The 57671-nt window shown below is 60.0% G+C and carries 51 protein-coding genes (1 of these 51 running past the window's edge); 17 read left to right on the plus strand and 34 right to left on the minus strand.

Going from position 1 to position 57671, the window contains the following annotated elements:
• The first annotated feature begins 424 nt into the window (after positions 1–424).
• Positions 425–1750, plus strand: coding sequence for an MFS transporter (locus QRN48_RS15955; protein ID WP_191945274.1), 1326 nt, complete (start codon positions 425–427; stop codon positions 1748–1750).
• Positions 1751–2045: 295 nt separating this feature from the next.
• Positions 2046–3611 (plus strand): sensor domain-containing diguanylate cyclase, encoded by a 1566-nt coding sequence (locus QRN48_RS15960; protein WP_191945273.1) that lies wholly within the window; start codon positions 2046–2048, stop codon positions 3609–3611.
• On the opposite strand, the gene QRN48_RS15965 is transcribed toward QRN48_RS15960, so the two are convergent.
• From QRN48_RS15965 to QRN48_RS15975, 3 genes are all read right to left on the minus strand, one after another.
• Positions 3589–4371 (minus strand): DeoR/GlpR family DNA-binding transcription regulator, encoded by a 783-nt coding sequence (locus QRN48_RS15965; protein ID WP_191945272.1) that lies wholly within the window; start codon positions 4369–4371, stop codon positions 3589–3591. The genes QRN48_RS15960 and QRN48_RS15965 overlap by 23 nt on opposite strands.
• A gap of 53 nt (positions 4372–4424) precedes the next feature.
• The gene (locus QRN48_RS15970; RefSeq protein ID WP_191945271.1) at positions 4425–5000 is read right to left on the minus strand and encodes a GNAT family N-acetyltransferase; all 576 of its coding nucleotides are present in this window, start codon (positions 4998–5000) and stop codon (positions 4425–4427) included.
• 220 nt (positions 5001–5220) lie between these two features.
• Complete coding sequence (locus QRN48_RS15975) at positions 5221–6498, minus strand: serine/threonine transporter (RefSeq protein ID WP_191945270.1); 1278 nt, start codon at positions 6496–6498, stop codon at positions 5221–5223.
• 357 nt (positions 6499–6855) lie between these two features.
• On the opposite strand from QRN48_RS15975, the gene QRN48_RS15980 reads away from it, so the two are divergent.
• A complete protein-coding gene (locus QRN48_RS15980) occupies positions 6856–7305 on the plus strand; it encodes a DUF4440 domain-containing protein (protein ID WP_191945269.1) in 450 nt (149 codons plus the stop codon).
• A 71-nt stretch (positions 7306–7376) separates the two neighbouring features.
• Here QRN48_RS15980 and QRN48_RS15985 read toward each other — a convergent pair whose 3' ends face one another.
• Positions 7377–8711: an ATP-binding protein gene (locus tag QRN48_RS15985; protein ID WP_191945268.1), complete on the minus strand. Its 1335-nt coding sequence runs from the start codon at positions 8709–8711 to the stop codon at positions 7377–7379.
• Positions 8708–9391 (minus strand): response regulator, encoded by a 684-nt coding sequence (locus QRN48_RS15990; protein WP_191945267.1) that lies wholly within the window; start codon positions 9389–9391, stop codon positions 8708–8710. The genes QRN48_RS15985 and QRN48_RS15990 overlap by 4 nt, the downstream gene beginning before the upstream one ends.
• 268 nt (positions 9392–9659) lie before the next feature.
• Between QRN48_RS15990 and QRN48_RS15995 the strand changes: the two genes are divergently transcribed.
• On the plus strand, positions 9660–10223 hold the full coding sequence (locus QRN48_RS15995; protein WP_037011889.1) for a TetR/AcrR family transcriptional regulator: 564 nt from the start codon (positions 9660–9662) through the stop codon (positions 10221–10223).
• 64 nt (positions 10224–10287) lie between these two features.
• Here QRN48_RS15995 and fabF read toward each other — a convergent pair whose 3' ends face one another.
• From fabF to mtnA, 17 genes are all read right to left on the minus strand, one after another.
• On the minus strand, positions 10288–11562 hold the full coding sequence (gene fabF / locus QRN48_RS16000) for a beta-ketoacyl-ACP synthase II (protein ID WP_037013190.1): 1275 nt from the start codon (positions 11560–11562) through the stop codon (positions 10288–10290).
• A 41-nt stretch (positions 11563–11603) separates the two neighbouring features.
• Entirely contained in the window at positions 11604–12407 is an 804-nt protein-coding gene (locus tag QRN48_RS16005) for an SDR family NAD(P)-dependent oxidoreductase (RefSeq protein WP_285351643.1), read from the minus strand.
• Between the two features lie 170 nt (positions 12408–12577).
• Positions 12578–12913, minus strand: coding sequence for a ComEA family DNA-binding protein (locus QRN48_RS16010; RefSeq protein WP_285351644.1), 336 nt, complete (start codon positions 12911–12913; stop codon positions 12578–12580).
• Between the two features lie 197 nt (positions 12914–13110).
• Positions 13111–15105, minus strand: coding sequence for a polysaccharide biosynthesis protein (locus tag QRN48_RS16015; RefSeq protein WP_502944613.1), 1995 nt, complete (start codon positions 15103–15105; stop codon positions 13111–13113).
• 111 nt (positions 15106–15216) lie between these two features.
• On the minus strand, positions 15217–16233 hold the full coding sequence (locus QRN48_RS16020) for an MraY family glycosyltransferase (protein ID WP_285351718.1): 1017 nt from the start codon (positions 16231–16233) through the stop codon (positions 15217–15219).
• The gene (locus tag QRN48_RS16025) at positions 16230–17198 is read right to left on the minus strand and encodes a UDP-glucose 4-epimerase family protein (protein ID WP_285351645.1); all 969 of its coding nucleotides are present in this window, start codon (positions 17196–17198) and stop codon (positions 16230–16232) included. Before QRN48_RS16025 ends, QRN48_RS16020 begins: the two co-directional genes overlap by 4 nt.
• 123 nt (positions 17199–17321) lie before the next feature.
• Positions 17322–18695, minus strand: coding sequence for a phosphohexomutase domain-containing protein (locus QRN48_RS16030; RefSeq protein WP_285351646.1), 1374 nt, complete (start codon positions 18693–18695; stop codon positions 17322–17324).
• A 193-nt stretch (positions 18696–18888) separates the two neighbouring features.
• Positions 18889–19128: a LapA family protein gene (locus QRN48_RS16035; RefSeq protein WP_285351647.1), complete on the minus strand. Its 240-nt coding sequence runs from the start codon at positions 19126–19128 to the stop codon at positions 18889–18891.
• Between the two features lie 17 nt (positions 19129–19145).
• A complete protein-coding gene (gene ihfB / locus QRN48_RS16040) occupies positions 19146–19445 on the minus strand; it encodes an integration host factor subunit beta (protein WP_037011901.1) in 300 nt (99 codons plus the stop codon).
• Positions 19446–19715: 270 nt separating this feature from the next.
• A complete protein-coding gene (gene rpsA, locus QRN48_RS16045) occupies positions 19716–21407 on the minus strand; it encodes a 30S ribosomal protein S1 (RefSeq protein ID WP_037011903.1) in 1692 nt (563 codons plus the stop codon).
• A gap of 121 nt (positions 21408–21528) precedes the next feature.
• Positions 21529–22218, minus strand: a complete 690-nt coding sequence (gene cmk, locus QRN48_RS16050) for a (d)CMP kinase (RefSeq protein WP_285351649.1) — start codon at positions 22216–22218, stop codon at positions 21529–21531.
• Positions 22215–24458 carry a bifunctional prephenate dehydrogenase/3-phosphoshikimate 1-carboxyvinyltransferase gene (locus QRN48_RS16055; protein WP_285351651.1) on the minus strand — a complete coding sequence of 748 codons (2244 nt, stop codon included), beginning with the start codon at positions 24456–24458 and terminating at the stop codon, positions 22215–22217. Before QRN48_RS16055 ends, cmk begins: the two co-directional genes overlap by 4 nt.
• Complete coding sequence (hisC, locus tag QRN48_RS16060; RefSeq protein WP_285351653.1) at positions 24451–25563, minus strand: histidinol-phosphate transaminase; 1113 nt, start codon at positions 25561–25563, stop codon at positions 24451–24453. The genes QRN48_RS16055 and hisC overlap by 8 nt, the downstream gene beginning before the upstream one ends.
• A gap of 84 nt (positions 25564–25647) precedes the next feature.
• Positions 25648–26742 (minus strand): prephenate dehydratase, encoded by a 1095-nt coding sequence (pheA, locus tag QRN48_RS16065; protein WP_191945259.1) that lies wholly within the window; start codon positions 26740–26742, stop codon positions 25648–25650.
• Positions 26742–27827 carry a 3-phosphoserine/phosphohydroxythreonine transaminase gene (gene serC, locus QRN48_RS16070; RefSeq protein ID WP_191945258.1) on the minus strand — a complete coding sequence of 362 codons (1086 nt, stop codon included), beginning with the start codon at positions 27825–27827 and terminating at the stop codon, positions 26742–26744. Before serC ends, pheA begins: the two co-directional genes overlap by 1 nt.
• A 154-nt stretch (positions 27828–27981) precedes the next feature.
• Positions 27982–30777: a DNA gyrase subunit A gene (gyrA, locus tag QRN48_RS16075; RefSeq protein WP_191945257.1), complete on the minus strand. Its 2796-nt coding sequence runs from the start codon at positions 30775–30777 to the stop codon at positions 27982–27984.
• Positions 30778–31081: 304 nt separating this feature from the next.
• Complete coding sequence (gene mtnA, locus QRN48_RS16080) at positions 31082–32158, minus strand: S-methyl-5-thioribose-1-phosphate isomerase (RefSeq protein WP_037011912.1); 1077 nt, start codon at positions 32156–32158, stop codon at positions 31082–31084.
• A gap of 146 nt (positions 32159–32304) precedes the next feature.
• Here mtnA and QRN48_RS16085 point away from each other — a divergent pair, with 146 nt between their 5' ends.
• From QRN48_RS16085 to QRN48_RS16105, 5 genes are all read left to right on the plus strand, one after another.
• Positions 32305–33636: a TRZ/ATZ family hydrolase gene (locus QRN48_RS16085; RefSeq protein WP_037011914.1), complete on the plus strand. Its 1332-nt coding sequence runs from the start codon at positions 32305–32307 to the stop codon at positions 33634–33636.
• 65 nt (positions 33637–33701) lie between these two features.
• Positions 33702–34400, plus strand: a complete 699-nt coding sequence (ubiG, locus tag QRN48_RS16090; RefSeq protein WP_285351658.1) for a bifunctional 2-polyprenyl-6-hydroxyphenol methylase/3-demethylubiquinol 3-O-methyltransferase UbiG — start codon at positions 33702–33704, stop codon at positions 34398–34400.
• A gap of 3 nt (positions 34401–34403) precedes the next feature.
• Entirely contained in the window at positions 34404–35075 is a 672-nt protein-coding gene (mupP, locus tag QRN48_RS16095) for an N-acetylmuramic acid 6-phosphate phosphatase MupP (RefSeq protein WP_037011917.1), read from the plus strand.
• A gap of 185 nt (positions 35076–35260) precedes the next feature.
• Positions 35261–36007: a YciK family oxidoreductase gene (locus tag QRN48_RS16100; protein ID WP_191945255.1), complete on the plus strand. Its 747-nt coding sequence runs from the start codon at positions 35261–35263 to the stop codon at positions 36005–36007.
• 271 nt (positions 36008–36278) lie between these two features.
• Positions 36279–37205 carry a GGDEF domain-containing protein gene (locus QRN48_RS16105; protein ID WP_285351659.1) on the plus strand — a complete coding sequence of 309 codons (927 nt, stop codon included), beginning with the start codon at positions 36279–36281 and terminating at the stop codon, positions 37203–37205.
• Positions 37206–37209: 4 nt separating this feature from the next.
• Here QRN48_RS16105 and QRN48_RS16110 read toward each other — a convergent pair whose 3' ends face one another.
• From QRN48_RS16110 to QRN48_RS16140, 7 genes are all read right to left on the minus strand, one after another.
• A complete protein-coding gene (locus tag QRN48_RS16110; protein ID WP_191945253.1) occupies positions 37210–38007 on the minus strand; it encodes an iron-containing redox enzyme family protein in 798 nt (265 codons plus the stop codon).
• Positions 38008–38046: 39 nt separating this feature from the next.
• Positions 38047–40512 carry an EAL domain-containing protein gene (locus tag QRN48_RS16115; protein ID WP_285351661.1) on the minus strand — a complete coding sequence of 822 codons (2466 nt, stop codon included), beginning with the start codon at positions 40510–40512 and terminating at the stop codon, positions 38047–38049.
• 260 nt (positions 40513–40772) lie between these two features.
• Entirely contained in the window at positions 40773–42596 is a 1824-nt protein-coding gene (locus tag QRN48_RS16120; protein ID WP_285351719.1) for an ABC transporter ATP-binding protein, read from the minus strand.
• A 10-nt stretch (positions 42597–42606) separates the two neighbouring features.
• A complete protein-coding gene (locus QRN48_RS16125; RefSeq protein WP_191945346.1) occupies positions 42607–43209 on the minus strand; it encodes a DsbA family protein in 603 nt (200 codons plus the stop codon).
• A 36-nt stretch (positions 43210–43245) separates the two neighbouring features.
• Entirely contained in the window at positions 43246–44247 is a 1002-nt protein-coding gene (trhO, locus tag QRN48_RS16130) for an oxygen-dependent tRNA uridine(34) hydroxylase TrhO (protein ID WP_244653726.1), read from the minus strand.
• 275 nt (positions 44248–44522) lie between these two features.
• Positions 44523–44819: a BolA family protein gene (locus QRN48_RS16135; RefSeq protein WP_191945252.1), complete on the minus strand. Its 297-nt coding sequence runs from the start codon at positions 44817–44819 to the stop codon at positions 44523–44525.
• A 12-nt stretch (positions 44820–44831) separates the two neighbouring features.
• Positions 44832–45368 carry a DUF2059 domain-containing protein gene (locus tag QRN48_RS16140; RefSeq protein ID WP_037011929.1) on the minus strand — a complete coding sequence of 179 codons (537 nt, stop codon included), beginning with the start codon at positions 45366–45368 and terminating at the stop codon, positions 44832–44834.
• 261 nt (positions 45369–45629) lie between these two features.
• Between QRN48_RS16140 and QRN48_RS16145 the strand changes: the two genes are divergently transcribed.
• The 3 genes from QRN48_RS16145 to QRN48_RS16155 all read left to right on the plus strand — a co-directional run bounded on the left by QRN48_RS16145 (position 45630) and on the right by QRN48_RS16155 (position 48107).
• Positions 45630–47024 carry a class II fumarate hydratase gene (locus QRN48_RS16145; protein WP_191945251.1) on the plus strand — a complete coding sequence of 465 codons (1395 nt, stop codon included), beginning with the start codon at positions 45630–45632 and terminating at the stop codon, positions 47022–47024.
• Entirely contained in the window at positions 47017–47631 is a 615-nt protein-coding gene (locus QRN48_RS16150; protein ID WP_191945250.1) for an NAD(P)H-dependent oxidoreductase, read from the plus strand. The genes QRN48_RS16145 and QRN48_RS16150 overlap by 8 nt, the downstream gene beginning before the upstream one ends.
• Positions 47632–47885: 254 nt before the next feature.
• Positions 47886–48107 (plus strand): DUF6316 family protein, encoded by a 222-nt coding sequence (locus QRN48_RS16155; protein WP_285351664.1) that lies wholly within the window; start codon positions 47886–47888, stop codon positions 48105–48107.
• 13 nt (positions 48108–48120) lie between these two features.
• On the opposite strand, the gene QRN48_RS16160 is transcribed toward QRN48_RS16155, so the two are convergent.
• Both QRN48_RS16160 and QRN48_RS16165 read right to left on the minus strand, forming a co-directional pair.
• Positions 48121–48711 carry a tRNA-uridine aminocarboxypropyltransferase gene (locus tag QRN48_RS16160; protein WP_191945249.1) on the minus strand — a complete coding sequence of 197 codons (591 nt, stop codon included), beginning with the start codon at positions 48709–48711 and terminating at the stop codon, positions 48121–48123.
• Positions 48712–48721: 10 nt separating this feature from the next.
• Complete coding sequence (locus QRN48_RS16165) at positions 48722–49615, minus strand: LysR family transcriptional regulator (RefSeq protein WP_191945248.1); 894 nt, start codon at positions 49613–49615, stop codon at positions 48722–48724.
• A gap of 163 nt (positions 49616–49778) precedes the next feature.
• Here QRN48_RS16165 and speB point away from each other — a divergent pair, with 163 nt between their 5' ends.
• Positions 49779–50729 (plus strand): agmatinase, encoded by a 951-nt coding sequence (gene speB, locus QRN48_RS16170; RefSeq protein ID WP_037011940.1) that lies wholly within the window; start codon positions 49779–49781, stop codon positions 50727–50729.
• A gap of 270 nt (positions 50730–50999) precedes the next feature.
• The gene (locus tag QRN48_RS16175) at positions 51000–51290 is read left to right on the plus strand and encodes a hypothetical protein (RefSeq protein WP_037011941.1); all 291 of its coding nucleotides are present in this window, start codon (positions 51000–51002) and stop codon (positions 51288–51290) included.
• Between the two features lie 135 nt (positions 51291–51425).
• Here the strand turns inward: QRN48_RS16175 and QRN48_RS16180 are convergent, their stop codons facing one another.
• The 3 genes from QRN48_RS16180 to QRN48_RS16190 all read right to left on the minus strand — a co-directional run bounded on the left by QRN48_RS16180 (position 51426) and on the right by QRN48_RS16190 (position 54872).
• Positions 51426–51551, minus strand: coding sequence for a PA1414 family protein (locus QRN48_RS16180; protein ID WP_152597616.1), 126 nt, complete (start codon positions 51549–51551; stop codon positions 51426–51428).
• A gap of 183 nt (positions 51552–51734) precedes the next feature.
• Positions 51735–53186, minus strand: a complete 1452-nt coding sequence (locus QRN48_RS16185) for an NCS1 family nucleobase:cation symporter-1 (RefSeq protein ID WP_191945247.1) — start codon at positions 53184–53186, stop codon at positions 51735–51737.
• A 351-nt stretch (positions 53187–53537) separates the two neighbouring features.
• Positions 53538–54872, minus strand: a complete 1335-nt coding sequence (locus QRN48_RS16190; RefSeq protein WP_162835403.1) for a DNA recombination protein RmuC — start codon at positions 54870–54872, stop codon at positions 53538–53540.
• Between the two features lie 1097 nt (positions 54873–55969).
• Here QRN48_RS16190 and QRN48_RS16195 point away from each other — a divergent pair.
• The 3 genes from QRN48_RS16195 to QRN48_RS16205 form a co-directional block, all read left to right on the plus strand.
• Positions 55970–56194 (plus strand): hypothetical protein, encoded by a 225-nt coding sequence (locus QRN48_RS16195; RefSeq protein ID WP_191945246.1) that lies wholly within the window; start codon positions 55970–55972, stop codon positions 56192–56194.
• A gap of 276 nt (positions 56195–56470) precedes the next feature.
• Complete coding sequence (locus QRN48_RS16200) at positions 56471–56962, plus strand: hypothetical protein (RefSeq protein ID WP_037011951.1); 492 nt, start codon at positions 56471–56473, stop codon at positions 56960–56962.
• A 138-nt stretch (positions 56963–57100) separates the two neighbouring features.
• Positions 57101–57671, plus strand: the 5' portion of a protein-coding gene (locus QRN48_RS16205) for an OmpP1/FadL family transporter (protein ID WP_191945245.1). Its footprint extends 725 nt past the window's final position; only the first 571 of its 1296 coding nucleotides appear in the window; the start codon lies at positions 57101–57103; its stop codon lies beyond the right edge, outside the window.

Genomic DNA, 57671 nt, shown 5'->3' on the forward strand with positions numbered 1-57671 from the left:
CCTTGTAGGACCTGCGTTTGCTTGGTAGGACCGGCTTTAGCCGGGAAGCTTTGTCTTACACCGCAACATGGAAGGTGCCCAAACAGGCCCCTTCCCGGCTGAAGCCGGTCCTACACTCAGACGTGCGTTCGCCTTGTAGGACCTGCGTTTGCTTGGTAGGACCGGCTTCAGCCGGGAAGCTTCGTCGTCACACCGCAACATGGGGGGTGCCCACACTGGCCCCTTCCCGGCTGAAGCCGGTCCTACACTCAGACGTGCGTTCGCCTTGTAGGACCTGCGTTTGCTTGGTAGGACCGGCTTTAGCCGGGAAGCTTTGTCGTCACACCGCAACATGGAGGGTGCCCACACTGGCCCCTTCCCGGCTGAAGCCGGTCCCACCAGAACAATGAAGCCTCAAGCCCGACAACAATAAAAAAGGTGCGCAATGAAATCCCTCAAGACTTACCAGACGATCACCATCGTCTTCCTGATGCTGTTCGGGGTCGTCAATTACCTGGACCGCAGCGCGCTGTCCATCGCCAACACGACAATTCAGAAAGACATGCTCATCAGCCCTTCCGAGATGGGCATTCTGTTGTCGGCCTTCTCGCTCGCCTATGCGTTTGCGCAGTTGCCGATGGGAATGATCATCGACAAGCTGGGCAGCAAGATTGCCCTGGGCGGCGCGCTGATGGTGTGGTCCATAGCCCAAACTGCTTCGGGTTTCGTCAACAGCTTCAGCGGATTCTTCGCCCTGCGTGTATTGCTCGGTATCGGCGAGGCACCCATGTTCCCCTCCGCAGCGAAGACTCTCAATGAATGGTTCGAGGAACACGAGCGCGGCACGCCAACCGGGATCGTCTGGTCAGCAACGTGCATCGGGCCATGCCTGGCACCACCACTGCTGACGCTGTTCATGGTCAACTTCAGCTGGCGAGGCATGTTCATCATCACCGGCGTACTGGGCATCGTGCTGTCGTTGTGCTGGCTGATGTTTTACAAAAGCCGTGCGCAATACCTCAAGGAGCTGGCAGCGCAGGGGCGCGAGCCAATTGTTCAGGCAGTTCAGGCCGATGCGGCCCCTAAAGCGTCGTTTTTTGCCGGCTGGCTGGACCTCTTCAAACACCGCAGCACTTGGGGCACGTTCCTGGGTTTCATGGGCGTGATCTACATGCTCTGGCTGCACCTGACCTGGCTACCCGGTTATTTTCAGCGCGAGCACGGCCTTGATCCCTATCAAACCGCCTGGGTGGTGTCGTTTGCCTATGTATTCGGTGCGATCGGCACCATCGCCGCAGGACGCATCTGTGATCGATTGGTGAAACGCGGCGTTGGTGTGCTCAACAGCCGCAAATACACTGTGATTGGCGGGCTGGTGTTTGCCGCCGTCTTCACTCTGCCGTTGACGTTTGTCACCGGCCTCAGTGGTTGCATCGCGCTGCTCTGCCTGGCGCTGTTCGGCATCAACCTGTCCAGCGCCACGGCGTGGATGGTGGTCAATACGGTGGTCGACACCAAGCGCGTGGCGTCACTGGGCTCAATCCAGAACTTCGGCGGCTATATCGCCGGCTCCATTGCACCCATCGTCACCGGTTTCAGCGTGCAATATTCGGGGACGTTCGCCACGGCTTTCGCGGTCAGCGCCATCGTCGCGCTGCTCTCGGCCATTGCTTATTTCGTGCTGCTCAAAACGCCCATCCCGGAACACACCGGCACGGCGCAGAAAGCGTGGCAGGCGAATGATGGAGGGGTGCAGGGACGTCGGGTTTGAATGGCCGAGCAAGGCATGGCCGGTAGCTGCGTTCTACTTCGGACAATCAACCGGGGGGATCGACCGGGGCGGGGAACCACCTTGCGTGCTCCCCTCGCTGCTTAAGGACAGGCTTTACACACGCGGCGGGAATACCCCGCCGCTGATTTATAAGTCAGAAATTTCCCTTCAAAATCCCGCACTTGTCCTACGCTGTGAGTCAGACGGTTCGCTGTTGCGATGCTGCGTGTCCGAACGGGTGGTTTGTTCGTCACAGGGGCGGGTCTGAAATCGTGGCAGTCAGTGAGGGTGGGGTTTGAGACAGGTAGAAGAGTCAGAACTGGGCATCAGAAGCCGTCGACTCAAGCGCATGCCCGTGCTGTGGCTGGCAGGGCTGTTCACCTTGCTGGTGTGCGTTTCCATCACCAGCATTACCGTCTGGCAACTGCGTCAGACGCGCATTCACGAGCTGGACATTGCCAACACCAACGTCGCCAACCTTTCACGCTCAATGGCGCAGCATGCCGACGACGCTTTCGATCAGGCGCACATCGCGGTGTCTGCAGTGGTCGAGCGGCTTTCGTACGACGGCTTCGGTGCAGCGAGCAGTTCACGCATGCACGACTACCTGCGGGCCACCGCCGCCAGCGTCGAGCAACTTCAGGGTTTGTTCATTTACGACAAGGACGGTTACTGGGCCGGCACCTCGTTGAGCCAGATACCGGCCAACGCCAACAACGCCGACCGTGAGTACTTCCGCTTCCATCAGACCATGGCCAGTACCTTGCCCCATGTCGGGCCAGCCATCCGCAGCCGCTCCACCGGCGACTGGATCATCCCAGTGTCCCGCCGAGTGGACGATTCAGCAGGCAACTTCGCCGGCGTGGTACTGGCCACCATCGAATTGAATTACTTCGAGCGGTTTTTCGAGCGCTTCGATATTGGCAAGCATGGCGTAATCACATTGGCCATGGCTGACGGCACCGTGCTCGCCCGACGCCCGATGCTGGAAAATGTGCGTGGCACGTCTATCGGTGAGGGTGAGTTGTTCCGTCTGCATGTGAAAGAACACTATGAAGGCACGGCGAATGTCGTGTCGATGCTCGACCATGAGCAACGTCTTTATGGCTACAAGAAACTGGACCGTTACCCGATGGTGCTGCTGGCGGGCCTCTCCCAGCGCGAGGTGCTCGACGAGTGGCGGCAGTATGCCTGGCGTTCGCTGGCAATCATCATCTGCGTGGTGGTCGCCAACCTGTTGTTCGGCGTGCTGCTGTTCCAGCAGATCCGTTTTGGGCTCAATGCCGAATCACAACTGCGCATTGCCAGTCATTCGCTGGAAAAACTCGCGCTGCAGGACAGCCTGACCGGGCTGGCCAATCGTCGGCACTTTCAGGAAATCCTCGGGCTGGAATTTCACAACGGGCAGTCAAACCTGCATCCGTTGAGCTTGATCATGATCGACATCGATCTTTTCAAGAGCTACAACGACACGTACGGCCACGTGGCTGGCGACAAATGCATTATCGCGGTGGCCGAATGCGTTCGCAGCACACTCAACCGCACCGGCGACCTGGCCGTGCGTTACGGTGGCGAAGAGATGGCGGTGTTTCTGCCTTACAGCGAGGTGCAGGGCGCGGTGAGTCTGGCGGAAAAGATTCGACTGGCCGTGCTGAGCCGGGCGCTCGAGCACCAGGGCAACCCCATCGGCATTGTCAGCATCAGCCTGGGGGTCTACGGTTGCCAGGCCCGGGAATGCCAGACGCCGGAAGACTTTGTCAAACGAGCGGATGCCGCGCTGTACGCGGCCAAGCATCAGGGCCGCAACCGAACCATGGCCTGGCAGGAGAGCATGATGCTCAGTGCGCTGCCTGCGCCATAACGATGTGCGCCACCTTGCCGCGAAACAGCTCCAGGCGGTCAGCGGGAGCGTCGTGCTCGACCACCAGGGCGCCCACCTCTGCGCATTCGGCCACCTGATAATGGGCGATGCTGGAGAGTTTTTCGTTGATCACCGCCACCGCCACCTGACCGCTGCGCGCCACAACGGCGCGTTTGAACTCGGCGACGTCCATGTCGAACGCGGTGACGCCCTTGAGCGCATCCAGCGCGCACGCGCCCAAAAAGCACAGATCAAAATTGAAGTGAGCAAGTTGCTGGATCGTTGTGAAGCCGTAAGTGCTCCCGGCCACGGGGCTCAGACGACCGCCGAGCAGGATCACCTCCACCGACGGCAGCTTCATCAACTCCACTGCGATCAGCGGCGCGTTGGTCGTGACGGTCAACGCCATGCCAGGATCGAGGGCTTTGGCAATGGCCAGGTTGGTCGAGCCACCATCGATAAACACATGCTGCCCGGCACTGATCAAACGTGCCGCGGCAATACCCAGTTGACGCTTGCGACCGGGCTGGTGCTCGACACGGTCGGCCAGCGGCCCATCAGACGCCAGCGAGATCGCACCGCCGTACACGCGCTTGCACAACCCGGCGGCAGCCATCGCACCCAGATCACGGCGAATGGAGTGCTCGGACACGTTGAATTCGGCCGCAAGGTCCGCCGCAATCACCCGACCGTGAACGGCCAGACGCTCGGTGATCAAACGCTGGCGCTCGCCGGGAAACGCTTCGGGATTGGCTGACATGGGGCCTCTGTGCGAGCTGTATCAATCGGAAACGAGCAGAATCATGCGGCGCGTTAGAGAGCGTTGTCAAACGGGGGGCAGTCGCGCGTCGGCGTGGTCATGGGCTTGCAGAAAAGATCATTTTGATGAGTCTCCGCTTGCAGACGGTGCACGGCCGGGCCGACATAGGTGTAGCCCTGTCGGGGGTAGAACTGCAGCGCTCGCGGGTTACCCACCCAAACAGTTGCCCACATCGCTGAAGCGCCACCGGCCAACGCCTCTTCTTCGGCGTGCCGAAGCAAGCGCCAGCCCACGCCCCGCCCCGTAAACCGCTCCTGAACGTAAAGCCGCTTCAGTTCTGCAGCGTGACGATCGTCGACCATTGGGTGGTCGTTGTTCAGCGAGACCTGCGCGAAGCCGACAACGTGCCGATTCACCTCGGCCACCAGCACAAGCTCGCGGGGGTTCTGGATGATCGATGCCAGCGTCTCGGGGGCAAATGATTCGAGCGCCTCGCGGGCAATGGCCTCACGCACGCCCTCAGTCGCATAAGTGTCCAGAAAGACCTGCATGCCCAGCACGGCGAGGGTCAACGCATCCGAGTGAGTGGCTCTACGCAGGGTAAAATCCAGGGCTTTGCAATCGATCATGCTCACTGCGTCCGTGGCTGAGGGTGATGAATCTTAAGTGTCCCGTTCAAAACGGCAGGAGCACAGATTGGTGCGATACCTGCCTGTAGGAGCCGGCTTGCTGGGCCGCGTTAGGCCGAATGCGGTGTTTCAGGCACAGCAGCGGTGTGTGACAAACCGGTTCGCCAGCAAGCCGGCTCCTACAGAACCGGAGTGTGCCAGTGGCTCCACCGTGTGGAAGTTACTGCAGCAGCGAATACACCAGCGCCGAAATCGAGATCAAGCCGATCACCACCACGAATACGTTCGACAGCTTGCCTGCGTATCGGCGCATGGCCGGCACCTTGCGCACGGCGTACATCGGCATCAGAAACAGCAAGGCGGCAATCACCGGCCCGCCAAGGGTTTCGATCATGCCCAGAATGCTCGGATTGAGCGTTGCCACCAGCCAGCAGACGACCAGCATGAAACCTGCGGTCAGACGATCGAGGGCGCGCTGCGAAGGCCGACGGCCGGTCTTCACCACCAGGCCCTTGAGGCCCTCGCTGGCCCCGATGTAGTGCCCCAGAAACGACTTGGTGATCGCCACGAACGCGATCAGCGGAGCGGCGAAGGCGATTGTCGGGTTGCTGAAATGGTTGGCCAGATAAGACAGGATCGAGAGGTTCTGCGCTTTGGCTTCGGCCAATTGCTCCGGGGTCAGGGTCAGCACGCAGCTAAAGACAAAAAACAGCACCATCACGACCATCAACCCATGAGCGCGGGCGAGGATCTGCGCACTGCGGGGTTCGGCCTGCTCGCCGTACTGACGCTTCTGATCCACGGCAAATGCCGAAATGATCGGCGAGTGATTGAACGAGAACACCATCACCGGGATGGCCAGCCAGAGCGTATGCAGCAGCGCCGACGGCCCCGGAAAGCTGCTGGCCGTGCTGAGAATGCCGCCGTTCCAGTGCGGGATGAGGAACACAGCGAGGAACAGTAGAGCCACGATAAAGGGGTACACCATCAGGCTCATCGCCTTGACGATGATCTGCTCCCCGCAGCGCACCACCGCCAGCAGACCGAGGATGAGCACAAACGCCAGCAGCGCGCGCGGCGGCGGCTGCACATGCAGTTGGTGCTCCAGGAAGCTGCCGACGGTGTTCGTCAGCGCCACGCTGTAGATCAGCAGGATCGGGAACACGGCGAAGAAATACAGCAGCGTGATCAGGGCGCCGGCTTTTTTACCGAAGTGCTGCTCGACCACCTCGGTAATGTCTGCGCCATCCCGGCCCGAGAGTACGAAGCGGGTCAGCCCGCGGTGCGCATAAAACGTCATCGGGAACGCCAGCAGGGCCAAAATCAACAGCGGCCAGAAGCCGCCGATCCCTGCGTTGATCGGCAAGAACAAGGTGCCCGCGCCGATGGCGGTGCCAAACAGCCCGAGCATCCAGGTGGTGTCATTGCGATTCCAGGAGGTAACGCTCACGGGTGCAGCATCGACAGTCTGTTCGACACTGTTGGCCTGATCATTCATCCGGTCGATTCTCCGTTGCCGGTCATAGCTACATGGTCAACGACGCTGCCGAAAAACATCGCGGTCTGCGCCCCTGACCGATTCTCTACAGGGAAAGGGGCGCGATTGTCCGGGATTAGGAAGCAGAATCAAAGGCTTGTCGGACCAAAAGTCCGGACAGCGCCGAGAGGAGCGCCAGAAACGGCACGACTTCCACCCTCACGGAGAAACCTTTCTTACTGGGTACTAAAGACATTTCCCACACGCGGATCGCAACTTCCAGCGACCTGAAATTTGTTGTAATTCCACGGCAGTAGAACAGTTCCACACCTGTGCACTAGGCTCTCGATTCAAACAACCGCCCATGGAAGGCAACGTATGAAGACGATTCCCGCTGTTATTGCACTGCTCCTTATTTCCACACCGGTACTGGCAAACACATCCTCTTCGCAGTGCGCGATGCTGGACGCAGAACAGGCAAGAAACTTGTTTGAACGCTGGAACACCTCACTGCAAACCGGCGACCCAGCCAAGGTGGCCGCCAACTACACCGCAGACGCAGTCCTGCTGCCGACCCTCTCCAATCAGCCGAGAACTGATCTGAGCGGCAAACTTGATTATTTCAATTACTTTCTGAAAAGCGGCCCGATCGGCACCCTGGACAGCAGCACGCTGATTACCAGTTGCAACAGTGCAACCGACACCGGCACTTACACGTTCCGCTTTCGCGATATGCCTGAAGTCAATGCGCGTTATACCTTTACTTATGCTCGGGTTGGCGGCGAATGGCTCATCACTTCCCATCATTCATCGGCCATGCCTGAGTAAAAGTTTCTCGGACAAACAGTCGGCTGACGTCCTGACGTCAGCCGACCTGACTTTCAGACATTTCCCACACGTCACTCCCCTGCGACATCGGGCCGCAACGGCATGCTCAACTCCACCCGCAAACCGTCGCGGCGGCTGTCAAAGCGTAGCGAGCACGCACAGCGCTGGACGATGGCCTGAACAATGGCCAGGCCCAGCCCCGCGCCGGGGCTCTTGCCGTTGCGCCAAAAGCGCTGGGTGAGCTTGTCCAGGTCCGGCTCCGGAATCCCGGGACCATAGTCGCGAACACGAAAATGCACCTGCTCGTCGAAGGTTTCGACGCTGAGTTCCACTTGCGCAGCGGCCTGACTGTGACGCAGCGCGTTGTCCAGCAAATTGCGCAACGCAGCCACCGCCAGCGCCGCGGGCATTTGCACGGCAGCAGTGGACAGCCGCGACGGCAAAATAAGCTGGATGCGTTGTTCGTCGCCATGACTGGCGTCGTGAATGGCCAGCCGCGCGACCTCCTCGGCAGTGCACTGCACACCGTCATCAAACGACAGACTGCCCTCCACTCGCGCCAACAACAGCAATTGCTCAAGGGTGCGGTGCATACGGTCAGCGCCCTCCTCCGCATGGGCCAGCGCCGTATCGCGCTTGTCGCCCTCGGTCATGCGCGCCACTTGAAGATGGGTTTTGATGGCCGTGAGCGGGCTGCGCAGCTCATGGGCAGCGTCGCCGGTCAGCCTGCGCTCGCGCTCAAGGGTCTGGGCGATGCGCTGAAACAATTGGTTCTGGCTCGTCAGCAGTGGCTGCAACTCGCTGGGCAGTTTGGGCACATCGAGCGGCTCGACCGAGTCGGCGCTGTGTCGATTCAGCGCATCGCGCATGCGGTTGAGCGGCGCCAGCCCCCGACCGATGCCAAACCAGACCAGCGCCAGGCTGCCAAACAGCGCGACCAGCACCGGCACCGACGCGGCCAGCAAAACCGAATGGCCCAACACATCGCGTTCGATCTGCCGGTCGGCGGTGCTCACTCGCACGTTGCCGTGCATCATCGTGTAAACCCGCCAGTGGTCGCCGTCGATCATCTGGTCGTGAAAGCCGCTGGCGTCAGCCTTGAGTGGCTCGCTCGGCGAGCTGTCGGTTCGGGCAAGCACTTGCCCGCGCAGGGAGCTCAACTGACACGCCATGCCGGTGGGCAATGCCGGATCGTCGGCCCGCAGCGATCGGGCGTCAGTGCCAGTCGGCATCTGCACCTGTTCGAGCAGCCCTGCCACCATCCGCGCAGACGCCTCGAGCCGCTGATCAAGCGACTGCATCATTTGCGTGCGCAAGTCGCGCAGCATCCAGGCGGCGGCCAACACCCAGATCACAATGAACGCCGAGCCAAGAATCAGACTGAGGCGCGTCCTCAGACTCATCATGCTCCGGGCCCCGAATCCAGACCGGCCGGCCCGAGGCGATAACCCAGGCCGCGTACGGTTTCTATAATGCCGCCACCCAATTTTCGGCGCAGATGATGAATGTGAACGTTGAGCGCGTTGCTTTCCACTTCGTCGCCGAAGCCATAGATGCAGTCCTTCAACTGCTCGCCGGAAAGAACCCGACCGCTGTTGTTCAAGAGCGCCTGCAGCAATGCCTGCTCGCGCCGCGACAGATCGACCGGCTGGCCTGCGAGGCGCGTTTCCCGGCTGCTTGGGTCATAGCTGAGCACGCCATGCTCGATCACGTTGACGCTGCGCCCGGCCATGCGTCGCACCAACGTGTGCAGGCGTGCGCTAAGCTCGCGCAGGTCGAAGGGCTTGAGCAGGTAGTCGTCCGCCCCGGCCTGCAAGCCATCGACGCGATCGGTGACAGTATCGCGCGCCGTCAGAATCAGCACCGGCAGCTCAACGCCCTCCTGGCGTAGCTGACGCAGTAGCTTCAGCCCATCCTGATCGGGCAGGCCCAGGTCCAGAATCATGACGTCGAAATGCGCGGCGGACAGCATGGCCCGAGCGGACGAGGCGGTGGCGACACGATCCACCGTGAAGCCCTGGGCATCGAGCCCGGCAACAATGCCGCTGGCAATCAGGTCGTCGTCTTCACAAAGCAGTACGTGCATGGTCGGCCCCAAAAAAGGCAAGTGAAGCGCAGGGAGATTAACGGTGGATTATGCACGAGCCCAGCCGGTCACCGCGCACCCAGTGCTGGCAACCTACCGGTCATCACCGCCTGCCGACCCCGGCTCATACCCACCGAAATCGGATGACCACCGCCGCTGCCTTCTGACCGGTGGCAACAAGGGTAATGACAGCACTACTGCAGTAGCGAGCCATACGTGTAAAAATGTCGACCACCATTTCAAGCGCCACCGTCGGGAGGCTCGTTTCATGCGTTACGCCGAAGATCACAAAGCCCAGACCCACCAGCGCATTCTGCATGAGGCGGCCGCGCGCTTTCGTCGTGACGGCATCGGCGCCACCGGTCTGCAGCCGCTGATGAAGGCGCTGGGTCTGACCCACGGTGGTTTTTACGCCCACTTCAAATCCAAGGACGATCTGGTCGAAAAATCACTGCGCTGCGCCGTGGATCAACTGCACGCTGCACGCGCCGAGAAACTGGCTGAAGACAGCTCCACCAAGGCCTTCATCGACATGTACCTGTCGATTGCTCATCGCGACCATCCGGAACAGGGCTGCCCACTGCCCACCATGGCCTCCGAGCTGGGCCAGCGTGGGCAGCCGAGCGAGATTACCGACGAACTGATGCAGCGCATGCTGGCAACACTTGAAGCCGGGATGCCGGCCAATGACCAGAGCAGCGACAAGAGTGTGATGCTCATGTCCGGCCTGGTGGGGGCAATGGTGCTGGCCCGCAGCGCGAAAGACCCGGCACTGGCCGAGCGAATCCTGCAGACCACCCGCGAGCAGCTCAAGGCTCTGGCCGAAGGCTGATACCCACCTCCTGCTGCCTGCTCCCTGCCCTTTGCTGCAGGGAACCGGCATCTTCAGCAACGTCTCAGGGATGCCAGCGACGGAACAGCACGCTGGCGTTTACACCGCCGAAACCGAAGCCGTTCGACAGTGCATATTCGATCTGCATCGGGCGTGCTTCACCGTGAACGATGTCGATACCCTCGGCCGCCTCATCCGGGTTCTCCAGATTGAGCGTCATGGGGGCGATCTGATCGCGTATGGCCAATGCCGTGAAAATCGCCTCAATGCCGCCGGCTGCGCCGAGCAGGTGTCCGGTCGCCGATTTGGTTGAGGTCACCGCCACGCCATTCTGATCACCAAACACGGTTTTGATCGCCGCCATTTCACCCTTGTCGCCCACTGGCGTAGACGTCGCATGGGCATTGACGTGCTGGATATCGGCGGGCTGAATACCGGCCTGACGAATCGCCGCCTGCATTGCCCGGCGCGCGCCGCTGCCGTCTTCAGGCCCGGCGGTCAGGTGATAAGCGTCTGCGCTGGTGCCATAGCCCACCAGCTCGACAATCGGCGTGGCGCCCCGTGCAAGCGCATGTTCAAGCGTCTCGATGACGATGATCCCCGCGCCCTCGCCCATGACAAACCCGTCGCGATCACGGTCGAAAGGCCGCGAAGCACGCGCGGGCGTCTCGTTAAAGCCGCTGGACAGCGCCCGTGCAGCAGCGAACCCGCCCAGGGCGACGCGATCGATACAGGCCTCGGCACCGCCGCAGATGGCCACGTCTGCTTCACCGTTGCGGATCAACCGCGCGGCATCGCCAATGGCCTGGACACCGGCGGCACAGGCAGTCACCGGCGCGCCAAGCGGGCCTTTGAAACCATGCCGGATCGACACATGGCCGGCCGCCAGATTGACCAGGAACGACGGGATGGTAAAGGGCGACAACCGCCGCGGCCCCCGAGTGTCGGTAATGCGGACGGCCTCGGCGATAGCACCGAACCCGCCGACACCCGCGCCGATGATGGTCGCGGTACGTTCGCGCTCTTCTTCGGTCGAGGGCGCCCAGCCCGCCTGAGATACAGCCTCCTGCGCGGCGCCCAGCGCGAACAGAATAAAGCGGTCCATCTTCTTCTGCTCTTTGGGCGGCGCGGCGGCGTCGGCATCGAACCCGGCTTGCGGGTCCTCTTCAAGAGTGGGCACCGGACCGCCCACCTTGCCGGGCAGATCCGCCACCGTCTGCTCGGGCAACTGCACGATGCCGGAGCGACCTTCCAGCAACCGCCGCCATACCGCCTCGACACCCGATCCCAATGGCGTTACCAGCCCCATTCCCGTCACTACGATGCGACGCTCGCTCATGCGTTCACCTTCTTTAAGCTGTTTTGCCAATGCCGACGCCATCACGCGTCCGCGGTTTTATAACGCTGCGCGGCATGCTGCAGTGACAGATTCGGGCCCAACGCCAGGCGTGCCTGGGTGAAGGCCTGCCAATCGGCAGCATCAGGCAGCGACGGAATGGTCACCAGCTCTTGCTGATCAAACCCGGCAAGGGCAGCGTCGACCATTTCGTCAACGTCCATCACCATCTCCGGCGGGAAAGCATTGATGTCCATGCCCGCGCGCTCCCAGATTTCAGTCCGGGTCGCGCCGGGCATCACCGCTTGAACCCGTACGCCCTTCTCGCTTAGTTCAGCCGCTAAAGATTGGGTCAAGCTCAGTACGTAGGCCTTGCTGGCGGTGTACACCGCATTGAACCGTTCCGGCAGCATGGGCACGACGGATGCGATATTGATGATCGTCCCGTTGCCACGCGCCGCAAAACCGGCGGCTGCCGCCGATGCCAAGTGCGTCAGCGCGACAACGTTGAGCTGAATCAGGCGATCTACTTCGTTCAGATCGGCCTCGGCCAGCGGAGTGCTCGATGCCACGCCGGCGTTGTTGAGCAGCAAGGTGATTGAAGCATCCGAGCGCAGCCGTTGTTCGAGAGCGCTGACGTCATCAGGCTGAGTCAGATCGGCTTTCACGACCTCCACCTGAACCGCATGCCTGGCCCGCAGATCAGTCGCCAGGGCTTCCAGCCGTGCCTGGTCGCGCGCAACCAGTATCAGATCGAATCCGCGCTGCGCCAGGCGGTCCGCGTAGGTGAAACCGATACCGGACGATGCGCCGGTGATTACAGCTTTGCCTTGGGTCTGAGTGCTCATGAACGTTCTCCGTGGATGGTGAGGTTAGCTGCGGAGGGATATTACGCTCGTAATTTAAAAAATAATATGTCGGTCGACATTTTTATATTTGTCAGCTTGATAGCCAAAATTGTGGGCAGGCGGACGCAAAAAAAAGGCCGATCTGAGATCGGCCTTTTGCTACAGGGTGTTCAGTCAATGGAGAGCTTGTCGCGGTTTTTGTCCAGGAGCGCCTTGCCGATGCCCTTGACTTCGATCAACTCGTCGACCGCCGTAAAGCCGCCATGTTCTTCACGGTACGCGACGATGGCGTTGGCCTTGGCGGCACCGACGCCGGACAGTTCTTTCTGGAGGATTTCCGCGCTGGCCGAGTTGAGATTGACCTTGGCACTCTGCCCGACTGGTGGGGCGGCGGTGGCAGATTTGCTGACGTCTGCCGAAGGAACGGCAGCGGGCGCGGCCGTCACGGCGAGGGAAGTGCTCGCCAGCAATGCGAAGATCAGTGAGGACAGGTAAGAAGTACGCATAAGTCATGCTCCATGGGCATCGTAAGTGGAAGCAGCATTCCTGAGCTGCTTCCCAAACCTAGCCGATGGCGGCGCTGCGTCAACGCAGGGATCGGTGACCGGATATGTACGTCACCGAGAGGCCTTTCAGCCCGGGCTCTGTCGCCTTGATGCGGTTCGGAACCACTGAGTAAGCAAAGGTTTCGCGGGTCCGCAGATCACGGCTCTCGACGGCGCTGCTGATGAATCCAGTCGACAATTTCGCCCTCGGGCGCATAACCGCTGACGGTGTCGGCGAGAATTTGCCGAACCCGGTCATAGTCGTCATCGTCCAGCGCCTTGACCAACTGCGACAGGCTTTGCTTGAACACGTCCCACGACAGGAAATCTTCCTGCGCACTCATGATCATCGGGTGACGAGTCGCTGCCACGTTGTTACCGATCAGCAGCTCCTCGTACAGCTTCTCGCCGGGACGCAGGCCGGTGAACTCGATGGCGATATCGCCCTGTGGATTGTGTTCCGAGCGAATGCTCAAGCCCGACAGGTGCACCATCTTTTCGGCCAGCTCGATGATGCGCACGGGCTCGCCCATGTCGAGCACGAATACGTCGCCGCCCTGCCCCATGGAGCCGGCCTGAATGACCAGCTGCGCCGCCTCGGGAATGGTCATGAAATAACGGGTGATTTTCGGATGCGTCACCGTCAGCGGCCCACCGGACTTGATCTGCTGATGAAACAGCGGGATCACCGAGCCGGACGAACCCAGCACGTTGCCGAATCGCACCATGATGAACCGGGTCTTGTTGACCTGATGCACATTGGAGCGGTCGCCGAACATGACCGGCGCCGTCTCGCGGCTCAGCGCTTGCAACGTCAGTTCGGCCAGGCGCTTGGTGCTGCCCATGACATTGGTCGGGCGCACCGCCTTGTCGGTGGAGATCAGCACAAAGTTGGCCACACCTGCCTGCAATGCAGCCTGGGCGGCGTTGAGCGTGCCCACCACGTTATTGAACACGCCCTCGGCGATGTTGTGCTCGACCATCGGCACGTGTTTGTACGCCGCAGCGTGGTAGACGGTGTTGACCTGCCAGGTCTTCATCACATCCAGCAACTTGGCGTGGTTGCGGATCGAGCCGAGAATCGGCAGCACCTTGACCTTGAGCGACTCACGGGCAACACGCCGCTCCAGCTCCGTGAGGATCGTGTAGAGGTTGAATTCACTGTGGTCGAGCAACAACAACGTGGTTGGCTTGAGCAGCAGTATCTGCCGGCACAGCTCCGAGCCAATCGAACCGCCCGCCCCGGTTACCAGCACGCACTGGTTCTTGATGCAGTGTTCGAGCAGTTCCTCCTGCGCAGGCACCGCGTCACGCCCCAGCAGGTCGGCAATGTCGACCTCCTGCAGATCGTCGACTTTCACGCGACCCGCCGCCAGGTCAGAGAAGTTCGGAACGCTGCGAACGTGCAGCGGGAAGCCCTCCAAAAAGCCGAGGATTTCCCTGCGGCGCGCCCGCGCGGACGACGGGATGGCCAGCAGAATCTCCTGCGCACCCGTGACATCGATCATTTGCTGAATGTGCTTGGGCTTGTAGACCTGCAGACCCGAAATCACTCGATTGGAGATCGAGTCATCGTCATCGATAAAAGCTACAGGGCGCATGGACCGCCCCATGCGCAACGCCGCCACCAGTTGGTTCCCTGCAGCGCCGGCCCCATAGATCGCCACTTTGGGCAGGCCATCGTCGCGGGTGGCAAAGGGCACATGACGGGCGGCGGAGAACCAGTCGCCGAGAAAATACTGTCGCATGGCCAGGCGAAGACCGCCGATCATCACCATGCTCAGCCACCAGTAATTGAACATGACCGAGCGCGGCACGACATGCTGATGGTTACTGTAGAGGTAGACCACGATGCCGAGAATCAACGCCGAGAGGCTGACCGCCTTGATGATCGCAATCAGCGCGTCATTGCCGAAGTAGCGCATCACCGCACGGTACATGCCGAAACGGATGAACAAGGGGATCGCTACCACTGGCGCGCTTGCGAACAGCCAGGTGTGCATTTCAAGAGGATTGATGAGGTCATCGATGCCCAGACGCACCACAAACGCCATCCACAACGCGAACCAGATCAGACAGACGTCTGCGGCGACCTGCATGATCCGCTTGTGCCGGCGAGGCAAGGCCAGCAACGAAGTGCGTAGTTTTTCCATCATCCCCTCAGACACGCGTTCATGGTCCTTTCAGTCGACCCCTATGACGGCTATTGATTCCTGCCCCGCATGAGAACCGTGGTCGTCACCGTCAGCGCAGGCAGCTCGCACTCAGCTCTTTTCCAGCGCTCCAGCCTTGAAGACGAAGGCCAGAACAAGCAACGGAGCATAAGCAATGATCACGCCGAGGGCACCGTCGAGCCCGAACCGGGCGACACCCACCGCGACCGGCAGCAGCCAGCAGAGATTGATTACGCCGACTGCGGACGTCACCGGAAGGTGCTTGCCAAATCGTCGCGAGGCGAATTGATAAGCGTGACTTCTGTGAGCCTCATAGACCTTGTCGCCCCGAATGAGCCGACGGATGAGGGTTACTGTAGCGTCTACGATGAAAACCCCGAGGAGAATAAGCCATACCCACAAGAACTGCGAGGAAATCCACGCGCCCTGCAGTGACAGACAACCGAGCATGATGCCGAGGAACCCGCTACCGGCATCCCCCATGAAGATCCTGGCCGGCGGGAAATTCCAGATCAGAAAGCCGGCCACTGCGCAGGCGAGCAGGACGGGCAACCACATTAAAGTGGCAAAACCGCTCAGTGCGTAGATGATCGCCGCGCCGATGCACACGCAGATCGCCTCCACACTGGCGATCCCGTCGATACCGTCCATGAAGTTGTAAAGATTGAGCAGCCACACCAGGTAGAAGGCCGCCAGCACGTTCACGACCAGGCCCGGAGCGAGCGTCATGCCGAACACATCGATCGCCGGAAGACCGCCCAGCCAGAACAACGCCCAGGCCGCTGCAAGGAAATGCCCCAGCAAGCGCCAGCGCGCAGCGATGTGGCCGTGATCGTCAAGAAACCCCAGCGCCGCGATCAGTACACCGGCCCCGAACATGGCGAGAAATGGATCACGCGCCATCAGCCCTGCAGAAAGCATCCAGACCAGCGCAACCAAGTAACTGACCACGATGGCCACCCCGCCGCCGCGTGGCGTCGCAACGGTATGCGAGCTCCTGCCGTTCGGGATATCGAGCAGACTCTTGTGCAGCGCATAGCGTCGCAACACATGCGTCAGCGCAAATGAAAACACCCCAACAGCGACCGCGACCCACCAATAATTCATGCTCGATCCGTAACCAGAAAATGCTCGACGGTCTTCTTCAGACCGTCCTCTACCGACACTGGCGGCTGCCATTGCAGCCGTTCGCGGGTTTTGCCGATGTCCACGCGCAGCGAGCCCAACACGCGTTCAGCCGCGGATTTGCGCCCCAGCAACGTGGCGCCGAGCATGATAAGGGATTCTGGAACGGGAATGAGCCAACTCGATGCCGGCAGATGTCGCTTGAGCAGATTAGCCAGGTCACGTGTGGACAGATCCTGACCATCACTGACCAGAAATACCTCGTTGGCAGCGGCTGGATGATCCAGGCACACGCGGATGAGGTCGATCAGGTTATCAAGAGACACGAGACTGCGAGCATTGTTGACACCACCCAGCGGCAGTGGCACGCCGCGGCGCAGAGCGCGCATCAACTGCAGAAAGTTGGCTTTAACGCCAGGTCCGTAGACCAGCACTGGGCGGATGATCACGACTTCCATCGCGCTGCTTTTTGCCAGGGCCATAAGCCCCTGCTCGGCTTCGTACTTGGAGACCGCGTATGGATCGCTTGGCGCGGGTGTGTCATCTGCATGAAAGCACTGACCACGCCCGGTCGACTCACCGTTGACCTTGATGGTGCTGATGAAGATGAAACGGCGAACACCAGCGCTGGCCGCCTGGCTGGCCAGGTTAAGCGTGCCGAGGGCATTGACCTCGCGGTACAGCGAAAGAGGGTCAGCCGCCGTGTCGTGCATGACATGCACTCGCGCCGCCGCGTGGACAACCGTGTCAACGCCCTGCAGCACCGGCTGCCATTGAGTGTCGGCATCCAGCGTTGGTATCACTGCATTCGTGACGTGGGAGTCAGTGTGGGCCATCGCCCTTCTGCTGACCGCGACAGTGTGTGTGTCCGACAGACCTGCAAAATGCTCAACCAGCGCAGTCCCCAGGAATCCGGAACTGCCCGTCACCAGGATCTTTCTGGTCATATCCGGTCCATGCGTTTGTTGATTTGAGGCGAGCCCTCGCTGCCGATTGAAAGACAGCGGAGCCATTGAAGAGGGATTGGCCAACGGTGCTGCCGTTCAGGCAGCCGCCGTTGGACCGATGTATCACTTGCTGGCGAGCAATGCTTCGATTTCTTTGACCTTGGCTTCGACAAGGCCTGGGTCACGACGGCTTTCGACGTTCAGGCGCAGCAAAGGCTCGGTGTTCGAACCGCGCAGGTTGAAACGCCACTCGGCGAATTCAAGGCTGATGCCGTCGGTTTTGTCGATGTTCGAGCAGGACGGGGAGTAATGATCGAAGATCTTGGCGATGACGGTTTTGACGTCGTCGACCTTGTAGTTGATTTCGCCGCTGCACGGGTAAGCCGCCATGCGCTCGTCAACCAGCTGCGAGAACTTCTTGCCGGATACCGACATCAACGCAGCGACCAACAGCCAAGGGATCATGCCGCTGTCGCAGTATGCGAAATCGCGGAAATAATGGTGTGCACTCATCTCGCCACCGTAGACAGCGTCTTCCAGGCGCATGCGCTCCTTGATGAACGCGTGACCGGTTTTGCACAGCACTGGCGTACCGCCCGCTTGCTCGACCTGGTCAATCGTGTTCCAGGTCAGTCGCGGATCGTGGATGATCTTCGAACCCGGATGTTGCTTGAGCAGCATCTCGGCCAGCAAGCCAACCAGGTAATAGCCCTCTACGAAACGACCCTGTTCGTCAAAGAAGAAGCAGCGGTCGAAGTCACCGTCCCAGGCCAGACCCAGATCGCAACCGTGCTTGAGCAGCGCGTCGCGGGTGATGCTGCGATTTTCCGGCAGCAGCGGGTTGGGTACGCCGTTCGGGAAGTTGCCATCCGGTTCCGCGTTGATGATCACCCATTCGAACGGCAGCTGGGCGCGGATAGCGTCCAGCGCAGGACCCACTGCACCGTTGCCCGGATCGGCGAGAATTTTCAACGGACGAAGCTCGGCGCCTTTGACATAGGTCAGCAGGTGCTCGATGTAAGCGGTTTTATCCGGCTTGGACTGGACACTACCGTGCTGAGCTGCAGCCTGACCGAAATCGCCTGCATCAACGCGCTGGCGAATGGCATCCAGGCCGGTATCACCGCTGATGGGACGGGACGATTTCTGCACAAGCTTCATGCCGTTATAACCCTTCGGGTTATGACTGGCGGTAACCATCACACCGCCGTCTGCGGCGTAGTGGCTTGTCGCGAAATACACTTCCTCGGTCCCACACAGGCCGATGTCAATGACATCTGCGCCGGCTTCCTGGATCCCTTTGATCAAGGCCTGAGCCAACGCCGGGCTTTCGAGACGCATGTCTCGGCCCACCACGATATTTTTGGCACCCAGCTCAACGACCATGGACCGCCCGATGCGGTACGCAATGTCGTCATCCAGATCATTGGGCACCTGACCCCGGATGTCGTAGGCCTTGAAGCAGCGAGTCTCAATAGCAGGAAAGTCCGAACTCATGTGTAGATACCTATGCGACGAAAAAAACCCGAAGGTTCCTCTGTTCAGTAAAAGCAGCTCAATGGCGAACTGCACGCAACCCTCGCGCCTGACAGCTTGAGGCGTGGGTTAGGCATTGAAAAAGAAGATTAGTTATAGAGGCGCTTGTAATTATCTTTGGCGCGAGCCGTGACAGCCGCGCGCAGCGATTCTATCAGGGCAAACGTGACGCCTTGGGCTTCTTGCGCAGCCGCGCGACTGAAACCAAAAGCGGGCCGATCATCATGCCCACCAACAACGCGAAGATCACCGGCACAGCAACGGGCAACTCAGGCGCATTCCAGCCGAAAAATACCAGAGCGAAGCTTTGCTGGTTTTCCAGCACGAATACGACAATCGCCGCTGCGATCAACAGGTCGATGAGAATAAAGATCAGGCGTTTAAGGTTTCGCATGAGAACTCCTCAAAGAGCTATTGGAGCTCATGCTCCTCTTCTTCGTTCACCCGGTCACGGAGCTCTTTACCTGGCTTGAAGTGCGGGACGAACTTGCCGTCAAGGCTGACGGATTGTCCTGTCTTGGGATTGCGACCCACGCGGGGTGCGCGATAGTGAAGGGAAAAGCTGCCGAAGCCGCGTATTTCAATACGGTCGCCCGTCGCAAGGCACTGCGACATCTGCTCAAGCATGGTCTTGATGGCCAACTCCACATCTTTGGATGAGAGCAGTCCTTGATGGGTGACAATTCGTTCGATCAACTCCGACTTCGTCATATTTTTCCCTTCTTTTTCAAGCAGCTAGGTAAAGCGCTTTGAAGGTTTTAGCATGACCTGAGACATTTGAACAGTCTGTGTCCAGAGTTAAATGAGTCCGATTCGAAGAACTTGAGAAGCAAGCTACTGAATCGCTCATCAACCGAGGTGCGAGGCAAGACTTGAGGCTGTGCGTCCGCCGTTAGCGGACACTGCGCAGCCAGAAAGCAAAACCATCCGCCCACAAAAAAGGGCGACCGAAGTCGCCCTTTTTGAATGGTCAGACAGAACTTAGTTCTGCTTTTCCATTTGAGCACGCAGCAGGTCACCCAGAGTGGTAGGACCAGTGCTTTCAGCGGCTTCAGGCTTGCTACGCAGGCTCTGAATCGCTTCTTTCTCGTCTTCAACGTCTTTCGACTTGATGGACAAGCTGATCACGCGGCTCTTGCGGTCAACGCTGATGATCTTGGCTTCGATCTCTTCGCCTTCTTTCAGAACGTTACGCGCGTCTTCAACGCGGTCACGGCTGATTTCGGAAGCTTTGAGGGTCGCTTCGATGTCGTCGGCCAGAGTGATGATGGCGCCTTTGGCGTCAACTTCTTTAACGATACCGCGGACGATAGCGCCTTTGTCATTGACAGTGACGTACTCGGAGAACGGATCGCTTTCCAGCTGCTTGATACCCAGCGAGATGCGCTCACGCTCTGGATCAACCGACAGGATCACGGTGTCAAGCTCGTCGCCCTTCTTGAAACGACGTACGGCTTCTTCGCCCACTTCGTTCCAGGAGATGTCGGACAGGTGAACCAGGCCGTCGATGCCGCCGTCCAGACCAATGAAGATACCGAAATCGGTAATCGACTTGATGGTGCCGGAGATCTTGTCGCCCTTGTTGAACTGGCCAGAGAAATCTTCCCACGGGTTAGATTTGCACTGCTTGATGCCCAGGGAGATACGACGACGCTCTTCGTCGATGTCCAGAACCATGACTTCCACTTCATCGCCAACCTGAACGACTTTCGAAGGGTGGATGTTCTTGTTGGTCCAGTCCATTTCGGAAACGTGTACCAGGCCTTCCACGCCTTCTTCCAGCTCTGCGAAGCAGCCGTAGTCGGTCAGGTTGGTAACGCGAGCGGTGACACGAGTGCCTTCCGGGTAACGCGCCTTGATAGCAACCCATGGGTCTTCGCCCAGTTGCTTCAGACCCAGGGAAACACGATTGCGCTCGCGATCGTACTTCAGGACCTTGACATCGATCTCGTCGCCAACGTTGACGATTTCAGATGGATGCTTGATGCGCTTCCAGGCCATGTCCGTGATGTGCAGCAGGCCATCGACGCCACCCAGATCGACGAATGCGCCGTAATCGGTGAGGTTCTTGACGATACCCTTGACCTGTTGGCCTTCCTGCAGCGATTCCAGCAGAGCTTCGCGCTCGGCGCTGTTTTCGGCTTCCAGGACACTGCGCCGGGAAACGACAACGTTGTTGCGCTTCTGGTCCAGCTTGATGACCTTGAATTCCAGCTCTTTGCCTTCCAGGTGCGTGGTGTCGCGCACTGGACGGACGTCAACCAGAGAACCTGGCAGGAACGCACGGATGCCGTTAACGTCGACTGTGAAGCCGCCTTTAACCTTACCGTTGATAACGCCCTTGACCACTTCTTCAGCTGCGAAAGCCGCTTCCAGAACGATCCAGCACTCTGCACGCTTGGCTTTTTCGCGGGACAGCTTGGTTTCGCCAAAGCCGTCTTCGACCGCGTCCAGCGCAACGTGGACTTCATCGCCAATCTTGATGGTCAGCTCGCCAGCATCGTTGTGGAACTGCTCCAGCGGGATGAGGCCTTCGGACTTCAGACCAGCGTGAACGGTGACCCAACCAGCCTGGTAATCGATATCGACGATGATCGCGGTGATGATCGAACCGGCCTGAAGGTTAAGGGTCTTTAGGCTTTCTTCGAAAAGTTCAGCAAAGCTTTCGCTCATTTTAATTCCTGTTGATAAGGGCGAAGAAAACGCCCATCTGCCACGCTCCAGACAACGTGGGTTTCGTTCATATGAAAGAAAGCCTGCGGGACTATGACTGGTCTCCCACATGGCTCTCTGGTCATCCGGCGAGATCGCGGAGTGCGACTTCGCTCAGGATGCGTTCCAACACCTGCTCGATGGATAATTCGGTGGAATCCAGCTGAATGGCGTCATGCGCCGGCTTTAGCGGGGCTACCGCTCGCTGGGTGTCGCGCTCGTCGCGGACACGGATCTCATCTAGCAGACTCGGCAGACTAACATCGTCACCCTTGGCCTTCAACTGCAAATATCGCCGGCGGGCACGCTCTTCGACGCTGGCGGTCAGAAATACCTTCAGGGGCGCGGCAGGGAAGACCACTGTGCCCATGTCCCGTCCGTCGGCTATCAGGCCGGGGAACTCCTGAAAGGCCCGCTGACGCTGCAGCAATGCTTCGCGCACGGCTGGCAGCGAGGCGATTTTCGATGCACCGCTGCCGACCTGCTCGTTGCGGATGGCCAGGGTTACATCCTCGCCCTCCAGAATAATGCGCTGACCATGGTCGTCGGTTGACGCCATGAACTGCACGTCCAGATGCGCCGCGAGCAGCTTCAGCGCTTCTTCATTGGTCAGGTCGACGCGATGATTGACGGCGGCAAAAGCCAGCAGCCGATACAGCGCGCCAGAATCCAGCAGCGACCACCCCAGACGTTTGGCCAGCTTGCCGGCCACCGTGCCCTTCCCGGAACCGCTGGGTCCGTCGATCGTAATGACCGGAGCTTGAACTTTCACGATTGCCCCTCTTGCGTTACACGAATACCCACCTGCGCACAGAGCGTCAGGAAACTGGGAAAAGAAGTCGCCACAGCGGCGCAGCCCTGAATGTGGATCGGGCTGGCCGCACGCAGCGACGCGATACTGAATGCCATGGCAATGCGCGGATCGGCCTCGGCATTGATTTCACCACCACCCATGGCCCCACCATCAATAATGATGCCATCTGCGGTGACTTCGACAGCAATGCCTAACGTTGCCAGACCGTCGGCCATGATCCTGATCCGGTCGGACTCACTGGCGCGCAACGCCCGAGCGCCACGCAGCACCGTTCGTCCTTCGGCACAGGCTGCAGCAATAAAGATGGCGGGGAAATCGTCAGTGGCCAACGGCACCAGCCCCTGAGGAATGGTGATGCCCTTGAGAGGCGCATGGCGCACGTGGAGATCGGCTACCGGCTCCGCGCCGGCTTCTCGCGGGTTTTGCAGCGTGATGTCCGCCCCCATCAGGCGCAGAACATCAATCACCCCCGCGCGCGTCGGATTGACGCCCACGCCTTCAAGAAGCAACTCGGAACCCGGGGCAATGGAGGCCGCCACCAGAAAAAACGCCGCTGAAGAGAGGTCGGCAGGGACGTCGATGCGCGACGGCGTAAGCGCTCTCCCCGGCCGGACAGAGACACTATCGTCTTCGGCTGAAATCAGGCGGCCGAATCCTTGCAGCATGCGCTCGGTGTGGTCTCGGGTGGGCGCCGGCTCGTGCACCACTGTTGTGCCCTCGGCATAAAGACCGGCCAGCAACAATGCGGATTTCACCTGAGCACTCGGCAGCGGCATGTCATAGCGGATCGCTGTCAGCGAATGCCCGCCGCGGAGGGTCAAGGGCGGCCGACTGTTTACTGCCGTTTCGATCACGGCGCCCATCCGACGCAGCGGCTCGATGACCCGCTCCATCGAGCGCCGGGACAGCGAGGCATCGCCGGTCAGCTGGCTGTCAAAACGCTGCCCAGCCAGTAGGCCGCACAGCAAACGCATCGACGTTCCCGAGTTGCCGAGGTAGATGGGGCCCGGCGCGGGTTGCAGGCCATCAAGGCCTACGCCGTGAATCGTGAGGCGGCCTTGCTGGGGTCCTTCGATGACCACGCCCATGTCACGGAACGCCTGCACCGTCGCCAGCGCGTCTTCGTTTTCGAGAACGCCTTCGACGACCGTCGTCCCCGTGGCGAGCGAGCCCAGCATGATCGCGCGGTGGGAAATGGACTTGTCACCGGGCACGCGAACCCGCCCGCAAACCGCGCCGCCCGGCCGGGCGACAAAAGTCAGGTCGGCGGGCGCTGCCGGCTCGACATAAGCCCGGCGTTCGAGAATCTTGCCAAAATGCTCTCTGGCCACCCGCGCACGCGTAAATACGCCCAGCAATTGATGACCATCGCCCGCGTCTACGGCATCCCGCAGCGCATCAAGGTCGCTGCGGAAGGTATCAAGCGTGCGCAGGACAGCTTCGCGATTGGCCAGGAAGATGTCGTGCCACATGACCGGGTCGCTCCCGGCAATGCGGGTGAAATCGCGGAAACCACCGGCTGCGTAACGGAAAATATCGAGGTTCTCGTTGCGCTTGGCCAGCGAATCCACCAGCCCAAACGCCAGCAAATGCGGCAGATGACTGGTCGCCGCGAGGACTTCATCGTGCCGTTCGACCTGCATGTGCTCAACGTCCGCACCCAGCGCCGACCACATTCTGTGGACCAGCGACAAAGCCAACGGATCGGTATCGGCCAGGGGTGTGAGGATTACTTTGTGGCGCTTGAACAACTGAGCGTTGGAGGCTTCCACCCCGCTCTGCTCGGAGCCCGCGATCGGGTGGCCGGGCACAAAGCGCGCCGGCATCACGCCAAACGCCTCACGGGCGGCGCGTACGACATTGCCCTTGGCGCTGCCGACGTCCGTCAGCACAGCGTCGCCCAGCTCCAGGCCAGCCAGTACGCCGAGGAGCTTCTCCATTGCCAGGATAGGAACGGCGAGCTGGATAACGTCAGCACCTACACAAGCGGCGGCAAGATTGTCTTCGCAGCGGTCGACTACGCCCAGCTCAACAGCCAGCTTGCGCGATTGAGGGTCAAGATCAACGCCGACCACCTCACGGCAAAGGCCACTTTCTTTCAAGCCTTTGGCGAACGAACCCCCGATCAGGCCGAGACCAACCACCACAAGACGGCCTATCACGGGCGTCGCGGTTTGCAACGGCATGATATCAACCACGCCCCAGAACCTTGCTCAGCGCCTCAAGGAAACGTTCGTTTTCAGCCGGCAAACCGATGCTCACCCGCAAGTGATTCGGCATTCCGTAACCGCCGACGGGACGAACGATCACGCCTTCGCGCAGCAAGGCTTCGTACACCGGCGCGGCCTCCTGACCCAGGTCCACGGCAATGAAGTTGGCGCGGGATGGAATCCAGCCCAGGCCGATCTGGCGAAGACCCGCTTCCATCTGCTGCATGCCGGACGCGTTCGAGCGGCGGCTCTGCGCAACATAATCGGTGTCATCCAGCGCAGCGCAGGCAGCGGCGAGCGCGAGGCTGTTGACATTGAACGGCTGACGCACGCGATTCAACACATCGGCCACGACAGGTGAGGACAGCGCATACCCGACACGCAAAGAGGCCAGGCCATAGGCTTTGGAAAACGTGCGCGACACCAGCAGATTCGGGTAGTCGTTCAGGAAGTCGAGCCCGTCCGGCAGGTCGGTACCTTCGGCATACTCGATATAAGCCTCGTCCAGAACCACAAGGACGTTCTTCGGCACTTTCGCCAGGAAGTCGGCCAACGCATCCGCGCCGAACCAGGTACCGGTGGGATTGTTCGGATTGGCAATGAAGACCACCCGCGTATGGCTGTCGATCAAAGCCAGCATGGCGGGCAAATCGTGCCCCCAATTTCTGGCTTTCGCTACATGGGCACGGGCACCTACGGCCTGAGTGACGATCGGGTAGATGGCAAACGCATGCTCGCTGAATACCGCATTGAGGCCCGGCGCCAGATAGGCTCGGGCGACGATTTCGAGAATGTCGTTGGAGCCGTTGCCCAGCGTCACTTGCTCAGCGTTCACGCCGCAAGCCTGCGACAGCCGCTGCTTGAGCTCGAAACCGTTGCCGTCGGGGTAGCGAGTCAGTTCCGCCAGCGCGTCGTTGAGCGCCTTCAGCACGTTGGGGCCTGGGCCCGACGGGTTTTCGTTGCTCGCAAGCTTGATGATGCGCGCCGGATCAATGCCCAGCTCACGCGCCAGCTCGTCCACCGGCTTGCCGGGAACGTAAGGCGATAATTTTTGCACGCCGGGCTGTGCCAGCGCGAGGAAGTCGCCGCTCATGTACCGCTATACCTTTTCTGATCTTGACGAGAAGCGTCCGCGCAGCCGGTCACCAAGACACGCTGCGCGGGGTCGAACGCTGAATCAAAGCACAGCCTTGGGATACGAACCCAGCACCTTGAGCGCCACGGCTTCCTGGCTGATCTGCTCAAGCACGGCCTTGATCAACGGGTCGCGATAGTGCCCGACGAAGTCGATGAAAAACACGTAGGTCCATTTACCGCTTCGCGACGGACGCGTCTCGATGCGCGTCAGGTCAATGCCGTTCTGATGGAACGGCACCAGCAATTCATGCAGGGCACCCGGCTTGTTGCTCATCGACACAATGATCGATGTTTTGTCATCGCCAGTGGGCGGCACTTCCTGATTGCCAATCATGAGGAAGCGCGTGGAGTTGTCCGGGCGGTCCTCGATCTTCTCGGCAATGCGGGTCAGACCATAGAGGCCTGCGGCCATGTCACCGGCGATGGCTGCCGAGTTCCATTCGCCCTTGACCCGCTTGGCCGCCTCGGCATTGCTGGCAACAGCGATGCGCTCGACGTTCGGGTAGTGCGCGTCCAGCCACTTGCGGCATTGCGCCAGCGACTGTGCATGGGAATAGATACGGCTGATGCTGTCGGTTTTGGTGTTCTCGCCGACCAGCAGGTGATGGTGGATCCGCAGCTCGACTTCGCCGCAGATGACCATGTCATGCTCGAGGAAGCTGTCCAGGGTGTGGTTAACCGCACCTTCGGTGGAGTTTTCCACCGGGACCACACCAAAGTTGACCGCGCCGGCGACCACTTCACGGAACACTTCATCAATGGCCGCCATCGGCTTGCTGATGACGGCATGGCCAAAGTGCTTCAGCGCAGCAGCCTGGGTGAAGGTGCCCTCAGGACCGAGATAGGCGATCTTGAGCGGCTGCTCCAACGCCAGGCACGAAGACATGATCTCGCGAAACAGCCGCGCCATTTCTTCATTGCTCAACGGACCGCGGTTGCGCTCCATCACCCGTTTGAGCACCGCTGCTTCACGCTCGGGGCGATAAAACACCGGCTCTTCTCCAGCGGCCAGATTGGCCATCTTGACCCGGGCAACTTCCTGGGCACAGCGAGCGCGCTCGCTGATCAGCTCCAGCACTTTCTCGTCCAGGCTGTCGATGCGAACCCGCAGCGCCTTGAGCTCTTGTTCAGACATTAGCCGTGTTCCTTCTCGAACTCTGCCATGTACGCAGTCAGTGCATTGACCGCCGCGATGTCGATGGCGTTGTAGATAGAGGCGCGCATGCCGCCGACCGAACGGTGACCCTTGAGGTTCAACAGATTCCGTGCTTCGGCGCCAGCCAGGAAAGGCTTGTCGAGGCGATCATCGGCCAGACGGAACGGCACGTTCATCCACGAGCGATCCGACGGATTGATCGGGTTGCTGTACAAGCCGCTGGCGTCGATGAAGTCGTACAGCGTGCGCTGCTTGATGTCGTTGCGCTTGGCCATTGCCTCCACGCCGCCCTGCTCTTTCAGCCATTCGAAGACCAGGCCGGACAGGTACCACGCCAGCGTGGGCGGCGTGTTGTACATGGAGCCGTTGTCGGCAGCCACTTTGTAGTTGAGCATCGTCGGGCACAGCGAACGTGCGCGACCCAGCAGGTCCTCGCGGATGATCGCTACAACAATGCCACTCGGGCCGATGTTCTTCTGCGCCCCGGCGAAGATCATCCCGAAGCGCGACACGTCGACCGGGCGGGAGAGAATGTCCGAAGACATGTCAGCCACCAGAGGGACGTCGCCGGTGTCGGGAATCCCGTTGAATTGCAGACCGCCGATGGTTTCATTGGACACGTAATGAACGTAGGCAGCGTCCCTGGACAGCTTCCACTCACTCTGGTCGGGAATGGCGAAGTAATCATGAGCCTTGGCGCTGGCGGCCACATTGATGTTGCCGTAACGGGATGCCTCTTCAACCGCTTTCTGAGACCAGATGCCGGTTTCGATGTAATCGGCCGTGCCGTTTTCGGGCAGCAGGTTCAGTGGAACCTGAGCAAACTGCTGACTGGCGCCGCCTTGAAGAAACAGCACTTTGTACTGGGAAGGGATCGACAGCAGATCGCGCAAATCCTGCTCCGCCTTGGTGGCGATGGAGACGAACTCGTCGCTGCGATGGCTCATCTCCATGACCGACAGGCCTTTGCCATGCCAGTCAAGAAGTTCGGCCTGGGCACGCAGCAGAACGGCTTCAGGGAGCGCGGCAGGACCTGCGCAGAAGTTAAAGGCTCGCTTGCTCATATCCACTCTCGTCGTGTCACGGGTTTAATTTGGAACGGGTGAAATGCGGGGGATGCACTGAGGCTCTGAGTGACGCCTCTTTGTGACCGGAACGTTGACCGTCGCTTTGGTCAGCCCCAGAAAGAGGGGCTGTCACCAGCCCCCCGTTTGAACGTTACTGCTGAGGCTCTTCATCGTCGGCGGCGGTATCCGCTGGCAGGTCGTCGGCGGACTCGTCGGTATCAACGGCGCCGATGACCGCGTCATCGGCTTCTTCGCCTTCGAACACTTCACCTTCCAGCTCTTCGCCTTCGATTTCCGATGGCTCCTGCACACGTTCCAGCCCGACCAGTTTCTCGTCCTTGGCCAGTTTGATCAGGGTCACGCCCTGGGTGTTACGGCCCAGGCTCGAAACTTCACCGACGCGGGTACGCACCAGCGTGCCCTGGTCGGAGATCAGCATGATCTCTTCGCCTTCCTGCACTTGAACGGCGCCGACCAGACGGCCGTTACGCTCGTTGCTGACCATGGCGATGACGCCCTGCCCGCCACGCTTGTATTCAGGGAACTCGGTGATCGCGGTGCGCTTGCCATAGCCACGCTCGGACGCGGTCAGAATCTGGCTGCCCTGCTCCGGGATCAACATGGAAATCAGCTTCTGCCCTTCCGGCAGTCGCATACCGCGTACACCGCGGGCCGTACGGCCCATGGCGCGCACTTCGGATTCCTTGAAGCGGGTCACTTTGCCGCCGTCGGAGAACAGCATGATTTCCTGCTCGCCATCGGTGACGGCGGCAGAAATCAGGATGTCGCCTTCGTCCAGCTCAAGGGCAATCAGGCCGACGCTGCGCTGACGGCTGAACGCTACCAGCGGGGTCTTCTTGACGGTACCGTTGGCGGTCGACATGAAGATGAACGGGGCCTTCTTCTTGTCGGCGGCTTTGATACGCGCCTTACGCTCTTCTTCGGTCTCGTTGCTGTTCTCGAGGTCTTCAGCCTCGACGTCCACGCCCTCGGCTTCTTCTTCGTCAGCCCGCTTGCGCATGGCTTCAAGATCGACCGGCAACATGGTGGTGATGTATTCGCCTTCGCTCAACGGCAACAGGTTGACCAGCGGACGACCACGGGCAGCGCGGGAGGCTTCCGGGATCTCGTAGGTCTTGAGCCAGTACACCTTGCCTTTGCTGGAGAACATCAGCAGCGTGGTGTGGCTGTTGGCGACCAGCAAGTGAGCGATGTAGTCCTCATCCTTGACGCCGGTCGCCGATTTGCCTTTGCCGCCGCGACGCTGGGCCTGATAGACGGCCAGCGGTTGAGTCTTGGCGTAGCCACCGTGGGAGATGGTCACGACGCGTTCTTCTTCGGGGATCATGTCGCCGAGGGTCAGGTCCAGGCGCGCATCGAGGATCTCGGTGCGGCGCACGTCGCCGTACTCGGCACGGATCAGTTCGAGTTCTTCGCGGATGACTTCCATCAGGCGGGTAGCGCTGTTGAGGATGCGCAGCAGCTCGCCGATCTGAGTCAGGATTTCCTGGTACTCGGTCAGCAGCTTCTCGTGTTCCAGGCCGGTCAAGCGGTGCAGACGCAATTCAAGAATCGCCTGCGCCTGTTCCGGCGACAGGAAATACTTGCCATCACGCATGCCGTACTTGGGATCGAGGTTCTCCGGGCGGGACGATTCGGCGCCTGCGCGCTCGACCATCTCGACCACGGCGCTGGATTCCCACGGCGTGCTTATCAGACCTTCTTTAGCCTCGGCCGGGGTCGGCGAGGCTTTGATGAGAGCGATGACCGGGTCGATGTTGGACAGGGCAACCGCCTGACCTTCAAGGATGTGACCGCGCTCGCGGGCCTTGCGCAGTTCGAACACCGTGCGACGGGTGACGACTTCGCGACGGTGACGGATGAAGGCTTCCAGCAGGTCCTTGAGGTTCAGGATGCGTGGACGGCCGTCGATCAGCGCAACAATGTTGATGCCGAAAACGCTTTGCAGCTGGGTCTGGGCGTACAGGTTGTTGAGGATGACCTCAGGTACTTCACCACGACGCAGCTCGATGACCACGCGCATGCCGTCCTTGTCGGACTCGTCGCGCAGTTCAGTGATGCCTTCAAGCTTCTTCTCTTTGACCAGCTCGGCGATCTTCTCGATCAGACGCGCCTTGTTCAGCTGGTACGGCAGTTCGGTGATAACGATCTGCTGGCGGCCACCGACCTTGTCGATGTCTTCGACAATGGAACGGGCGCGCATGTAGATGCGGCCTCGGCCAGTCTTGTAGGCCTCGACGATGCCGGCACGGCCATTGATGATCGCGGCGGTAGGAAAGTCGGGACCGGGGATGTATTGCATCAACTCGTCGACGGTGAGGTCGCCGTTGTCGATCAGCGCCAGACAGCCGTCGATGACTTCACCGAGGTTGTGGGGCGGGATGTTGGTCGCCATGCCAACGGCAATACCGCTTGAGCCGTTGACCAGCAGATTGGGGATACGGGTCGGCATGACCGCGGGGATCTGTTCGGTGCCGTCATAGTTCGGCACCCAGTCCACGGTTTCCTTGTGCAGGTCGGCCAGCAGCTCATGGGCCAGCTTGGTCATGCGCACTTCGGTGTATCGCATGGCAGCGGCGTTGTCGCCGTCTACCGAGCCGAAGTTGCCCTGGCCGTCTACCAGCAGGTAGCGCAGGGAAAACGGCTGGGCCATACGAACGATGGTGTCGTAGACCGCAGTGTCACCGTGCGGGTGGTACTTACCGATGACGTCACCGACCACACGGGCGGATTTCTTGTACGGCTTGTTCCAGTCGTTACCCAGTTCGCTCATCGCGAACAGTACCCGCCGGTGCACGGGCTTCAAGCCGTCGCGCGCATCGGGGAGAGCTCGTCCGACGATGACGCTCATCGCGTAGTCGAGGTAGGACTGCTTCAGCTCGTCTTCGATATTGACCGGGAGGATTTCTTTGGCCAGTTCGCCCATGAGAAGCCTGATTCCTTTTTCTGGTGAAACCTCGTCAGCCATACGGGATAAACGAGGCTTGCCGCTGCCGACGATTGTCATGCAGCGACTTATGACAAATCAGCGAGTTATGCCATGAATGTGAGCAGTCACAGGGACCGCTGGACGGTCCTCTGGAAAGCGCCGGATGTTACCACAATCGCCGTCAGGCACGAACTGTTTGCAGGCGCCACAGACACACCATTTTCGCAGCAGACGGCTGAGACGCGCTCACAGGGCCCGATAGCGGGTGTGACGATGAACGGCATTACCGGCGGCAAGGTGATCAATGCAGGCGTTTACGGCACATCAATAACGCCATTTTGGCGGTGTCGGGACGCTCGACGATGCCCTTCTCGGTAACGATGGCGTCGATGAGATCGGCGGGCGTCACGTCAAACACCGGGTTGAACGCATCGACGTCCGCGCCCACGCGCTTGCCGCCCACTTCGAGCAACTCGCGCCCGTCGCGCTCTTCGATGGGAATGTCGTCGCCACTGGCCAGGTTCATGTCGATGGTGGAGCTCGGCGCCACCACCATGAACCGCACGCCATGGTGCATGGCCGCCACTGCCAGTTGATAGGTGCCGATCTTGTTGGCGACGTCGCCATTGGCGGTGATCCGGTCAGCCCCGACGATGACCCAGGTGATGCCCTTGGTTTTCATCAAGTGCGCCGCCGCAGAGTCCGCGTTGAGCGTGACCGGAATGCCTTCGTTGACCAGTTCCCATGCGGTCAACCGGGAGCCCTGCAGCCATGGGCGGGTCTCGTCGGCGTAAACACGCTCGATCATGCCTTCAAGATGAGCCGCGCGAATGACCCCCAGCGCCGTGCCGAATCCGCCGGTCGCCAGCGCCCCGGTGTTGCAATGAGTCAGCACCGTCTGCAGGTTGCCCTGGTGCTTGCGGATCAGTTCGGCACCCAGTTGCGCCATGGTCAGGTTGGCTTCGCGGTCGCTCAAGTGAATGGCCACCGCTTCGGCCTCCATGATCTTGCGCGGATCTTCATGGTCCTTGATGCGGTACAGGCGTTCACGCATGCGGTTCAATGCCCAGAACAGATTGACCGCCGTGGGCCGGGAGTTGGCCAGTAGCTCGAAGTCTTCTTCCAGCGCCATTTGCCAATTGTCGCCCTCGGCCAGGCGATCAATGACTGCCAGGACAATGCCGTAGGCGGCACTGATGCCAATGGCCGGCGCGCCGCGCACAACCATCGTGCGAATAGCCTCGGCCACGCCCTCGGCGCTGGTGTAAGGGTGCCAGGTTTCCTCGAAGGGCAAGACCCGCTGATCCAGCAGGTACAAGGTGCCGTCCCGCCAATCGATGGCCTTTACCTTCTCCGCAGCCAGTAACCGATCGCGCATTGCACACCCCACATGATGAATTTTTGAACGAACCACGCTGCCCGTGCGCCCGAAGCTCTTAAAAAGCCGCCGATTATAGCGAGCCGCCCGTCAAGACGCTCGGGTATACTTCGCCGTCCCCGTAATAAGCCATTGGATGCCCGCTCATGCCTCATTCCGCTGCCCCGCTTGACCTGCTCTTGCTGCCGGACTGGCTGGTGCCGGTCGAACCCGCCGGCGTCGTGTTGCAGCAGCACGGCATCGGCATTCGCGATGGCCTGATCGTTTACATCGGCCCGCGCGCCGAGGCCCTGCGCCAGCCGACCCTGGAAGTGCGCGAGCTACCCGGCATGCTCCTCAGCCCCGGCTTGATCAACGCGCACGGTCATGCAGCAATGACGCTGTTCCGCGGCCTGGCGGACGATTTACCGTTGATGACCTGGCTACAGGACCATATCTGGCCGGCTGAAGCCAAGTGGGTCAACGAAGACTTTGTGCGCGACGGCACCGACCTGGCCATTGCCGAGCAGCTTAAGGGCGGCATTACGTGCTTCTCGGACATGTATTTTTTCCCCAAGGTCGCCTGCGAGCGCGTGCACAACAGCGGGATGCGCGCGCAAATAACCGTGCCGGTCCTGGACTTCCCGATTCCGGGCGCGCGCAATTGCGACGAATCCCTGCACATCGGCATCGAGCTTTTCAACGACCTGGCCCATCACGATCGAATCAAAATCGCCTTGGGCCCGCATGCCCCTTATACGGTCAGCGATGAAAACCTCGAAAAAATCCGGGTCATCGCCGATGAGCTGGACGCGATGATTCAGATGCACGTCCACGAGACCGCATTCGAGGTCCACGACGCCGTTCAGCAACGTCAGGAACGCCCCCTCGCCCGCCTGCAACGTTTGGGTCTACTGGGCCCACGCTTCCAGGCGGTCCACATGACGCAGATCAGCGATGACGACCTCGCGATGCTGGTCGAGAGTAATTCCAGCATCATCCATTGCCCCGAATCCAACCTGAAGCTGGCCAGCGGTTTCTGCCCTGTCGAGCGTCTGTGGCAGGCCGGCGTCAATGTGGCCATCGGCACCGACGGCGCAGCCAGCAACAACGACCTTGACCTGCTTGGCGAGACCCGCACCGCTGCGCTACTGGCCAAAGCGGTTGCCGGGTCAGCGACTGCGCTGGACGCGCACCGCGCCCTGCGCATGGCCACGCTCAACGGTGCTCGGGCCATGGGGATCGACGGCCACACCGGCTCGCTGCAAATCGGCAAAGCCGCCGACATGGTCGCGTTCGACCTCTCGGGCCTTGCGCAACAACCGGTTTACGATCCGGTCTCACAACTTATTTACGCGACGGGTCGCGATTGCGTTACCCACGTGTGGGTGGCCGGCAAGCCCTTGCTGCAGGACAAGCGCCTGACCCGCATGGACGAAGAAGCGCTGACCCGCACCGCCAATGCCTGGGGCAAGCGCATCGCTGAAGCCAAAGCCTGACCCATTGAGCACGGCCACGGTCAGATACCGTGCCGGACCCCGAATTCAGTTTTAGAGGAAACCACATGAGCAACGTCGACCACGCCGAAATCGCCAAATTCGAGGCCCTGGCCCATCGCTGGTGGGATCGCAACAGTGAATTCAAGCCGCTTCACGATATCAACCCGCTACGGGTCAACTGGATCGACGAGCGCGTCAATCTGGCCGGTAAAAAAGTGCTGGACGTCGGCTGCGGCGGCGGCATTCTGAGCGAGGCCATGGCCCTGCGCGGCGCCACCGTGACCGGCATCGACATGGGCGAAGCGCCGTTGGCAGTCGCCCAATTGCACCAGCTGGAGTCCGGCGTCAACGTTGAATACCGGCAAATCACCGCTGAGGCCCTGGCCGAAGAAATGCCCGAGCAATTCGATGTCGTCACCTGCCTTGAGATGCTTGAGCACGTGCCGGACCCCTCTTCGGTCATTCGCGCCTGTTACCGGATGGTCAAACCGGGCGGCCAGGTGTTTTTCTCCACCATCAACCGCAACCCGAAGGCGTACCTGTTCGCCATCATTGGCGCCGAATACATCATGAACCTGCTGCCGCGGGGCACCCACGACTTCAAGAAATTCATTCGCCCTTCCGAGTTGGGCGCGTGGAGCCGGGATGCCGGACTTCAGGTCAAGGACATCACAGGCCTGACCTACAACCCGCTGACCAAGCACTACAAGCTGGCGTCCGACGTCGACGTCAACTACATGATCCAGACGCTGCGGGGAGAATAAGCCATGCGCCTGAGGGCAGTTCTCTTCGATATGGACGGCACGTTGCTCGACACCGCGCCGGATTTCATCGCGATCTGTCAGGCCATGCTGGCCGAGCGCGGCTTTCCGCCCGTGAACGACAAGCTCATTCGCGACGAAATCTCGGGCGGTGCCCGGGCGATGGTCTCGGCGGCATTTGCCATGTCACCGGAAGCACCTGAATTTGAAGCACTGCGCCTGGAGTTTCTGGAGCGGTATCAGGTCGATTGCGCGGTGCACAGCAAACTGTTCGACGGCATGGCCGAGTTGCTGGCCGACATTGAAAGCGCCAAGCTCATCTGGGGCGTGGTCACCAATAAACCCGTGCGCTTCGCTCAGCCCATCATGGAACAGCTGGGCTTGTCGGAGCGCTCTGCCGTGCTCATCTGCCCGGACCACGTCAGCAAGAGCAAGCCCGACCCCGAGCCGCTGCTGCTGGCCTGCAAGATGCTCGACCTGGACCCTGCCAGCGTGCTGTTCGTGGGCGATGACCTGCGCGACATCGAGTCCGGCCGCGATGCAGGCACCAAGACCGCCGCAGTGCGCTACGGCTATATTCATCCCCACGACAACCCGGATCACTGGGGCGCGGACGTGGTGGTGAATCACCCGCTGGAGCTGCGTCGGGTGCTGGATGACGCGATGTGCAGTTGCTGACCTGAGTCTGGATGCCAATCCGTGAAGGACGATCGGCGTGACCCGTGCCCGCGAAGGGGGCGGCGCAGCCGTCGCACCTTTGCTGCATCCATCATTCATTCGCGAGCAAGCTCGCTCCCACAGTGATGCCGCCAGCATGAGGTTGCGTGCCATCGGCTCACACCGTGTGATGAAAGGAGACCCCCATGTTCGAATACTCCGCCCGCCCCGACCTGCTTGAAGGCCGGGTGATCCTGGTGACCGGTGCTGGCCGAGGCATTGGCGCTGCTGCCGCCCGGACCTACGCCGCCCATGGTGCAACGGTGCTGTTACTGGGCAAGACCGAAGCAAACCTGAACGAGGTGTATGACGAGATCGAAGCGGCCGGCGCGCCTCGGCCGGTCGTGATCCCGTTTGACCTTGAGGCCGCTCAGCCGCAGCAGTACGAAGAACTTGCCGCGATGATCGAAGCCGAATTCGGCCGGCTCGATGGCGTGCTGCACAACGCCTCGATCATCGGGCCGCGCACGCCGATCGAACAGCTCAGGGGCGAGCAGTTCATGCAGGTCATGCACGTCAACGTCAACGCCACGTTCATGCTGACGACAGCGCTGTTGCCGGTGCTCAAACGTTCGCCGGATGCCTCCATTGCGTTCACCTCCAGCAGCGTCGGCCGTAAGGGTCGTGCGTATTGGGGCGCTTATGGCGTATCGAAATTCGCTACCGAGGGTCTGATGCAGACGCTGGCCGACGAGATCGACGGTCTGGGTTCGATCCGGGCCAACAGCATCAACCCGGGAGCAACCCGCACCGACATGCGTGCCCAGGCATACCCAGCCGAAGACCCCACCAATAATCCGACACCGGAGGAGATCATGCCGGTGTACCTGTACCTGATGGGCCCGGACAGCAAAGGCATCAATGGGCAGGCGCTGGATGCGCAAACCCGCTGATACGCTGACAAGGCAAGCGCGTGCAATGTGCGCTGCCTTCATATGAATGTCTCAAGACCCGGAACGCCACCAATCGGCGGTTTTCCGGCGTCTCCTGCCTGTCACTCCGGCTCGACCGGGCTATTCAGTCAAATCCAAGGCGCGAAAAGCCCGCGAACCTGTCACAATCCGCCGCAACTTATTGATTGACAGTTACTTTCACGCAGGCAATCGAATTGGCACGAGTTTCGCTCTCTCCATTTCAAGCCCGTAGAGGCGCAGGAGCGGAACCATGATTTTTCCATCCACTACCAATGCCATTGATTTCGATAACGCCCGGCTGCAACGCCATGGTTTCGCGCCGCAGCACAGCCACGTTCGGCCGGCGCTGGACTACGAGCAGCTAAGGCGCCAACTGGATCTGCAGCTGCAGACCAGCCTTGAAGCGGACAAGATCCTGTCCATGCTTTTCCAGAGCGTTCAACAACTCATTCCGCTGAATGCGCTCAGCTACAAGCACTTGCCCACCGATTTGCGCCTGGAGCTCGGCGAGCGCGGCCGCCACAAAGCCACTTACTCCATGACGCACGAAGGCGAACAGATGGGCGAGCTTTCTTTCCAGCGCGACCATCGATTTGCCGAACATGAGCTTCTGCAACTGGAGTCGCTGCTGTCGAGCTTGCTCTATCCCCTTCGCAACGCGCTGCTTTACCGTCATGCAAGCCTGAGTGCGCTGCGCGATCCCCTGACCGGAGCCGGCAACCGGATCGCCATGGAGCAATCGCTGATGCGTGAGTTCGAAATCGCACGCCGCCAGCAGCAGCCGCTGTCAGTGTTGATGCTGGACATCGATCACTTTAAAAACATCAACGACAGCCACGGCCACGCCACTGGCGATGAAGTGCTCAGGGCGGTGACCCATGCGGTCAAGGACTGCCTGCGCAACATCGATCAGGTGTTCAGGTTTGGGGGCGAGGAGTTTCTTGTGGTGCTGAGCAATACCGGTCGTGAGTCAGCCGCGCTGGTGGGCGAACGCCTGCGCAGTGCGGCACTGCTACTCGCGTATCCGGTGAAGGGACGTCCAGTGGAACTGACCGTCAGTCTTGGCTGCTCGACGCTGCTGCCGGGGGAATCCTCCGACAGCATGTTGCGTCGCGCCGACACGGCCCTTTACGCTGCCAAGCGCAAAGGTCGCAACCGCCTGGAAATGGCCGGCTGATCGATCAGGCGCGTGCCGCGATGCGGTGTTCGCGCACCGTACCGTTGGCCTCCTGCGAACGCTCCGTGGCCATGCACCGCTCGAGGAACAGGTGCATGTACTCGTAGCTTTTGCACACGGCCATTCTCAGCTCGCTCTGCAACTGCTCGCTGGGGTTATTGCCCGCCAGCGTGCAGATGATTTCCAGCGCTTCCCACGGGTGCGAGTCATCGTACTGGGCGTGCATCTTCAGCCATTTCATCGCACGCTTTCGGTTCTCCGGAGGGAACATGTCAGCATAGGTGTCCTGAGCACAGACCACTGCGGACCATTCGCCCGTGGCACCTTCGATGGCGTAGTTGGTAGCGGCGATCGCTACCACCAGCGAATCGGACGAACAGCTGTGCCAACACCAGTGGCTCAATGCATGCAGTTCCGACGGCACGCGTTGCGCCTGCAGGTCTTCCAGAGTGACGCCGTGGGCGGCGCTCCAGTTGACCCAGTAATCGGCATGGTTGAGTTCGACGCGGATGTTGCGCATCAGCCATCGTCGCGCCATGTCTTCGCCCGGGTGTCGGGCGAATCGGGTTTTGGTCAGGTTATGCGCCATATAGACCGCGAACTGTTCGACCACCGGCCAGCCACCAATCAGGTACTGGCGCATGGTTTTAGAACTGAGCCGCCCATCACGCATGCGTTGATAAAGTTCATGCCCTACCACCTTGGCCTTGGCGTCACTGCAATCTTCGATCAATTGCTGTGCCCAAGCGGGGTAACTGCTGGCATCCATCAGCGGACCGGTTCTAATGAACATATCGATCACTGTGTAGCTCCTTTGTATGAGGTTGCTCATGGTATGTATTCAGCGAAAAGTCCCGGGAGCGCTGAACAACAGTGGGGTCTGCCTCGCTGGCCGTGCGTGCAGAGATTCGCAGGTGAATAATTGCGGTCGCTCGATAACATAACCCTGAGCGTAGTCCACACCGATTTCCAATAACGCCTGCTCTATCTGAGGGCTTTCGACGAACTCGGCGATCGTCTGTTTGCCCATTACGTGCCCGATATGGTTGATCACTTCTACCATCGCCCGGTTGACCGGGTCGTCGAGCATGTCTTTTACGAAACTGCCATCAATCTTCAGGAAGTCCACAGGCAAGTGCTTCAAGTAAGCGAATGACGACATGCCTGCACAGAAGTCATCCAGAGAGAAACGGCATCCCAGACTTTTAAGTTCGTTAATAAACCGAATGGCGCTGCCCAGGTTGGCGATCGCACTGGTTTCGGTGATTTCGAAACAGATAAGTTCAGGCGGTATTGCGTAGATCTGGAACTGCTGGCGCAGGTATTCCAGAAAAGCGTCATCGCCAATGCTGCTGCCGGACAGGTTGATGGCGCACACAGCCATCGGCCCTGTGTAGTGTTCGGACTTGAGGCAGTCGGCGATGATCATGAAAACGTGCTGGACGACCCAGCGATCCAGAGTGGTCATCATGCCGTAGCGCTCGGCGGCGGGAATGAAACTGTCAGGCAGAATCATGCGCCCCGACTCGTCGCGCAGCCGCAGCAGGATTTCGATATGGCCGTTGCTCTGCACCGCGTTGCGCCCCAGTGCCGCAATTTCTTGTGAATACAGGCAAAAGCGGTTGTCCTCCAGAGCCATGTGCAAGCGCTGGATCCAGGCCATTTCGCCAAAGCGGGTCGACAGATCGGAATCGTCGTCGTGGTAGACCTGAACCCGGTTGCGGCCTTTCTCCTTGGCCATGTAGCAGGCCATATCCGCCGCGCGCAGGGACGATTCGAGTGTCGTCGGGACCTCGTCGATATGCACCAGCCCGATGCTGACTGTGGTGACAAACGGACGGCCCTTCCAGACGAAATGCAGGCTTTCTACCGTCTGGCGCAGGCTCTCGGCCACTCGCTCGGCCGCTTCCGGCGCGCAATGTTCCAGAAGGATGCCAAACTCGTCGCCGCCCAGGCGAGCGAGCGTATCGCCCTCGCGCACGCCCTGCTGCAACAGCGTGCAGATGTGTCGCAGCAATTCATCCCCGGCGGCATGACCGCTGGTGTCGTTGACCAGCTTGAACTGGTCCAGATCGAGGAACATCAGCGTGTGCTGCGCCGGTTGCGCGCTCTGACCATTGAGTGCGAGCTCCAGGCGGTATTCGAACTCGCGGCGGTTGGCCAGCCCGGTGAGGGCGTCGTGGGTCGCTTGCCAGGACAAGTCGGCGATGTACTGACGCTCCTGCGTCATGTCGTGCAGCACCAGCACCGCACCGCTGACCTTGCCCTCGGTGCGTATCGGCGAACCCACCAGCGCCACCGACACGGTGCTGCCGTCCAGGCGCTGGATCAATCTGGAGCTTTCACTGCCGCCGCCCAGGTTGCCGCTGAGCATGCGCTCGATCAGCGTCGAGGTGTCCTTCTGGTCGTTTTCGTCGAGCAGGCTGAACAAGGCCGCCAGTGGTAAACCGGCTGCCTGTTCGTTCTTCCAGTGGGTCATGTGTTCGGCGGCGGGGTTCATGTAAACGATGGAGCCATCGACATCCGTGGTGATAACCCCGTCGCCGATGGATTCCAGGGTGATCTGCGCACGCTCCTTCTCCATCTGCAGCGCAACGGCAAAGGCATGGCGCTGCTCCAGCAGCTTGTGCGTGCGCAGCAAGGCAAGGATGATCAGGCAGACCGCCGTCGCGAGGTTGATCACCAGCAGAATGCGCAGGATGAGGCGCGAGCCCTCCCCCAGTGCGTCACTGAACGCCATGGCAGCGGGCGTAACGCCTTCGTTGATCGCGCTGATGCGCTGACGCCAGCCCATGACATCACTGTTGGTGACGTCGCCTTCCTGAATACGCGCGTGCATCTCCCGGGCCACTTCATCGAGCTGCACCAGGTAATTATCCCCGACCTTCCACAGGTCAATCGCCTGCTCCAGATAACTGAAGTGCTGGAAGTTCAGGTACAGCCAGATGATGCTCTGTGCATCGTCTGGATGGTTGCCGCCTTGCAGAATCCCGGCCTTGGCGCGTGCGATATCAGGTACCGGCTGATCCATGGCCAGGCGCAGGTCATGCCCGCCCTGAGGAATGGCAAAGGCTTGCTGGTATTTGAGGTAGTTGATTTCGTCGCGGCTGTTGGCGTAGAGATTCAGATAATAGATGGCGTCTTTCTGGCCCTTGGACCAGAGGCTCTCACCACCGATGTAACTGCGCACAGCCGACATCATATAAAGGCTGACACAGCCGAGCAGCGCCTGTAACAGCACGACGGCAATAAATGGCCAAACGATGCCCAGAAGACGAGGCTTCTCGAGAATCCGCTTTTGCTTCATGGTGTCCCTTTCATCAGCACTGCCTGATACCCATCCCCCTCGCCAGGCGACCTTCCTGGAGCCTGAGGGACTTCGCTAATTTCCACGATGCAGCGGACAATCTCTCACATCTATATCAAGACGTAACCAGCCAATTGAATGCAGAGACGTAAATATGACGCTTTTCACATTTCCGGCCTCATCGCAGCCAAGCTTAGCTGAAGAATTGACGTGTTCCAGTGGCACTAAGCCATTTGATCACGATGTCGGACCTGCGTGGGTTAAACCTGCTGCAAATGCCCGTAAAGCCTCGCGTACAAGCCTCCGTCGGCGATCAATTGTTGATGGCCACCGTCCTCCGCAATGCGCCCGCCGTCGAAGACCAGGACACGATCAGCCTGTTTTACCGCCGACAACCGATGGGCAATGATCAACGTGGTACGGCCGCTTAGAAAGCGGTTGAGGGCCTGATGCAGGTTGTATTCGGTGGCCGCATCCAGCGCCGAGGTCGCTTCGTCGAGAATCACCACTTTGGGATCGGCCAGGACCATGCGCGCAATCGCCAGCCGCTGGCGCTGCCCGCCGGAGAGGCGAACGCCCGAGCGACCCACGACGCTGTCCAGCCCATTGGGGAGCGCGCGTATCGTGGCGTCCAGTTGAGCGATTTCAAGCGCCTGCCAGCACGCCTCGTCGCGCTGCTCGCGGCCCATCAGCAGATTGGCGCGCACGGTGTCATTGAACAGCGCCGGATGCTGCAGCACGACGGCAACGTTATCTCGCACGGTTTCCAGGCCGATGTCTTGCAGGGTGGCTCCGCCGAAGCGGATCACCCCGGCGTCGGCGCTGTACAGACCCAGCAACAACTGAACCAGCGTGCTTTTACCGCCGCCGCTGGCGCCAACGATAGCGACCTTCTCGCCGGGGTTGATCGTCAGATCGAGCTGATCCAGCACTCTCTCGTCGCTGTAGCCGAAACTCAGACCGCGCACATCGATGCTCACCGTTTTGTGCCCCACAAACGGATTGGTTCGGACCGGATACCGGGGCTCATCGGCACGGCTCAGCAGTTCGTTGATTCGGGTCAACGCACCGCCCGCAGCGTAGTAGGCGTACTGCAGATTGAGCAGTTGCTCGACCGGACCGATCATGAACCACAGGTAGCTGAACACGGCGAGCATGTGGCCGATGGACAGGTCGGAAAACAGCACCGTGAGCATGGCGGCGGCGCGAAAGATGTCGATGCCGAACTGAAACAACAAACCGCTGGCGCGCCCCGACGCGTCGCTCTTCCACTGCGACGACACCGCGTAGTCGCGCACTTCCCGCGCGCGCAGACCGAGCAGCCCGAGGAAATGGCCCTGACGGTTGCTGGCACGGATCTCCTGGATCGCATCGAGCGTCTCTGTGAGCGCCTGGGTGAACCGGGAGGTGCTGTCGTTTTCCAGCTTCTTGAGGTGTTTGACGCGTTTGCCAAGCTTGACCGTCGCGAAGACCACCAACGGGTTGAACAGCAAAATCAGCAGCGCCAGCTGCCAGTGCATCCACATCAGAATGGCCGCGGTGCCGGTAAGGGTCAGGGTGGCGACCAGAAACTTGCTCAGCGTCTCGCCGACGAATTTGTCCACAGTGTCGAGATCGGTGACCAGGTGTGCGGCGACGGTGCCACTGCCCAGGCTCTCGTATTCACTTAACGAGATGCGCTTGAGTCGCTCGATCAAACGGACCCGGATGCGATAAACAATGTCCTTGGCCAGCCCCGCGAACAGCCGCGACTGAACCACGTTGAACACCAGCGCGCCCAGGCGCAGGAAGAGTGTGGCCACCAGCATCAGGCCGATGTAACCGACAGGCTTGTGCAGGCTCGCAGGCAGAAACTGATTCATGAACATCAGCGCCGAGTTGCCTTTGCCCAGCAGCACTTCATCGACCAGCAAGGGCAGCAGCAAAGGAATCGGCACCGAGCACAGCACTGCCAGAACAGCGACGCCGTTGGCCAGCCATAGCGCTTTTTTATGCTGCAGGGCAAGGCGGCGAATCTGCGCCCAGTTCAGGCGATCAACGTGAGCCGGTGCATCGGTCGCCGCGTCGGGTTCGCCCTGTTCCAGGTTTCGGGAGTCAGACACCGGCGTTGCGCTCCAGCCAGCGCCCTAGCAATGGCTGAAGCACGTCGAGTGCCTGATAGCCATTGGTCAATAACGCCAGCTGGCCATTCCGTTCGGCAAGCAGGGTTGGAAACCCGGCAATGCCCAGGTCTTGAACCCAGGAGAAATCCGACGCTGTCGCGGCATGCTGCTCGACGCTGTCAAAGGCTTCAGCGAACTCGATGCGCGGCAGACCGGCTTTTTCCGCCAGTTCGGCCAGCACCGAGCCGTGGGTCACGTCGCGACCCTGCAGATAAAAGGCTTGCTGAATCTCTTTGACCAGCCGCCAGGCGACATCCGGCGCCAGGCTGCGCGCCGCCACGATGGCCCGGCATGCGGGCGCGGTGTCGTAGACGAACCCATCGGGCAACGCGCCCTCGAAGCGGAACACCTGGCCGGTGGTCTCTTGCACCGCCTGCCAGTGTTCGAGAATGTAACGCCGGGTCGAGGGCTCCAGCGACGCGCCGCTGCCGGTGCGCAGCCCGCCCACGACCAGATGCAACGGCACGCCGGCCGCCCCCGCCTGCTCCACCAATGCTTCGGCCACCGGAGAAAACCCCCAGCACCACGAACACATCGGGTCCATCACGTACAGCAGGCGGGTGGACATGGCTCAGGCCTCGTGGCGTTGGGGTTCAGCAGCAGGCGTTTCTGTGGGGTGCGCTTCGGTGTCGTGAGCGTCAAGGGCTCGGTAGTTGCGGCCGATCGGGTGCGGCTGATTGCGCGCTTTGGCCAGCTCGATCTGCTTTTGCCGGTCGATGGCGCTGCGGCGGGTCTTCTCGCTCAGGGAATCCCAGCAATGCGGGCAGCTGACGCCCGGCGAATAGTGCTCGCTGGCCCGGTCTTCTGCACTGATCGGAGTGCGGCAGGCATGACATTGATCGTAGTCGCCCTCGGTCAGGTCATGGCGCACGGTGACGCGATTGTCGAAAACGAAGCAGTCACCACGCCAGCGGCTTTCTTCCTGAGGGACTTCTTCCAGGTATTTGAGAATGCCGCCCTTGAGGTGATAGACCTCCTCGAACCCTTCGCCCAGCATGTAGCTGGAGGCTTTTTCACAACGAATGCCACCGGTGCAGAACATCGCGACTTTCTTGTGTCGGGCCGGATCGAAATGGGCTTTGATGTACTCCGGGAACTCACGGAAGGAAGTAGTCTTGGGGTCGATGGCGCCCTCAAAGGTGCCGATCGAAACCTCGTAATCGTTGCGGGTGTCGATCAGCAGCACTTCGGGATCGGCGATCAGTGCGTTCCAGTCCTGAGGCTCGACGTAGGTTCCCACCGCCTTGTTCGGGTCAACACCGGGAACGCCAAGAGTCACGATCTCTTTTTTGAGTTTGACCTTGGTGCGGTAGAACGGCTGCTCATCGCAGTACGATTCCTTGTGGTCGATATCGACCATGCGCGGGTCTTTCTTGAGCCAGGCCATCAAGCCGTCGATGCCTTCGCGGCTGCCGGACACCGTGCCATTGATGCCCTCTTCGGCAATCAGCAATGTGCCTTTGATGCCGTTGTCGACCATCGCCTGGAGCAATGGTTCGCGCAGCGTGACGTAATCGGAAAGGGTGACGAATTTGTACAGCGCCGCGACGACGATGGGTGCGGTGTGGGTCATGTAGCGTCTCCAGGTGGTGACCCTCGCAAAGGGCCTACCGGGTGAATGATTCAGGTGAACGCGCGCCGACCGGGCAACGCGGCGCGGATTCTATCAAGAATCGACGTCGGGCAGGCAGGGTCGTGATCAGCGGAGTGAGGCGAGTAGTGAAACGTTTACAGGCAACACCGACTGCAGGAGCGCGCTTGCCCGCGAATGCGATTTGCCTGACACATTCACGTGTCTGACACCCCGCGATCGCGGGCAAGCGCGCTCCTACGAAGGTCGGACGCCAGTCAGTCGTGCCCACCTGCGCAGGTCGGTGAAGACGGCGCTTCACCGAGCTTCGCCCACTCTTCAGGGGTGTAGGTGTGCAGCGCCAGGGCATGAAACTCACCCATCAAGCCACCCAGCAGGCCGTAGACCTTCTGGTGGCGCTTGACAGCGTTGAGGCCGGCGAACTGATCGCTGACCACTACCGCCTTGTAGTGAGTGTCCGTCCCGCGACTGTGCATGTGGCTTTCGTTGAGCACTTGAAGGTACTCAGGCTGAAAGACCGTCAACGCGGATTCGATTCGCTGTTGCATGCTCATGTCGGGCTTCGCTTATGGCTTTTTGGCAGGCGCTGCCGGGGCAGCAGGCTTGGCGCCGGCCGGGGTCAGTTCCTTGGTCATGTCGGCGAGCAGCTTGTTGACCACAGGCACCGCGCTTTCCAGCTTGCTTTGGGTCAGCTGGAACGACTGCTGGCTGATCTGCGGCATCTTGGCCTGGACTTTCTGGCCCAGCGGCGACTGATAGAAAGCAACGAGGTCTTTGAGCTCGCTTTCGGTGAAGTTGGAGGTGTACAGCTTGACCATGTCAGGCTGCAACTTGTCCCAGCTGATCACCTGGTTCAGCGCAGCGTTGGCTTTGGCCTGATAGGTTTCAAGCGTGGCTTGCTTGGACGCCGGCGCTTTGGTTTCAGCGAAACGCTGAGCGAACATCTGCTGGACTTGCATGTAAACCGGCGCACCCAGTTGATCGGCGTGAGCCAGTTTGAGGAACGCTACAGCACTGGCGTCATGGCTGGCGGTGTCGGCAAGAACCTGGCCGCTGGCGCAGACCAGAGCAACCGCAGCACAAATGGCACGAAGACGGGTCATCGAGTTTCCTTATCTAGCAGGCGAGGCAGAACCCCAAGGCCGGCCATTCTGCGCCCCTTTGCGCGTTTCCCTCAACCCCCGACCCTACGAGCGGTTATTCCACAGCCCTCACGCAACCGCACACGCGAAGGTTTAGGGCGACCGGCCGGCCGCTTTTGTCGCACACTGTCAGCGCCTGTTGCGACCGCGCGGCTGCCACGGGGAACCCCACCGGATTCCCGGGCACTAAATTGCGCCTATCGATCTTAAGGAGTGAGTCCAGTGAGCCGTACCGAAACCGACAGCATAGGTCCGATCGACGTCCCCGAGGACGCTTACTGGGGGGCGCAGACGCAACGCTCCCTGATCAACTTCGCCATTGGCCAGGAGCGCATGCCGCTGCCGGTACTGCACGCGCTGGCGCTGATCAAAAAAGCCGCCGCCAGGGTCAACAACCGCAATGGTGACCTGCCCGCTGACATCGCCAACCTGATCGAGCAGTCCGCCGACGAAGTGCTGCAAGGCAAGCTCGACGACCAATTCCCCCTGGTGGTCTGGCAGACCGGCAGCGGCACTCAGAGCAACATGAACGTCAACGAAGTGATTGCCGGGCGCGCCAACGAGCTCGCCGGCCAGGGCCGCGGCGGCAAATCGCCGGTCCACCCCAATGACCATGTCAACCGTTCGCAAAGCTCCAACGACTGTTTCCCCACAGCGATGCACATCGCGGCCGTTCAGGCGGTGAAAGAACAACTGCTGCCGGCCATTGCCGAGCTGTCCGCCGGTTTGGCCGAGCAATCCGCGCGCCACATGAAACTGGTGAAAACCGGTCGTACGCACATGATGGACGCAACGCCGATCACGTTCGGTCAGGAGCTGTCAGCCTACGTCGCACAGCTCGACTATGCCGAAAAGAGCATCCGCGCCGCATTGCCTGCCGTCTGTGAACTGGCGCAGGGCGGCACGGCTGTAGGTACCGGCCTGAACTCGCCCCATGGATTTGCCGAAGCCGTCGCCGCGGAACTGGCCGCGCTGTCCGGCCTGCCGTTCGTGACCGCACCGAACAAGTTTGCTGCGCTGGCCGGGCATGAGCCGCTGACTGCCTTGTCGGGTGCGCTGAAAACCCTCGCCGTGACCCTCATGAAGATCGCCAATGACCTGCGCCTGCTGGGTTCAGGCCCACGCGCAGGGCTGGCCGAAGTCAAACTGCCTGCCAACGAGCCGGGCAGTTCGATCATGCCGGGCAAGGTTAACCCGACCCAGTGCGAAGCGCTGTCGATGCTGGCCTGCCAAGTCATGGGCAACGACACTACGATCACCTTTGCCGCCAGCCAGGGTCACCTGCAGCTGAACGTGTTCAAGCCGGTCATCATCCACAACCTGCTGCAGTCGATCCGACTGCTCGGCGACGGCTGCCGTAACTTCAACGAACACTGCATTGCCGGCATGGAGCCCGACGCCGCCAAGATGGCCGAACATCTGGAGCGCGGCCTGATGTTGGTAACCGCGTTGAATCCCCACATCGGCTATGACAAGTCGGCGCAGATCGCCAAGAAGGCCTACAGCGAAGGCCTGACCCTGCGCGAGGCCGCGTTGCAACTGGGCTTCCTCACCGACGCCGAGTTCGACGCCTGGGTGCGTCCCGAGAAGATGCTTGAGGCCGGCAGCAATGGCTGAACCCATCAGCGGCGCCACGCCACTGGAAGGCTACGGCAAACGCATCCTCATGATCATTGGCACCCCCAAAAGCATAAGCCTCGGCCACGCGCTGGCCGAGGCTTATGCCCAGGGCGCGCGCAGTCAGGGTCATGTGGTGCGAGTGCTGAAGCTCGATGAAATGGAGTTCGATCCGATACTGCGCGGAGGCTATGAATCCGCGCAGACGCTGGAACATGACCTGCTCGAAGCCCAGCGCGAGGTGCACTGGGCACAGCATCTGGTGTTTGTGTATCCGGTCTGGTGGGGCGGGCTGCCGAGTCTGCTCAGCGGTTTTTTCGACCGGGTATTCATGCCAGGTTTCGCCTTCAAGGCCCACGGTCGGCATCATCCCTCCAATGAATTGCTCAAAGGCAGGACTGCGGAACTCCTGGTGACGATGGAAACACCGTCACGCTACTTTCGCTGGGTATTCAAGGCCCCGGCGCATCGACAGATGGTCAGGACTATCCTGGAGTTCTGTGGGATCAAGACCTCCCGGCTTACCGAATTTGCGCCGGTGCGCAGCTCTACCGAGGAGCAGCGCCAGCAGTGGATTCGTCAGGCTGAGGCCCTGGGTAAGCGCTAACCGCTTGGGAACCTGCCGGGACAATTTGTCGCACCACGCTGCAAATTGATGGAACGCTGGTGAAAACCATTATTCAAACGCTGTGACTTACGCTGCAGAGGCATTAATGCCTCTACAGTCAGTCGTTCAGTTCAGGGTACAGTGTCAGTCGGCCAGCAGTTGATTTGCTTAGTGAGCGCGGGATGTTCTTTACCGCCGCCGTTGTCCACCCCTTTTTGATGACCAGCGTACTGACTTGAAGCCCGGAGAAGGCCATGTTGAGCAAGCGTGAACAAGATCCAGCACCGACCGTTCGTTTCCGCAGCGACCGCGTATCCCGCGTGAATGGCCTGTACTTTTTCAGTACCCGGGAAAACACCCTCGAAGGGCCGTTTGTCAGTAAGCAGGACGCCGAACGTGAAACCGAGGCTTATATCCGCCGCATGCAGGCGGCCAGCCCCTCTCAGCCGGGCATGCCCTCCTCGCTGAACGGTTGATTCGGCGTCAAACTCAGGAATGATTGCGGCTGAACGTCTCCATGCCCATCGCCGCAATCTGTCCCTCGATCAACGCATCGAACGGGCGCAACAGCGCGTCGAATGACCTCCCCGGCTCAAGTGTGTGCAGCGCATGCACTATTGCTTCCAGCGTCGACAGTGCGTCCGGCCCCGGGGCTTTGCGCAACCGATAACGCGACGGCGGTGCGTTCTCCAGAAAGACCCTCGGCAGCTGCGCCAGCAACGGGTTGAGATGCAGCAACTTGCGCGCCTTGCGCCACGTCCCGTCAGGCACCACCAAAAGCACCGGTTGTTCATCGGCAGGTGCTGCCGTCAGCGTCGCTGCGCCCTCCCCCGGAAACAGCAATCGTGCTTGATAGCCAGGCGGATTCAGGTATTGCGCCAAATCCTCAAACACCTCGCCCACCCTTAACTCTGCATTCTCCAACCCGAGCGCTGCGAGGCGCGCCGTGTTCAGCGCGTGATTGACCTCGCTCGGGTGCTGCAGAATCAACACGCGGGTCTGGCTACCGAGCTTCGGTATCAGTGGGCACAGGCAGTGATCGGTCGGACGCAGGCAGCGATCGCATCGGGCACGGGACATTGTCGACTTCCTACAGGGGATTGAGCTGCGCTTTTAGCAGATCGCGAAAGGTCTGAATCAGCGGCTCCCGGCTGCGGCCACGGCGCAGGATCATCGAAAACGGCGCCTGATAGCCAAACGTGGCAGGCAGCAGGACGCGCAAATGTCCAGAATCCACCCACGACTGGGCGTAATGCTCGGGCAGGTAACCGATGTAAGCCCCTGACAGCACCAGAATGAGCTGCGCTTCCATACTTTCAACCGTGGCAGCGCTGTGCTTGAAGCCGTGGCGGGCAAGCTCGGCCTGGCTCCAGTAGCCTCGACCCACCATGCGCTGCTGGGTGATGACCGGTTCAGGAATCCTCCGCTCTGCATACAGCGCGTGCCGGTTGCTGCAGTACAGCCAGTGCTGCTCGCGGTATAACGGCTGATACAGCAGGCCGTTCATGCGCGTGGAAAATGATCCGATTGCAAGGTCCAGGCGGTTATCCAGCACGCTCAGCTGCAACTCGTACGGGCTCATCACCGACAAGTGCAGGTGGACCGCCGGGTGTTCGGCGCTGTACGCCCCGATCACCTCGGCGAAGGGCAGCGCCCGATCACTCACCGTGGAATCCAGCACCCCAAGGTTCAGCGTGCCGCGCAGCTCGCCCTTGAGGGCTGCGGCATAGAGCTCGAAGCCTTCCAGTTCACCGAGCAGGCGCAGGGTTTCCTGATGGAACAGCTCGCCCTTGCTGGTCAGACTGAAACCGCCCCGCCCGCGATGACACAGCACGATACCCAGGGTGGCTTCAAGCTGGCTCATGTAGGTGCTGATGGCCGACGTCGACAGGTTCAGCTCTTGCTGTGCGCTGGCAAAGCCCTGATGACGGACGACGCAAGCGAAGATACGCAGCAGTTTCAGATCGGGTAACGCGCTGGCCATGGCGTGTCCATGAAGGGATTTGGGCGCAGCTTACTCGATACTTCTGGAAAATCTGAACTAAGTATTTCGCGTGGGCGATTGTTCACCGATGGGCCGATCAACAGAATCGAGGCCACGCTGGAAGTCAGCTCCCCCCTTTTGATTCAATCGATGAGGCAATCCTGTGGACAAGATTTTTCACCAACCACTGGGCGGCAACGAAATGCCGCGCTTCGCCGGCATCGCCACCATGATGCGCCTCCCACACCTGCAAACCGCAGCCGGTCTGGACGCTGCTTTTGTCGGTGTGCCGTTGGACATCGGCACCTCGCTGCGCGCCGGCACACGGTTCGGGCCTCGGGAAATCCGTGCGGAATCGGTGATGATCCGCCCCTACAACATGGCCACAGGCGCAGCGCCGTTTGATTCGCTCTCAGTCGCGGACATCGGCGACGTGGCGATCAACACCTTCAACCTGCTGGATGCTGTGCGCATCATCGAAGAAGCCTACGACGGCTTTCTGGAGCACAACATCATCCCCCTGACGCTGGGCGGGGATCACACCATCACGCTGCCAATCCTGCGCGCGATGCATAAAAAGCACGGCAAGGTGGGGCTGGTCCATATCGACGCACATGCGGACGTCAACGACCACATGTTCGGCGAGAAGATCGCCCACGGCACAACGTTCCGCAGAGCCGTTGAGGAAGGCCTGCTGGACTGCGATCGCGTGGTTCAGATTGGCCTTCGCGCCCAGGGCTATACCGCCGAGGATTTTAACTGGAGCCGCAAACAGGGTTTTCGGGTGGTCCAGGCAGAGGAATGCTGGCACAAGTCGCTGGCTCCGCTGATGGCTGAAGTGCGCGAGAAAGTGGGCGGTGGTCCGGTTTACCTGAGCTTCGATATTGATGGTATCGACCCGGCGTGGGCTCCGGGCACGGGCACGCCGGAAATCGGCGGCCTGACAACCATTCAGGCGATTGAAATCATCCGCGGATGCCAGGGACTGCAGCTGATCGGCTGCGACTTGGTCGAAGTCTCCCCGCCCTACGACACGACCGGCAACACGTCGTTGCTGGGCGCGAACCTTCTGTACGAAATGTTATGCGTTTTGCCTGGGGTCGAGCGCCGCTGAGAGGACTCTCGCGTGCCATAACGTGACACAGAGCCGTGCTTTAGCCTACTCAAGCGCCTTCGGGCGCTTTTTCATGCACTGTTACAAAAAAACCATCGCTGCGCCGCATTCCGGTTTCCCCAGGATAGGCTAGCCTTGATTACACACTGCCAGCGTTGCGCAATGGCGCTGCGGCTTTTCCAGGGTGGTTGCTTACAGGGCATTGCCGCCACAACCCTCTGTATTTTGATGTTGGGGTGATTACCACTTAAATCAAAACAGAGACCTGCCATGAAGCGTACCGAAGTCAGACAGCACGTGATCGACACGATCGGCAAAATCCTCGTCGATAAATCCCTGATTCAGGGGCAAGACGACGTCATGCTCAGTGAACTGGAACTGGACGAGGCCGACTTCAAGGAGTTTTTCTGGATATTGCAGAACGACTTCAGTATCCACCTGGCGCCTCGTATCAAAGCCGATATAGCGGCAGCGTCAGTGCATTCGCCTTTCGGACAATTGACCCTTCAAGGGCTCATCGATCTTATTCTCATCGAACAAAAACAACGCAGCCACCACTGACCTGAGGTCAATCAGCGGGTAATTTTCCAGCGGATGATTGTCGCTTTGGGCATGGGGATGGCCAAATGGCCAGGATAAAATACGAGCGGGCTATCGGGCGATAGCACCGCTTTGCTCAGCCTGCTGTGGACTCACTCAGCGCCGTGGGCGACGACGTTCGTCATCGTTGGTGCGCACAGGAACGGGTTGCAGCTTGGGCGGCTCGATCAAACCGAGCGCGACGCCTACATCGTGAAGCCATTCTTGCAGTTTGCTGTTCATATAACGCCCCCTTCAGGGAAATACTCGGCAGCCAATGTCCGAACTGCTTAAGGCAGATCATAGTGCTAAGGCGCACTTTACGCCTGCTACCGAGTGTCGCGGCAGGATTTTTTTTGGCCTTGCATGATCATGTGACCGTCCAAATCCCTTTTGCGAAGCCCGCACGCGACCAACGGTATTCCGTCAACCCGCCGCTGCGGGCGTCAACACCACGCATTCATGGGCCTGGCGACGTCTGGCGAACAGATAGAACAGCCCGCCCCCCAGGAAACATCCTGTAAACCATGCAAAGTTGGCCATTGGCTGCAACGCCGGAATGAAGGTAATCGCGATACCGGCCACCGTTGCCAGGATCAGCGCCTTGACTGCCGTGTAGTTGACCCCGCCGCTGTACCAATAGCGCCCGGTCGGGCCGTCGTTGAACAACGCATCAACGTCGATCTGCTGTTTTTTGATCACGTAGAAATCCACCAGCAAGATGCCGAACAGGGGCCCGATGAACGCTGCAAGCACATCCAGGGTGTAGTGGATCACCTCAGGGTTGTTAAACAGATTCCAGGGCGTGATGAAGATCGACGCAACGGCGGCGATCATTCCACCCGCCCGCCAGCTGATCTTGCTCGGCGCGACGTTGGCGAAATCGAACGCCGGTGAAACGAAGTTGGCGACGATATTGATACCGATGGTCGCAGTGACGAAGGCGAATGCGCCCAGCAAGACCGCCACGTCGTTGTCGATACGCGCGACGGTGGCAATCGGGTCATGCAGCATTTCCCCGAAGACCGGCAACGTGCCCGATACAATCACGACGGTCACCAGCGAGAACGCGAGGAAGTTGATCGGCAGGCCCCAAAAGTTACCTCGGCGGACCTCGGCCATGCTGCGGCAATACCGGCTAAAGTCACCGAAGTTGAGCGTTGGACCCGAAAAGTAGGACACCACCAGCGCAGTGGCCATGATGACCTGGGAAACAGCCTCCCAACCGGTGAGTGATTTCTCGGACAGGGTAAAGCTGATGTTGGCCCAACCCGCCTTCCACACGATCCAGCCGGCCAGTATGAACATCACCGCATAGACGACGGGGCCGGCCCAGTCGATGAAACGGCGGATCGAATCCATGCCGGTCCAGAACACAGCAGCCTGAACCACCCAAAGGGCCAGGAAACCGAACCAGCCCAAGTAAGACAGGCCGGCGAACTGCGGCTCCGCAAACACTGACATCTGCGGGAAGAAGCGCAGCACTACGATGATCAGCGCGCTTGAAGCCAGGTACGTTTGCACGCCGTACCACGCCACAGCAATCAGGCCGCGAATCACCGCGGGGATGTTCGCACCGAACACACCAAACGCGAGACGGCAGATCACGGGATAAGGCACCGCCGCTTGCTGACTGGGCTTTGCGAGCAGATTCGCAATCACTTGAATGATGCAGATGCCGACCAGAAGAGCGATCAACACTTGCCAACTGGCCAGCCCCAGTGCGAACAGGCTGGCAGCAAATACGTAGCCGCCCACGCTGTGCACGTCGCTCATCCAGAACGCGAAGATGTTGTACCACGTCCACTTCTGCGGAACAGGGCCGAGGTCTTGGTTGTACAGGCGGGGGCTATAACCTTGGGGCATTGGCTCGTTCATCGCATTTCTCCCTTGTCGGATGAAGCGGCCCGCGCTCAACTGATTCTCACACTGGGTACGAGAGCAAGCACGGGTTGTATACGAACCAATACGCAGAATGCGTGCCACTCTCCGTTGAAAAGCCAGGCGAGGTGCTGAAACAGAGGGGTGCGCGGTACCCGCCTGCGTCAGGACAGACCCGGACTTCTGACCGAACTCATGGCAGAACGCCTGCTGGCAGTGCAGCGTGATCAATGACGGTGCGAGACAGAGCAAAAGCGACGCAAGTCGGAGATGCTGCTTTTTGTATACGATTGGGGTGGGGCTGATGGTACAAAAGCCAGAGACGACAGGGTCATCCCTGGCTACAGGTCACTCCGGCAACTGCATCAGGCCTTCTGGATCGGTCATGGCCCGCTCCAGCAAGTCAGGCGACAGACTTTTACTGGCTCGCGCCCCCAACAGCTTGAGTTGCTCGCTGCGGCTGACGAGGTTGCCGCGCCCTTCGACCAACTTGTTGCGCGCGGCACTGTATGCTTTGTCGAGTTGCTGAAGCCGGTTGCCGACCTCGTCCAGGTCCTGAATGAACAAAACGAATTTGTCGTACAGCCACCCTGCCCGCTCCGCGATCTCACGAGCGTTCTGGCTTTGCCGCTCTTGCTTCCACAGGCTGTCAATGACCCTGAGCGTGGCCAGCAAAGTGGTCGGGCTGACAATCACGATGTTGCGGTCGAAGGCCTCCTGAAACATGTTCGGCTCGGCTTGCAATGCCGCCGAAAACGCCGCTTCTATGGGTACGAAAAGCAATACGAAATCGAGGCTGTGCAGCCCTTCAAGCCGTTTGTAATCCTTGCCCGAAAGACCTTTGACATGATTGCGCAACGACAGCACGTGCTGCTTCAGGGCCGCCTGCGAGATCACCTCATCGTCGGCCGAAACGTACTGCTGATAAGCGGTGAGGCTGACCTTGGCGTCCACCACCACCTGTTTATCACCCGGCAGCATAATCAACACGTCCGGTTGAAAGCGCTCGCCGTCAGGGCCTTTGAGACTGACTTGCGTCTGGTACTCACGACCTTTCTCAAGTCCCGCATGCTCGAGGACACGCTCCAGGATCAGCTCGCCCCAATTACCCTGTGTCTTCTGCCCTTTGAGCGCGCGGGTGAGGTTGGTGGCTTCATCGCTCAAACGCAGATTGAGCTGCTGCAATCGCTCCAGCTCCTTGCTGAGCGAGAACCGCTCCCGGGCTTCATTTTGGTAACTCTCTTCGACGCGCTTTTCAAAGGATTGAATGCGTTCCTTGAGCGGGTTCAGCAGTTGCCCCAACTGCTGCTGGCTGGTCTCGGCGAAGCGTTGCTCGCGCTCATCGAAGATTTTCCCCGCCAGCTCGGCAAACTGCGCACGCAGCTCATCGCGAGAGCCCTGCAAATCGGTGAGGCGCTGCTGGTGACTGTCTTGCTGTTCGCGAAGCTCGGCGCCCAATGATGCGCACTGGGCGTCCAGGCGGCGCAGCTCGGCCTCACGGGCAGTCCGCTCGTGGGCCCATTCCGCCTGTGCCTCCCGCGCTCCCTCGTGCTGCTGACGCAATAACTCGACTTCACGGCGCAACGCCGCCAGATCTGCCTGCTTGACCGCATTGGCTTGAGCAAGATCGCTGATTTCGTCGCGGCTGGCGTCGAGCTGGGCGTTGAGACCGTCCTGGGCCATCTGCGCATTACTCAAGCGCTCATCAAGTAACAGGCTGTCTGCCTCACGTTGTGCGAGGCGGCGGTGCAGTTGCCACGCTACTACCAGCAAGGGTACGCCCGCGCCTGCCAAACCCAGTAGCAGGCTGGTTAAATCAAAAACCATAACATTGCGACTCCACGTTGATGCAGACCGCATTATGCGCAGAACCGATGCAGACGTCCGATCTCGATAAAACAACCCGCAAAAGGCTGCAAAGCGGAGATAAAGCTGGCGAGAGCCCCGAGGTAGAGCCAGCGGTTGGGACAATCCACAGAACCTGTGGATAAGTCAGTGGACAACACCCCTTAAGCTTCCGCAAACGCACGCAGAATGGGGCCTGCGTTCAAACTGACGATTTTTTCACCAGCGTAAAAAAACGATGGTTTTCATTGACTTAATAATTCGTTGCATTAAATCAAGCGGTTAGCGGCGGACGTGACAGTGACATGACAGATACCTTTCGCAATGTGCACAAGTCAAAATCTGCCTCCGATCAGGCGGGTTTTCCATCCGCGCACGCCCGTTGGCATTTGCGCAAACAAAGCGCAGAGCTACCCACCGTTGCGCCACCCTGCAGACACTTACACGCGCTGCCGGGCGTATTTAGTAATTCAATGCTTGCCATGTGTGAGCAAGTCCATTAGCATCGCCGCCGTTAGTACCAAGCTGAAAGTCAATTCTGATCGACTAAATCCCCCAATCCCGGTTCGCCAACTGAGCGAATGGATTGAAAAAAGGGATCGATCACCTCGATGGTTTCCAGGCATGACCTCTCACCTCCTACCGGCAAAACGGAGGGGTGTTCAGGCAACTCATGCACTGCTCAACCAGCCTGCAAATTGATCAGGATCTTCACCTCGAGCATCGAACCTTCGCTCATGTTGTGTTGCCTGCCCTCCTAAGTACCTACCAGTCAGCCCCGCGCCACATTTTATATGCGCTCAACTGGCTGCTTTTGTTCCAGACAGGTTCTGCGCCCTGCCACTGACTCGCATTCGAGCATCGGTCCGCGTTTACTGGAACGTTTTTATATTGCACGCCTCTTATTGCGTGTCGATTCAGGAAACACCGAAACCATGACTACTCATATCCAGACTCAAAACGCTATTCGCACACTGACCAACGCTTTTGCTCCAATGAACTGCCTGATCATGGCAGCGCGCAAAGGCTGCTTCAGCTTCACCATCGTCAACGAGCACGGTATCGCCCGCCACAGCGAGCGTCTGTACCCGGATCAATACTCCAGCCCTGCGCCACTGCAGGCTGTGATCGAACGGACCCGTCAGGCACTGGTTGCCTGATACCGCCCGTCGGCATGTAAAGCTGCATCGACAAGGCCTCACCTCATACAGGTGGGGCTTTTTTGTGCCTGTTTTATCTAGAGAAAAGCGTCAGAGCTACCTCCGGCCTCCGGTTCGCGCGCTGCTCGCGCCGACGAACCCTCCTTAAAACAGCCCTTTACAGCGCAAATATCACACTACACTTCAAGTCAGCGGCGCAGGTCGCTGCCGGCGGGCCCGCTCCATTACTGCTGCCAAGCGTCGGGGTCCGCCGACCCACCAACCCCAGAGGGTTTTATGGGAATCGCCGCCAGTGAACTGTGTTCCTACGTTATTCGCCCGACTCTCCTGTACCTCGATCGATACAATCAGGCCGCAGAAGCCTTTTTGCTGGGCGTTGCCGCATGTCAGTCCGCGTTGGGGGCTGAACTGGACAGCCAGCGCGGTCATGGCCTCTACAGCATCGCTGACGCCCAGCACCGCCGACTTTGGGACGAATACCTGGCGCTGGATCCGGACCTCGCCAGCCTCGTTCGAGGGCTCGCCAGCCAGCACGCCTTCCTGACCGGCCCCGATATGGAGCTGACGGTAAATTTGCGTTACGCCACCGCGATCGCCTGGTTAATGATCGAAGCCAGTCAAATTTCGTTGCCACACGCTGATGATTCGTTGGCCATGGCACAAATGTGGCGCGAGATATTTCAACCCGAAGGGCAGCTCCAGTATTTCACTTCAGCCTGGCAAACATGGGTCAGCCCACTGTTTCAGCCCTCGGCGGCCATTTCGTGACCCGCCGGTTTTAGGTGAAAACGCCACGAACTTTCAGGATTGTCCTACAAAAACCGCTCTAAATCGGCTGCTCCAGGCTATAGCGCGTAGTGAGAAATATTGGTAATTTCCGCGCGGTGATCAACAGGAGTTCTAACAATGAAAAAAACAATGATCAAATCCAGCCTCAGTCTCGCCATTACACTTGCCTCCACTCAGATTTTCGCTTCCGGTTTTGCCCTCAACGAACAAAGCATCAGCGGGATGGGGACCGGGTTTGCGGGCCGTACCTCTTCTGTTGACGACGCCAGCATCGTGTACGGCAACCCCGCCGGCATGTCGAAGCTCAAGCGCGCGCAAGCGACCGTGGGGGTCGCTGCAATCGATGCCAAAACCGATATCACCGACACCAGCGGCAGAAGCACCGGCACAAACAAGGGCGACATGGTGCCTTTCATCGCCGTGCCGATGGGCTTCTATGTCAACCCGGTAGACGAACACTGGGCATTCGGCTTCGGTGTCTACGCCCCGTTTGGTCTGGTGACCGACTACGAAAACAGCTTCCAGGGCCGCAACTTCGGCAGCAAGAGCATCGTGAAAGTCGTGACGTTCCAGCCGACGGTCAGCTACGCCTTCAATGACAAAGTGTCGATCGGCTTCGGTCCGACCATCAACCGTATCTCCGGTGCGCTGGAATCAGCGCTGAACGTGAGCCCGCTGCTGGGTGCAC

Source organism: Pseudomonas sp. ME-P-057, assembly GCF_030208975.1.
GTDB classification, from domain to species: domain Bacteria; phylum Pseudomonadota; class Gammaproteobacteria; order Pseudomonadales; family Pseudomonadaceae; genus Aquipseudomonas; species Aquipseudomonas lutea.

What these genes read in the sequence shown, in the direction of transcription:
- QRN48_RS15955 (WP_191945274.1), top strand. Translation starts at nt 425, where the DNA reads ATGAAATCCCTCAAGACTTACCAGACGATCACCATCGTCTTCCTGATG.
- QRN48_RS15965 (WP_191945272.1), bottom strand. Translation starts at nt 4,371, where the DNA reads ATGTCAGCCAATCCCGAAGCGTTTCCCGGCGAGCGCCAGCGTTTGATC.
- QRN48_RS15970 (WP_191945271.1), bottom strand. Translation starts at nt 5,000, where the DNA reads ATGATCGATTGCAAAGCCCTGGATTTTACCCTGCGTAGAGCCACTCAC.
- QRN48_RS15975 (WP_191945270.1), bottom strand. Translation starts at nt 6,498, where the DNA reads ATGAATGATCAGGCCAACAGTGTCGAACAGACTGTCGATGCTGCACCC.
- QRN48_RS15980 (WP_191945269.1), top strand. Translation starts at nt 6,856, where the DNA reads ATGAAGACGATTCCCGCTGTTATTGCACTGCTCCTTATTTCCACACCG.
- QRN48_RS15985 (WP_191945268.1), bottom strand. Translation starts at nt 8,711, where the DNA reads ATGATGAGTCTGAGGACGCGCCTCAGTCTGATTCTTGGCTCGGCGTTC.
- QRN48_RS15990 (WP_191945267.1), bottom strand. Translation starts at nt 9,391, where the DNA reads ATGCACGTACTGCTTTGTGAAGACGACGACCTGATTGCCAGCGGCATT.
- QRN48_RS15995 (WP_037011889.1), top strand. Translation starts at nt 9,660, where the DNA reads ATGCGTTACGCCGAAGATCACAAAGCCCAGACCCACCAGCGCATTCTG.
- fabF (WP_037013190.1), bottom strand. Translation starts at nt 11,562, where the DNA reads ATGAGCGAGCGTCGCATCGTAGTGACGGGAATGGGGCTGGTAACGCCA.
- QRN48_RS16005 (WP_285351643.1), bottom strand. Translation starts at nt 12,407, where the DNA reads ATGAGCACTCAGACCCAAGGCAAAGCTGTAATCACCGGCGCATCGTCC.
- QRN48_RS16010 (WP_285351644.1), bottom strand. Translation starts at nt 12,913, where the DNA reads ATGCGTACTTCTTACCTGTCCTCACTGATCTTCGCATTGCTGGCGAGC.
- QRN48_RS16015 (WP_502944613.1), bottom strand. Translation starts at nt 15,105, where the DNA reads ATGGAAAAACTACGCACTTCGTTGCTGGCCTTGCCTCGCCGGCACAAG.
- QRN48_RS16020 (WP_285351718.1), bottom strand. Translation starts at nt 16,233, where the DNA reads ATGAATTATTGGTGGGTCGCGGTCGCTGTTGGGGTGTTTTCATTTGCG.
- QRN48_RS16025 (WP_285351645.1), bottom strand. Translation starts at nt 17,198, where the DNA reads ATGACCAGAAAGATCCTGGTGACGGGCAGTTCCGGATTCCTGGGGACT.
- QRN48_RS16030 (WP_285351646.1), bottom strand. Translation starts at nt 18,695, where the DNA reads ATGAGTTCGGACTTTCCTGCTATTGAGACTCGCTGCTTCAAGGCCTAC.
- QRN48_RS16035 (WP_285351647.1), bottom strand. Translation starts at nt 19,128, where the DNA reads ATGCGAAACCTTAAACGCCTGATCTTTATTCTCATCGACCTGTTGATC.
- ihfB (WP_037011901.1), bottom strand. Translation starts at nt 19,445, where the DNA reads ATGACGAAGTCGGAGTTGATCGAACGAATTGTCACCCATCAAGGACTG.
- rpsA (WP_037011903.1), bottom strand. Translation starts at nt 21,407, where the DNA reads ATGAGCGAAAGCTTTGCTGAACTTTTCGAAGAAAGCCTAAAGACCCTT.
- hisC (WP_285351653.1), bottom strand. Translation starts at nt 25,563, where the DNA reads ATGAGCGGCGACTTCCTCGCGCTGGCACAGCCCGGCGTGCAAAAATTA.
- pheA (WP_191945259.1), bottom strand. Translation starts at nt 26,742, where the DNA reads ATGTCTGAACAAGAGCTCAAGGCGCTGCGGGTTCGCATCGACAGCCTG.
- serC (WP_191945258.1), bottom strand. Translation starts at nt 27,827, where the DNA reads ATGAGCAAGCGAGCCTTTAACTTCTGCGCAGGTCCTGCCGCGCTCCCT.
- gyrA (WP_191945257.1), bottom strand. Translation starts at nt 30,777, where the DNA reads ATGGGCGAACTGGCCAAAGAAATCCTCCCGGTCAATATCGAAGACGAG.
- mtnA (WP_037011912.1), bottom strand. Translation starts at nt 32,158, where the DNA reads ATGCGCGATCGGTTACTGGCTGCGGAGAAGGTAAAGGCCATCGATTGG.
- QRN48_RS16085 (WP_037011914.1), top strand. Translation starts at nt 32,305, where the DNA reads ATGCCTCATTCCGCTGCCCCGCTTGACCTGCTCTTGCTGCCGGACTGG.
- ubiG (WP_285351658.1), top strand. Translation starts at nt 33,702, where the DNA reads ATGAGCAACGTCGACCACGCCGAAATCGCCAAATTCGAGGCCCTGGCC.
- mupP (WP_037011917.1), top strand. Translation starts at nt 34,404, where the DNA reads ATGCGCCTGAGGGCAGTTCTCTTCGATATGGACGGCACGTTGCTCGAC.
- QRN48_RS16100 (WP_191945255.1), top strand. Translation starts at nt 35,261, where the DNA reads ATGTTCGAATACTCCGCCCGCCCCGACCTGCTTGAAGGCCGGGTGATC.
- QRN48_RS16105 (WP_285351659.1), top strand. Translation starts at nt 36,279, where the DNA reads ATGATTTTTCCATCCACTACCAATGCCATTGATTTCGATAACGCCCGG.
- QRN48_RS16115 (WP_285351661.1), bottom strand. Translation starts at nt 40,512, where the DNA reads ATGAAGCAAAAGCGGATTCTCGAGAAGCCTCGTCTTCTGGGCATCGTT.
- QRN48_RS16125 (WP_191945346.1), bottom strand. Translation starts at nt 43,209, where the DNA reads ATGTGTTCGTGGTGCTGGGGGTTTTCTCCGGTGGCCGAAGCATTGGTG.
- trhO (WP_244653726.1), bottom strand. Translation starts at nt 44,247, where the DNA reads ATGACCCACACCGCACCCATCGTCGTCGCGGCGCTGTACAAATTCGTC.
- QRN48_RS16135 (WP_191945252.1), bottom strand. Translation starts at nt 44,819, where the DNA reads ATGAGCATGCAACAGCGAATCGAATCCGCGTTGACGGTCTTTCAGCCT.
- QRN48_RS16140 (WP_037011929.1), bottom strand. Translation starts at nt 45,368, where the DNA reads ATGACCCGTCTTCGTGCCATTTGTGCTGCGGTTGCTCTGGTCTGCGCC.
- QRN48_RS16150 (WP_191945250.1), top strand. Translation starts at nt 47,017, where the DNA reads ATGGCTGAACCCATCAGCGGCGCCACGCCACTGGAAGGCTACGGCAAA.
- QRN48_RS16155 (WP_285351664.1), top strand. Translation starts at nt 47,886, where the DNA reads ATGTTGAGCAAGCGTGAACAAGATCCAGCACCGACCGTTCGTTTCCGC.
- QRN48_RS16160 (WP_191945249.1), bottom strand. Translation starts at nt 48,711, where the DNA reads ATGTCCCGTGCCCGATGCGATCGCTGCCTGCGTCCGACCGATCACTGC.
- QRN48_RS16165 (WP_191945248.1), bottom strand. Translation starts at nt 49,615, where the DNA reads ATGGCCAGCGCGTTACCCGATCTGAAACTGCTGCGTATCTTCGCTTGC.
- QRN48_RS16175 (WP_037011941.1), top strand. Translation starts at nt 51,000, where the DNA reads ATGAAGCGTACCGAAGTCAGACAGCACGTGATCGACACGATCGGCAAA.
- QRN48_RS16180 (WP_152597616.1), bottom strand. Translation starts at nt 51,551, where the DNA reads ATGAACAGCAAACTGCAAGAATGGCTTCACGATGTAGGCGTCGCGCTC.
- QRN48_RS16185 (WP_191945247.1), bottom strand. Translation starts at nt 53,186, where the DNA reads ATGAACGAGCCAATGCCCCAAGGTTATAGCCCCCGCCTGTACAACCAA.
- QRN48_RS16190 (WP_162835403.1), bottom strand. Translation starts at nt 54,872, where the DNA reads ATGGCCCAGGACGGTCTCAACGCCCAGCTCGACGCCAGCCGCGACGAA.
- QRN48_RS16195 (WP_191945246.1), top strand. Translation starts at nt 55,970, where the DNA reads ATGACTACTCATATCCAGACTCAAAACGCTATTCGCACACTGACCAAC.
- QRN48_RS16200 (WP_037011951.1), top strand. Translation starts at nt 56,471, where the DNA reads ATGGGAATCGCCGCCAGTGAACTGTGTTCCTACGTTATTCGCCCGACT.